The sequence below is a fragment of the Prescottella sp. GW823-FHT02E09 genome, assembly GCF_058797375.1.
Genome location: NZ_JBXAJP010000014.1, coordinates 1 through 48,792, shown reverse-complemented (window position 1 = coordinate 48,792; position 48,792 = coordinate 1). Strand labels below are relative to the sequence as shown.

The following is a 48,792-nucleotide window of genomic DNA, read 5'->3' as shown; positions in this document are numbered from 1 at the left end:
ACAGCGACCAGGCCTACCCGGTCGCTGTCGCGGCGAAGACAAAGGTCGGCATTGACATCTCAGCCAGAATCCGAAGGTCCTCGCCGTCAACGCGATGTCGGCATCGGACGTGATGATCACGATGGGTCGCATTGGAGCCCGCCCGGCCCTCCTGGGCAAGTCTCACCGCGACTGGGAACTCGGCGCCCCGGCTGTGCGGCCCGAGCCGGCGCCAGATTCGCGCCAAACTCGAAGCCCTGATCGCAGAGCTGGGCCCGTTCCCACTCTTGACTACGACTGCGCCTCCCCTTTCGGGCGCCCCACAGTCACCTTCGAGTGTTCAACTGCAGGCTTTCGTCGACTTCGCTTTTCGCCGCCATCGTGATGACGCAGCACACCCACTCTCGGCGCCGGCTGGGCCGTCGAGGTGCTGCGGGCTCGATCCGCAGCGTCTGAGTCGGCGAGGATGGTGCACACCCCTCATTCCTCGCAGGCCGGACAGTCCCCTCACATTGCCCTGAGTGGCCAAGGCCGCACCGGGCTTCCGCGCGTGTCAGCGGACGCCGAACCGTAGGTGGGGATATGTAATCAACTGTCCGGCAATTGAATTACTGAACCGATGAGCAGAGCAACGGGGAATCTGCGCAATGCGACAGCGGACCGCCGAAACAACCCTCCCGGGCGAGATGCTGGCCATCACCTACGGTCCGGCGGCGGTGTGATGTCGCTGGCGCAGCGGAATCCGATGTTCATCGAGAACGAGTCCGGCGTGTTCGACGATCTGGCGGCGACGCGGTATCTGTTGCAATAGGTGTGATGACAGAGAAACGAACCGCCTCGGATGACTCTGGAGCGACCAGTTGAAGGACCTTGTGGATTGTCACGGGGCGACTGCGCATACCAGGTTGGGTCGAACCAGTCACTGCACCATTCCCACACGTTCCCTGCGGTGTTCCATAGGCCGAACTTGTTTGGGCGAAAGGACTTTACGGGTGCGGTGGTGAGGAAACCATCTTCTCCTGTATTGAGGTCAGGGAACCGGCCCTGCCAGATGTTGCACATCCACCGGTCGTCCGGGGTGAGTTGGTTCCCCCAGGCGTAGCGACTGCTCGGGAGTCCTCCGCGTGCTGCGTACTCCCATTCGGCTTCAGTGGGCAGTCGTTTGCCGGCCCACGTGGCGTAAGCCTGTGCGTCATACCAGGACACGTGCACCACTGGATGGTTCTGCAGGTTCGTGATGCTGGAATCACGGCCAGCGGGTTGGCGCCAGTGTGCACCGCGGACCGCTATCCACCACGGGGTTCCGTCTATCCGGTGGAGGATGTCCTTGTGCTCGGCCTGGACTGCGAGGTGGAAGACGGCCGATGCCCCGACCTGTTCTGCTTCGGTGACATATCCCGTTTCTTTGACGAACGTCGCAAACGCGGCGTTGGTTACCGCTGTTGGGTCGATCCGAAAAGAACTCAGTCGAACTCGGTGAACGGGCGTCTCCCCGTCTGCTGGGTACCCTTCATCGAAGGCATCCCCCATGTCAAACTCTGCTGCTGGAAGCACCAGCCCCATTTGACTCTTGCTGGGATGCAAGCGTCGTTGCACGACTGGCGAATGACGCGCTCTCTGGCGCCTGTTGTCGGTCGTCTCGGTTGCAGCGCAGCAGGATAGCGGCTTGCCTGTAGTCATTGTTGCCTCCAAGTCGTGGGGACGGGGATGAGCTGTTGCTAGTGCACAAGCGCAAGTAGGGAACACGTTCCAGCGGCCGCAACGGAGAAGCTCGTTGCGGCGAGGACACGAGCCGATGGAGGTCGAGGGTCCCCCGGATTCAGACGACAGCGATTGCGGCGGTGAGCGAGCCCCGAAGACAAAACACCGACGCAGCCGAACACGAGGACGGCCGAGGTAAACGATAGGATGCCTTTGTCGTGTGACCAGTCCCGTATGTAGATCAGTGTGACGCACACGGCAGTGAGGGTCGTCCGCCGCCATGCCAGGGTAGTTCGCTCGGACTGCAGCCCGGGGTCGCGACCAAGTTTGGTACTCACAGGAGCATGACGACCACGGCGGCAGTGACGGCAAGGACGCACACACCCGTAACAGCGATTCGAACCATGACTGGGCCGGGCAGGGGTTCGTCGCGGCGCATCGCTGCCTGGATCTGACGCCAGCGGCGGAACGCACCGATAGAGGTCGCGACGGCCATGCCGATGCACGCTCCTCCGAGGATCTTATGCGCGGCCGCCCCCGAGTCGAACGTGAGCAGTTGTCCGACAGCGACGCCACCGGCAAGCAGGGCCAGAGCCGTTCGGATCCACGCGAGGAATGTGCGTTCGTTTGCAAGGGTGAAGCGGTAATCCGGTTCCTCGTCGTACACAGCTGGATTTCCGGCGTGGGAGTCGTTCATTGTCGACCGGCCGCCTCGGCGTGGGTCGGCGCGGGGCCCGTCGAGCCGCGTACTACCAGTTGAGCAGGGAGTACGTGCTTCTCGTTGCCGAGGGTTCGAGTGTCGTCGAGGGCGCGCAGGATGTGATTGACGCCGGCCCGCCCGAGCGCTTCCATCGGTCCGACTCGGGCCGTCAGGGCGGGAGTGAAGAACTCGGCTGCGAACACGTCGTCGAGTGCGACCACGCTGACGTCAGTAGGCACCCGGATCCCGCGGTCCGCCAAACGCCGTAGGACACCGATCCCAAGAAGTCCATTGTGCGTGATCGCCGCTGTTGCGTCTCGCTCGAGGAGAGCATCTGCTGCCACGGAGCCGCCGGTCAAGTAGGGCGGAAAGGGACCCAGGCGGCTGATGGCGACGCCGTGATGGCTGGCGGCTGCGACCAACGACTCCCATCGTTTGCTCGCAACCCATGACGTAGGCGGGCCTGCGAGATACGCCATACGACGATGCCCTAGGGACACCAGATGCCTGACGATTTGCCAGACGCTGTCCCTTTGGTCGGCGATTATGCTGGGCAGGCCGTCGACCTCTCGATTGATCAGCGCAACCGGGTGAGTGGCGGCCACAGACCGGAGATCGTCGTCACCAAGTCGGCTCGCGCCGAGGACGATGCCGTCGACGGATCGACCGAGTCGTTCGATGTGCCGCAACTCCGCCTGCGGAGACTCTTCGGTGTCGCCGAGAACGAGTGTGAATCCGGCGGCCGCTGCTTGCCGCTCCGCGCCACGAATGAGTCCGAAGAAGTGTGGGTTGGTGATGTCGGGGACCAGCAGTGCGATGGTCTCGCTTCGCCCTCGCAGGAGTGTTCGAGCCGCGGGATGCCCCCCGTGGTAGCCGAGTTCACGAGCCACAGTGAGCACATGATCGCGGGTTGCCGCGCTCACGCGTTTCGGGTCCGTGAACGCCCGGGAGACCGTTGAGGCAGCGACGCCCGCGGCCCGAGCGACATCGGTCACCGTCGTCGACCGTGGACGGCGACCGCTGTACGCCGTCGCTTGTATGGGAGGACGCGACTCCTCCGGGGTCAGCTCCGTCATGGATGCCTTCCGTCGTTGTGTAACCCGACCTCACGGTAGCGACGATGACAAATTTTGGCAAAGCATTGCCATCAGTAGTTGCCGCTGCCACTCTCAATCAGACAAGTGAGCAGGCTTGCACTACCCACCATCCGCAAGGAGATTGAAAAGATGGCGATATCCCCAGAGGAAACCGTGCCAGCCACGACTTCCCCTGATGAGCCGGAGCGCACGCCTCGGAAGGCGGCGCTCGCGAGCTTCCTAGGAAGCGTTGTCGAGTACTACGACTTCTTCATCTATGGTTCGGCTGCGGCGCTCGTGTTCCCGACCGTGTTCTTTCCAAGCGGAAGCTCGTCCGCAGCAACGCTAGCGTCGCTTGCGACTTTCGGCGTCGGATATGTCGCCCGCCCGGTAGGTGCCGTAGTGCTGGGCCACCTCGGAGACCGGGTCGGTCGCAAGCGGGTACTGGTGCTTACGCTGCTGATGATGGGGATATCTACGATCCTGATCGGCTGTCTGCCGAGCTATGCATCGATCGGCATAGGTGCTCCGATTGCACTGGTGTTGCTTCGCATCGTGCAGGGGTTGTCCGCCTCCGCGGAGCAGAGTGGCGCGAGCTCGATGACGCTTGAGCATTCACCAGAATCTCGTCGCGCGTTCTATACCAGCTTCACCATGAGTGGCACTCAAGCCGGACAACTACTCGCGACCCTGGTGTTCATACCTGTTGCAATGCTTCCCGACGAGCAGCTCCTCTCGTGGGGATGGCGTCTGCCCTTCCTCGCCAGCGGCATCGTTGTCCTTGTTGCCTTCTGGGTTCGCCGCACCCTCGAGGAGACACCAGTATTCGTCGCCGCCGAGGAAGGTCACGAACTGGCCAAGTTCCCGGTAGTCGAGTTGTTTCGCCACTACACCACGGACGTCCTTCGGGTGATCGGGATCTCGCTGTACGCAACGTCCGGCACCATCATGACGGTCTTCGCACTCAACTACGGAACCGACACGGCGGGGGTAGCCAGATCAACACTCCTGTGGGCGGCGGCGATCGCCAACATCTGCCAGGTGATCTCAATCCCGTTCTGGGCGATACTTGGCGACCGCATTGGGCGGCGACCTGTCCTGATCATCGGCCTGGCCGGGGTCGCGGTGTCGTACTTCGCGTACTTCTCCGCCATCGGCACCCAGTCAGTTCTGCTGATCTTCGCGGCATCGCTCTTCTTCGGCGCGGTCGGGTCCGCGAAGAATGCCGTCGTTGCGGCATTCGCCGCCGAAATGTTCGACAGCCGTGTGAGGTACTCCGGCGTCGCGATCTCCAATCAGCTCGGCTATCTGGTCGCCGGCTTCGCTCCAACGATCTGCGTCGCCCTCCTCGGAGATGGCCATTGGGGCTGGATCCCGGTCGCACTGTTCGGAACCGGGTGTATTGCAATCTCCATTCTGTGCACTCTCAGCGGCAAGGAAACCAGCACCGTGCAGATGGACGACCTCGGTCGCAGGCACTAGCTCGTCGTCCGCGACGTCCAACAACCTGAGGAAAGAACCATGTCTCGACCAAACATTCTCGCCATCATCTCGGACGATCAGGGCTACGGAGACCTCTCTTGTATGGGAGCCCCAGACCTGCGTACCCCCCATATCGACGCACTCGCGGACTCCGGCGTGCTCTTCGACAGCTTCTACTCCAATTCCCCGGTTTGTTCCCCTTCCCGGGCGAGCATGCTCACCGGCCGCTATCCCGGCCGCGCCGGGGTGCGATCCATCATCGACGGGCACCGTTGGGCGCCAGGGCTACCTCAAGGAGCCACTACGCTGCCGGCCGTACTGAAAGATGCGGGCTACCGCACCGAGCTCATCGGTAAGTGGCACCTCGGCGTAGCAGACGGATCCCGCCCCACCGATCACGGGTTCGACAGGTTCTACGGGTTCCTCGGCGGCACAGTCGACTACTTCTCGCACATCAATTACGGGATGAACAACCGTACACTCACCGTCGATGGGCAGGACATCATCGGCACACCCGTTCACGACCTCTGGGAGGACGACCACGAAGTCTGGCACGACGGCCGATACATGACCGAAGTGATCGGCGAGAAGGCCTGCGAACAGATCGACGAGTTCGCCGACAGCTCCGACCCCTTCTACCTGCACGTCGCATTCAATGCTCCACACTTCCCGTTGCACGCCCCGAACAAGTACCGCGAACGGTTTGCGCATCTACCGGCGGAGCGAGGGATCATCGCAGCAATGGTCAGCGCACTCGACGACGCGATCGGCTCGATTCTCGAAAAGCTCGACGAACGTGGCCTACGGGAGAACACCATCGTCTTCTTCATGAGCGACAACGGCCCATCGCGCGAGATCAGAAACTGGCTCGACGGAACCCAGAACGCCTTCTACGGAAGCACCGCCGGGCCGTTGAAGGGCCACAAGTTCAGCTTGTTCGAGGGCGGCGTCCGGGTTCCCGGAATCTTCAGCTGGCCCAGCCACATTCCGTCGGGTCAACGAACATCGACACCCATGACCGGTATGGATGTGATGCCGACGATTCTCGAAGCTGTAGGCATCGACCCCGCCGATCACGACCTCGACGGATCGAGTCACCTCGAACTGCTCACGCGAGCCGAATCGGCCGTACCGATCGAGCGTGATCTGTTCTGGGAACAAGGCGATCAGACGTCAGTACGCCGCGGCGACTGGAAGCTCGTCCTGAACGGGCGGTTGGTGGAGGAAGAAGGACCCGTCGACGAGGTGTTCCTCGCAGATCTCAGCACGGACATCGGTGAATCGAAGAACGTCGCCGAGGAGTATCCCGAGCTGACAGAGTCACTGACCGTCGCCGCGCAGCAGTGGCGGAACGAGATCGAACAGTACTGGAACGACAAGTGGGCCCCGAAACTGGTTGGCACCACATCGTTCGCGCGGCCCGCCTTCCATCGGTAGCCAGTCGAACCGCTCTTGACAACAGGTGAGCTAGAGCCACGACAGCCCGCGGCGTCTCGGAACCACATCGTCGAAGACCACGTAATGACGCCGAGACCGGTTCGCCCGAGTTTGAACGCTAGGGTGCACTGTGTAGTGAACTGGTCCCCGATTGTTGGACTTCTGACGTAGGAGCCTAGGCGACGAGGGTCTGAGCCCGGTCTTGCACCGGCCTCAGACCCTCGAGCTTCGTCGAGATGCGATCGGTGTTGCACCAGTGGATGTACTCCTGGAGCGCAGTTGTCAGCGCATCGGCCAGCAACCGCCGCCAGGACCGATGCTGACACTGGAAACCCTGGTCGGAGTGAACCAGTGGACGGTGTCCGTCACCGACCGTCACGCCGGTCGCTGCACGCAGGGAACGGTTGATCAGCTGCAGCTTGGCGTGTTGAAGCTGGACGAATCGCACTGATCTGCCCCGGCGGCGACGCCTTTGACAAGTTTCCACGGTTTCCTCAGTGTGGAGAAGATCCTTGCGGTGCGTTCGTAATACACTGGGCTCTAACGTGATTCTGACACAGGCCCCTCAACGAGCTCGCCCACCAACCGGTTGACCTCTTCGCGGGTGAGATGCGAGCCGACGGCCGCGTACTGCTCGTACTCCTCGTCGTCCAGGGCGTCGTGGACGACGGCGGCCTCGATCGGCCCGTCCACCGCGTCTATCCACGCCGGCAGGAAACCGGCCTGCGCGCCCAACGCATCGACAGCCCCCAACAGCACCGCACCGTCGGTTGGACGCCCCGCCGCAGCCAACACCGCCGCGGTCGAGTGGATCATGACGAGCCACGACGTCACGTCACCCTCCTCCTGGAGGTCGGCCCGCAGCACCCGCATCGTCGCCAACGCACCTTCGACATCGCCGGCGTCCGCGTCCGCCTTCATCAGCGCCCACGTCGACGACGTCACCGCCCACCGGTGACCGCACCGCTCCGCGACACGAATCGCCTCGCGGAGTTCGACCCGAGCCTCCTCGACCTCGCCCACCGAACGCAGCAGCATCCCGAGCACCATCCGGCCTTCGGCCTCGGACCACCCCGCGTCGTGTTCGGCCGCCAACTGCACTGCATGGCGGGCCAACTCGACCGCCACCTCGGGTCGGCCCTGCATCGCCACGAAATGCGCGCGCCAGGCATCGTCACGCGCCACCTCGCCGGTCTCACCGATCGAGGACCACAACTGTGCGCCGCGCCGCACCGCGTCCTCCGCCGTGGGCGCATCGCCCGTCAGGTAGGTGAGCGATGCGAGCCCGTCCAGCGCCCGCGCCATCACGCGCGGCTCCGGTGGACGCCAGTCCCCCGCCACGAGATCCAGTGCGGTGCGGAGGAACTGCAGTCCCTCCCCGATGTTGCCGACGCGATACCAGTACCAGGCGAGACCGCCCGCCAGCTCCAGCGCATAATGCGCGTCGTCCACCGCGAAGGCCGACTGGAGTGCTGCCCGATGCTCCGCCTGGTCCTGCGCGAGCATGCTCATCGCCTGCCCCGCGCGCGCACTGCGCAGCGCACCCGAGACGGACTCGACGCGGGCCAGGACGAAAGCCCGGTGCGCCGCATGGATCGCAATGGACTCCGCATCGTCGGCCTGCTCACGCGCGAAGCGGCGCACCGTCGCGAGCATCCGGTACCGGGTGGGAGAGCTTCCGGGAACCACCCGCACCAACCAGCGTCGAACCAGGGAGGTCAGCACCCCGGACACCTCCGCGGGGCTGCCCAACATGCACATCGCCGTGGCGCCCTCCAGGTCGAACGCCCCGGCGAACACCGCGACCCGCCGCAGCAGGCGAGCCTCCTCGTCCGACATGAGCCGGTTCGCCCAGTCGATCGTGTCCCGCAGTCGACCGCGAGCACCCGAGGTCCCCGTCGAGTCTCCGTGCTGCAGCTCGTAGCGGTCCACGAGCCCCGCCGCAATCTGGTCCTCTCGCATCCAATGCAACTGCGCTGCAGCAAGTTCGATACCCAGAGGCAGCCCGCCGACCGCTCGGCAGATCGTGTGCACGGCCTCCGTGTTCTTCGGATCCAACTCCCAGCCGGCGGTGATGCCGCACGCTCGCTCGGTGAACAGATCGATCGCGACGTCGTCCACCGACAGCGGCTCGACCTCGTATACGGCCTCCCCGGTCACACCGAGTGGTGCTGTGCCCGTGACGATCACGTGGATCTCCGGGCACCTCGCGACGATCGCGCGTGCGACATCGGCTGCGTAGTCGGCGACGTGCTCGCAGTTGTCGAGGACCAGCACGCACGATCGAACCGCCAGTACCTCCGCCAGGTGCGTCGCCGATCCCACCCCCGGCAGCGACAACAGGGTCGCAATCGTCGACGGGATCAGCGCCCCGTCGGTCACCTTCGTCAGATCCACCACCCACGGCCCGTCCGGCTCGTCGCGCCGTCTGCACACCTCGACAGCGAGTCGGGTCTTGCCGACGCCACTGGTTCCGACCAGCGTGACCATCCGCCGCTCTTCGAGCAACTGCACGACAGCCGAGACGTCCCGTTCGCGATCGACCAGACGGGTCCGCGGCCCAACCAGATTCGAGCCCGCCTTCTGCGGCGGTGGCGACACCCGCGCCGACTCCAGGTACACACTGTCGTTCGTCATGATCGCGGCCTCGATGCGTCGCAGACCTGCGCTGATCTCGGTGCCCAGGCGGTCGTCGATGATGGCGCGGCACCGTCGGATCGCCGCGAGCGCGTGGGGCAGCTGACCCGATCGGCACAAGCCCAGAACCAGCAGCTCCCACGCCCGTTCGTCGAGCGGATGATCCGCCACCAGCGCCTCGGCCTCGACCACCGCCGACGCCGGGGCGTCACCCTCGAGCTGAGCCGTCGCCAACGACATCCGTGCGTGGTACCGCAGCGACGTCAGCCGTGCCACCTCGCCCTCGATGAACACGGTCTCGGTGAACGCCGACGACGGAATCCCCGCGTAGGCGATGCCGCGCCACTCACGGAGGCTGTCCCGGTAGGCATCTGCGGCCGTGTCGGGCGAGTGCGACTGCAGCGCGTCGCCCTGGTGGACAAGGTCGACGAATCGTGCCGAATCCACAGCATCACGGTCCACTGCGAGCTGGTACCGGGTGCCTTCGCGCACCAGGACACTGCCGCCGGGCCCCGGGTGGTCGCCGTCGAGTCGACTCCGCAGCCCGTCGAGCGCCTGTTCGAGAGGATCGGTCTCCCCGCCACCAGGCTGCCCGTTCCGTTCGGCCGCCGCGCGCGTGTGCCGCACCTGTGCGCGCAGGCGTTCGATGTCGACGGAATACGGGAAGGCCACCAGTAGCGCTGCGAGCAGTGCGCGCTGCTGCTGATCGAGCGCGACGGGCTTACCCCCGCGCACGGCCGTGACGGGACCCAGGACCGCGAACTCGATTCCGTTCGCCATCGGCCACTCCCTTCACGCGGTCCGGACGGGCCGTCAGCCCGCGACGTCAACCATGTCGTGCCCCGCGACGTCGGCGACGAGGACCCGCAGGTGGTCGTCGGTCGAGCCGAGGGTGTGTTCGATCGCAGTCAGCCTGGACACGTAGTGCCCCACCACGTACTCGGCGGTCATACCGATGCCGCCGTGCATCTGGATCGCCTCCTGCCCGATGTGTCTGGCGGACCGGCCGATCCGCAGCTTCACCCGCGATGCGATGACCGGATCGATCACGCCGTCGGCGAGAGACATCGTCGCGTACAGGCTCATGCTGCGGGCGAGTTCGAGTGAGACGTACATGTCGGCCGCGCGTTGGGTCAGGGTCTGAAAGCTCGCCAGTGGCACACCGAACTGTTTGCGGGTCCGCAGATACTCGGTGGTGAGCCGCAGAGTCTCCTCCATCGCGCCCACCGCCTCGGCACACAACGCGGCCTGCGCGCGGACCTGCGCCGCGCGGATCGCGACGACGGCATCACCGCCGTCACCCAGCTGCTCGGCGGGGGCGTCCCGGAGCTCGATCTGCGCGGCCCGTAACCCGTCATGCGTCGCGTACCGCCGCCGCGCGACACCGGGCGCGTCCGCATCCACCAGGAACAGACCGACACCACCGCCGGGCAGTGCCGCGGACACGACGACGGTGTCGGCACAGTCCCCGTGCGGAACAGGATTCTTGACTCCGGTCAGGGTCCACGAATCTCCCTGCCGCGCAGCGCTGGTTCCCACCTCGACCGACGGCCACCGAGTGCCGGACTCGGTGTGGGCGAACGCGAGCAGCACGGCGCCGCCGAGGACACTCGGCAGAATCTTCCGCCGCTGCTCCTCGGTCCCGACATCGGCGATCAGCGAACCGGGCACGAGAACCGCGTCGAGCAGCGGTTCCGGAGCGAGCCGTCGGCCCAGTTCGGTCATCACCAGTCCGACCTCGACCGGGCCGGCGTCGGCGCCGCCGTCCTCGTCGGCGAACCCGAGCCCGAGCAGCCCGGTCTCGGCGAGCCTGCGCCACACGTCCTCGCTCCAACCGCGCGGCGTCTCCTTGACCGCCGCGAGTGTCTCGGGGTCGTAGCTGCGGCCGAGTAGTTCCCGCGTCGTGTCGCGGAGCAGTTTCTGTTCGTCGTCGAGTTCGAAGTCCATGCCACGCCTCACAATCCGAGGATCGACGACGCGATGATGGTGCGCTGCACCTCGCTCGACCCGCTGTAAATCGACACCTTGCGGTAGTTCAGGTACGCGGGTGCGGCGCGCTGCGCCCACAGCGGACTCTCGATGTCGGCACCGGCGTCGAACGGCAACGAGTCCGGCCCGGCGACGTCGACGAGGAGTTCGGTTGCGGCCTGCTGCAATTCGGAACCCCGCAGCTTCAGCAACGACGATGCCGGGTCCGGCTTGCCGTGCGCCGAACTCGCGACCACTCGCAGCTGCGTGAGTTCGAGCGCGAGCAGTTCGTTCTCGAGTTCCGCGACACGGGCCGCGAACAGCGGGTCGTCGAGGAGCGTGCCCGCGCCGAGCGGAGTGCGCGCTGCATGCTCCTTCGCGCGCGCCAGCTTGATCTTGGTGCGACCGACGCCGGTGACACCGGTGCGCTCGTTGCCGAGCAGGAACTTCGCGTAGCTCCAGCCGGCGTTCTCCTCACCCACCAGGTTCTCGGCCGGCACGCGGACGTCGTCGAAGAACACCTCGTTGACCTCGTAGCTGCCGTCGATGAGGCGGATCGGTCGAACCGTCACGCCCGGGGACGCCAGGTCCACCAGGATGAACGAGATGCCCGCCTGCTTCTTCGGCGCATCCGGGTCGGTGCGCACGAGACAGAAGATCCAGTCGGCGTACTGCGCCAGCGTGGTCCAGGTCTTCTGCCCGTTGACCACGTAACTGTCGCCGTCGCGGACTGCGCGGGTCTGCAACGACGCCAGGTCCGACCCCGAACCCGGCTCCGAGAAGCCCTGGCACCACCAGATGTCGAGGTTGGCGGTGGCCGGCAGGAACCGCGCCTTCTGCTCGTCCGAGCCGAACGCAGCGATCACGGGCCCGACCATGTTGGCGTTGAACGCCAGTGGCTCCGGAACCGCCGCCAACTGCATCTCGTCGAGCCAGATGTGCCGCTGCACCGCACTCCAGTCCCGGCCACCCCACCGGACGGGCCAGTGCGGTACCGCGAGTCCGGCAGCGTTCAGGATGCGTTGCGTCGTGACGACGTCGTCTCGGCCGAGTGTCGCGCCCGACGCCACCCGTTCACGAATACCCGCGGGAACTTCACTCCGGAAGAATGCCCGCATCTCGTCGCGAAACGCGCGCTCTTCCGGGGTCAGCGCCAGATTCATCGATGGTTACCTCCGCACGCACGGATCCGGACCGGTCCTCGTTGCGAACGTTACCCCCCTGGCGTGCGCCGACAGGAGTCTTTGGGGGGCGCGTCGGCCCACCCACCGGGAGCAGGCCCGGTCCCGCGAACCGGGGAGGACAACCCAGATGATCCGGACAGATGGCGTCCGGCGAACTACGCGATCACCGGGGCGGCTCCACCCGTCGGGCTCAGCGGGTCTCGAGGACCAGCAGATACCCTCCGCCGCCGGAGTCGACGCGGGTGGCGAGATCCAGATCGGGCGCGAGCCTCGAGAGTCGATCGACGAGCCATTCACCGGCCGCCCGCGCGTCCGCCTCGCCGGGACACCGCGCCACGGCGACTCGGCCGCCCTTGCGGGTCAACTGCTCGACGACACCGATGATCGGCGCCGGGTCCACCACGAACAGCTCGTCCGGCCACGCGACGACCGGCTTGATCGCGCCCTTCTTCGTGTTGCAAGCGCGGTGCGCCAGGCGCTCCTGGACGGACTTGCCCTTGCTCTTCTTCGCGGTGCTGATGCCGTCGACGCTCGGCCCCCGCGGATCGTTGACCGACATGTCCGGGTCGACCGGCTCGTCGCACAGCCAACAGCGCCAGCCGTCACGATCACCGATGTCCTGCAGGTTGCTCACGCGAAGACGGTACCTTCGCGGCCGCAGCCGGCGAAGGTACCGTCCCTGGTTTCGCCGCGACTACATGTCGGCGATGGCCTCGAGTGGCCTCGTCCGTGCCGCCCGGTTGGCGGGCCACAGTGCCGCCAGGACGCCCACGATCGCGGATCCCAGCAGCATGCCCAGCACCTGTCCCCACGGCACCGAGATCTGTTCCAGACCCTGGTCGGCGAGTGTCCGGACGAAACCCCACCCGAACACGACGCCGAGGATCACGCCCACGAGGGCACCGAACACCGCGATCAGCACCGACTCGAGATAGATGGTGCGGCGGACCTGTGCCCGCTGCATACCGACCGCGCGCAGCATGCCGATCTCACGGCGGCGCTCCACCACCGAGAGCGCAAGGGTGTTCACGATGCCGAGGATCGCGATGACGACCGCGAGCGCGAGCAGGCCGTACAACACGGCGAGCAGCGCATCGATCTGCTGCCCCTGCGTGCCCTTGAACTGCTCGCGGTCCTGCACCTGGACCACGACGAACGGATCGGTCGCGGTGGCGAGATCGGTCGCCATCGTGGTCAGGTCGGCGCCGGGCGCCGCCTTGATCAGTACCGCCCACTCGGTGCGCATGTTCGGCGCCGTCATCTCCTGGTACACCTGGTCCGAGACCAGCCACGGACCCAGCAGCTGGTTGTCCTCGTAGATGCCGGTGACCGTCGTGACGACCTGGTCGCCGTCACGGTCGGTGAGGGGCACCGAGGTGCCCACCGTCCAGCCGCGATCGGACGCCTCGCTCTCGCTGACCAGCATGTCGGTGCCGGACACCGACGAGGCCCCCTCCTTCATGGTGTACGTCAGCACGCCTTCCGGTGACCCGCTCAGCGCGGTGCCGAAGACGTCCTCGTCGTCCAGCTCGGCAGCGACGCCGTGCAGGGAGATCGCGTCGGTGACACCGTCGACCCTTGCTGCGGCGCCGGCGGCACCCGCCGGCACCCCGATCCCCTGCGGGCCGGTGAGCACGAAATCGGCTTCCACCCCCTTGTCGACGAGGGAGTTCACGCTCGCCTTGGCGGACGCACCGAACACGCCGATCACCGACACGAGCATCAATCCGAGGGTCAGTGCGAAGGCCGTCGCCGCGGTGCGGCGCGGATTGCGGACGGCGTTGGTTCGGGCCAGACGCCCGACCGGACCGAACGGCTTGGCGAACACCGCACCGAGCGCACCGACCACCGGACGCGACAGCGCCGGAGCCGCGAGCAGGACCGCGAGCACGAGCGCCAGCGCGCCGAGTCCGACGATCGCCGCAGCGCCTCCGCCGGTGGATTGTGCGCCGACGACCAGGGCGAGTACACCCAGCACAGCCGCGATCGCACCGATCAGCGTGCGCACCCGCAGGGTGTCGCCTGTGGAAGCGAACTCCTCGCGCATCGCCGCCACCGGCGGAACCTTGGCTGCGCGGCGAGCCGGCGCGTACGCGCTGACGACCGTGACGATCACGCCGAGCACCAGCGCCACGATGATCGTGCGCGGCGCCACCTGCAGCGGGCCGTCGGGCAGGCCGAGATCGAACGCGTTGAGCAGGGCCCGCAGACCGTAGGCGAGACCGATGCCGGCGGCGATGCCGAGCGCACTGCCGATCACGCCGACAATGAGTGCCTCGAACACCACGGACCGCCCCACCTGCTTGCGGCTGGCACCGATCGCGCGCAGCAGCGCCAGCTCCCGCAGGCGCTGCGCGACGATCATCGAGAAGGTGTTGTAGATGATGAACGTGCCCACCAGCAGCGCGATCGCACCGAACGCCAGCAGGAAGTAGTTGACGAAGCTCAGCGCCTCACCGATCTCGTCCTTGGTCTCCTGCTTGACCTCGGCCCCGGTCTGGACCTTGGTGTCGGGCAGGGCCGCGGCGATCCGATCCCGCAACTCGTCCTGCGACGCCCCGGTACCGGCGACATCGATGTAGCCGACGTGGCTGCCGTCGGTGAACAGCTCACGGGCCTGCGCGTCCGTGAACAGCGCGCCCACGTACCCGCCGGTGTCGGTCTCGGGGGCGTAGATGCCCGAGACCGTGACGTCGTTCCAGCCGCGCATCGTCAGGACTCGCGTCGGCGAGCCGACGTCCAGCCCGGCGCGGGTCGCGGCGCTCTGGTTGAGCGCGATCTGACCGGACTGCTCCGGCGGCATGCCTGCGACGAACTCCGTCGGCTCACCGAGAGTCTGGTCCGGCGGCAGGTAGGACATGCCCATGCTCGGCGCTCCGCCGTTCTGCATGGGCTTGCCCGCCGAGTTCAGGACCACGATCTGACCGTCCACAGCCGGCGCGACGGTCCGGACGCCGTCGACCGCGCGGATCGTGTCCACGTCGGCGATCGGGACTCCGCTCGACCCGTGCTCCTCGGGGCTGACACGGACGTCGACGCCCTGCGCGGTGTCGTCGAAGATGCTGTCGAACGTCTTCTGCAGGGTGTCGGTGAACACGAACGAACCGGCTACGAACGCCGTCCCGAGCACGACCGACAACACGGTCAGGACGAGCCGCACCTTGTGGGCGGCGAGATTACGCAACGAGACCTTGCGCATCGGCGAATTGGTCACTGCCATGACGTCAGACCGTCTCGAGGTTCTTCATGCGGTCCAGCACCGACTCGGCGGTGGGCTGGCGCAACTCGTCGACGATCCGACCGTCCGCCAGGAAGACGACGCGGTCCGCGAAGCTCGCGGCACGCGGGTCGTGCGTGACGATCACGACGGTCTGACCGAACTCGTCGACCGCGGCCCGCAGGATCGACAGCACCTCGCCCGACGAGCTCGAATCCAGGTTGCCGGTCGGCTCGTCGCCGAAGATGATTTCCGGTTGCCCGGCCAGTGCCCGCGCGCACGCCACTCGCTGCTGCTGGCCACCGGACAGCTCACCGGGCCGGTGGTCGAGCCGGTCCCGCAGCCCGAGCCGATCGATCACGGTGTCGAGCCACTGCTGATCGGCCTTCCGGCCGGCGATGTCGAGCGGCAACGTGATGTTCTCGAGGGCCGTGAGGGTCGGCACCAGGTTGAACGCCTGGAACACGAAGCCGATCCGGTCGCGACGCAGCTGGGTCATCTGCTTGTCGGAGAGGGTGGTCAGATCGGTGGCACCGATCAACACCGAACCCGATGACGCCGCATCGAGGCCGGCCAGGCAGTGCATGAGCGTCGACTTGCCGGAGCCGGACGGCCCCATGATGGCGGTGAACTCCCCCCGCTCGAACTCCGCGGACACGCCCGCAAGCGCGTGGACCTGGGTGTCCCCCGACCCGTAGACCTTCGTCAGGTTCACTGCGCGAGCGGCGACTGTGGTTTCGGTGGGCAACTCGGTTTCGGTTGGCATGCCCACCATCCTCACCTGCGGGCCCGACAGAACACCATCGGGGACATCCCTGATCTTGTACCCCGACCTGCGGATGACCGGTCAGTCGTGGGAGAACGCGCGGGCTATCTCCCGCTCGAGATCGAGATACGGCTCACCGGAGACGTCGGCCACCACCTTGGCGATGGTGCCACCGCGAAACCGGAACGGTGCCGAGTAGAGCACCGAGACGGACTGCCCGGGATCGCGCCCGATGCGAATGCCCTCACCGACCCCGGAGAACATCGCCGGCTGCACCCGCATCGCGGCGAGTGAGCCCACCGCACGATCGTCGATGTACAGCGTCGTGTCCCCGACCGGCGTGAACTGGTCGTCGGCCGTGCCCGTCCGAACGAATCGGACGCCGAGCACGTGGTCGCCGGGTGTCACCGGTTCCGCCGACACCACGACCTGCTCCTCCTCGCCCAGGAAGTTGTAGGCGTACTTCAGGAACCCGTCCTGCACGAACAGAGTGTGGCCGCCGAGGCGGCCGCCGTGCGCGAACAGCACCCCCTCGGCGGTACCGGCGTCGCCGTCCTCGATGCTGACCTCCGCGAGCAGCGAGAACGATCTGCCCCGCATCTCGAGGGCCGCCCCCGGACCCACCTCCGCAGCGTCGGGGTAGTAGACGAACGAATCTCGGGCACCGGTGAGGTACGGCCGGTACCGCAGGAACGCGGACACGATATCGAGGTCGTTGAGCGGCAGACCACCGTACTTCTCCGCCTCCGTGAACCACAGCGCGCGCATCTCGTCGAGTTTGTCCGGCCGCGCGGCGGCGAGGTCGTGGACCTGGCTGCGATCGCGCGCGATGTGGAACAACTCCCACCGGTCGTCGTCGAAATGCGACCAGTTCGACGGTGCCGCGGGATGGACGGTGTTCGCGAACCAGCCGTCGTGCCAGATCCCGCGGGTCCCGAGCATCGAATAGAACTGCGTCAGCTTCCCGGTGGCCGCGTCGGCGTCGGCGAGGATCGGCCGGAAGCTGATCCCCTCCAGTGGCCGCTGCGGAACGCCGCCGACCATGAGCGGCGGATCGATGCCGAGGCACTCGTAGACGGTCGGCGTGACGTCGCAGACGTTGACGTAGTGGTCGCGGATCTCGCCGCGGGCCGTGATGCCGTCCGGCCACGAGATGAGGCACGGGTCCGCGATCCCGCCCTCGTGCGAGGCGTACCGCTTGAACAGCTTGTACGGGGTGTTGAACGCCATCGCCCAGCCGAGGCAGTAGTGGTTGTACGTCTCCGGACTTCCCAGCTGGTCGATCTTCGCCAGTCCGTCCTCGACCCTGTCGATGTACCCGTTGAAGAACTTGTACTCGTTGACCGACCCGTTGGGGCCGCCCTCACCGCTGGCCCCGTTGTCGGACAGTAAGACGATCAGGGTGTTGTCCAGCTGACCCGATTCCTCCAGATAGTCCAGCAGGCGTCCGAGTTGGGCATCGGTGTAGCTCTGGAAGCCGGCGAACACCTCCGCCATCCTGCAGAACAACCGCTTCTCGTCGTCGTCGAGCGAATCCCAGGGGCGCACCGTGTCCTGCTCCGGCCACGGCAAGCCGTCTGCACTGACCTCGCCCGTGTACGGGTTCATCGGCGACAGTTCGGTGTCCGCCGGTACCAGGCCGAGCCGCTTCTGATTCTCGAGCACGACCTCCCGGTACCGCTCGTAGCCCATGTCGAAGCGGCCCCGGTACCGATCCGCCCATTCCTTCGAGACATGATGCGGCGCATGCCCGCAACCTGGACACAGGTACATGAACCACGGCTTGTCGGGGGCGATCACCTCGGAGTCACGGATGAACTCGATCGACTTGTCCGCCAGGTCCTTCGACAGGTGGTACCCGTCCTCGGGCCCGTACGGCGGCTCGACCGGATGATTGTCGTAGACCAGATTCGGGTACCACTGGTCGGCCTCGCCGCCGAGGAACCCGTAGAACCTCTCGAACCCCCGAGCCAGCGGCCAGTTCCGTTTGGTCGCAGCGAGATTCGCCTCCTCGAGTGGCGTCAGGTGCCACTTGCCGACAGCGTAGGTGTTCCAGCCTCGCTCGCTCAGGACCTCCGACAGAAGCGCACAGTCCGCCGGAATGCGGCCGCTCGCATTGGTGAACCCGTCGGTGAACTCCTCGATCGTGGCCATCCCGACCGACGTCGCGTTGCGACCGGTGAGCAGCGACGCCCGGGTCGGCGAACACAGCGCCGTCGTGTGGAACTGACTGAGCAGCAGGCCGCGGTCGGCGATCCGCTTCAGATTGGGCATTTCGACCAGACCGCCGTACATGTCCCACGTACCGATGCCGGTGTCGTCCCACACGACATACAGCACATTCGGTGCCCCTTCGGGAGCACGGGGTTCCGCGAACGGCGCCCAGTCCGGCGTCGAATCCCGGATGTCGACCGATACCTTGCCCGTGAATTCCGCAGCCATAACCGGGTCCTCCCGATGCGGTGAGACTCCCATCATCACACGCACCGGGAGGCCGGTGGGCCGGATCCTCGGACTACGTCCGAGTTGTGCTCACGCCCAGCGGGCCTGGCCGCCGTCGAGCGGAATGGTGGCACCCGTCAGGTACGCCGCATCGGGCCCGACCAGGAACGCGACCGCGTTGCCGATGTCGGTCTCGGCATCACCGATCCGCCGCATCGGAATGCTCGCGACGAACGCGGCAGCCTCCTCTGGCCGCGCATCCGCCCAGCGCTGCAGGCCCGGCGACATCGCGTGTGGTGCAACAGCATTGACGCGAATATTGTCCACGCCCCACTCACAGGCCGCGGCGCGGGTGAGCGACCGGACGGCCTCCTTTACCGACGCGTAGCCGCCGTAGGAGCTCGCATCCCAGCGCACCGCGACCGACGAGACCATGTTGACGATCGCTCCGCCACCTCGTTCCTTCATGTGCGGGTAGCAGGCCTGCATCGTGCGAAGCGCCGCAATCGGACCCGATGTGTACGCGCGCTCGAGGAGGTCGGCCTTGAGATCGTTGATCGGCCCCAGCGGGTTGAGGCTCGCATTGTTGATCAGGATGTCGACGCCGCCGAAGAGCGCGGCGGTGGTGTCCACCGAACGCGTGATGTCCTCGGCGCTCGACACGTCCGCGACGACCGGTTCGGCGATACCGCCGAACGCGGCGATCGCCTCGCACGTCTCGATCAGCTTCGACTCGGTCCGCCCGGACACCGCGATCCGCGCGCCCTCCTTGGCGAGCGCGAATGCAATTCCCTGCCCGACGCCCTGGCCGGCGCCCGTGATGAGCGCGACCTTTCCGTCCAACTTGCCCATGTGGTCTCAATCTCCCGCATCTGTCGGTGTGCTGGCTGCCACGTAACCAGGTGGCGCCCATCGACGCCGGGCGTTTCTCGATGACCGGGACCGAACCGCCGCTACGCTCGACGTCATGCGGATCGGAGCCCATGTCCGGCAGGACGCCGACCCTGTCGGGGCCGGCGAGCGTCTCGGCGCGGACATCGTCCAGTTGTTCCTCACCGACCCCCAGAAATGGGACAAACCCGAACCACACCCACAGACCGAGCAGATCCTCGCCAGTCCGATCGACGTCGTCGTCCATTCGTCGTACGTCATCAACGTCGCGAGCCTCAACAACCGGCTCCGGATGCCGTCCCGCAAGGCCGTCGCCGACCAGGCCGCCGCTGCCGCCGATATCGGGGCTGTCGGACTGGTCGTCCACGGCGGACACGTACGCGACGGCGAGGATCCCGCCGCCGGGGTCGAGAACTGGCGGAAACTGTTCGAACGTCAACAGGACAAGGGCGGCTTCCCGGTCCCGATCCTGATCGAGAACACGGCCGGCGGAGATTTCGCGATGGCCCGGCACCTCGACGCGATCGGACGGCTGTGGGACGCGGTGGGCGAGTTCGGCGCGGGCTTCTGCCTCGACACCTGCCACGCGTGGGCGGGCGGCGAGGAACTGCTCGGCATCGTCGAACGGGTCCGGGCGATCACCGGGCGCATCGACCTGGTCCACCTGAACAACTCGCGCGACGAGTTCGACTCGGCACGAGACCGGCACGCCAACCTCACCACCGGCCTGATCGACCCCGCGATGCTGACCGCCGTCGTGTCCGCGGCAGACGCCCCGGTCATCCTCGAGACGCCGGCCGACGGAATCGCCGACGATCTGGCCTATCTGCGCGACGCCCTCGCGGGAGACTGATCGCGTCCGACGTCACAGATACCGAATCGGACACGACGCCGCGTCGGACCGCGACGACAGAACGTGCCCGCCCTACCATCGCCACTCATGACGTACCTTCGGTCCCGCCGCACGCTCGCCATCTCCTCCGTCGCCGTCGCAGCGCTCGCGCTCGCCGGTTGCTCGAACACCGACACCGAGCAGACCGCGTCGACGACGTCGATCACGACGACGACGTCCCAGGCGACGCCGACCGACATCGCTCCGCTGGCGGCAGCCGACGGCACGATGACCGCGGTGCCGACCGAGGCGGCCCCGCAGACCGGGAAGGCCTCCCCCGACGCCGCGCTGACCATCACCGACATCCGGGTCGGCAAGCACGAGGGCTTCGACCGGGTGGTGTACGAGCTCGGCGGTGTCGGCAGCCCCGGCTGGCAGGCCGAGATCGTGTCCACCGCAAATCAGCAGGGCAGCGGCAAGCCCCTCGCGGTGACGGGCCAGGGCATTCTGCAGGTCCTCATCGAGGGCTCGACCATGGAGCCCCAGTCCGGCGTCGAGCCGTACTCGGGCCCCAATCCGCTCGAGGTCGAGTCCAGTGGTGTCGTGACCGAGGTGCGCGACGCCGGTGTCTACGAGGGGCGCGCACAGACGCTCATCGGGCTGTCCAGTCGGGATGTCGGATACCGCATCTCCACGCTGAGCGATCCCACCCGACTGGTCGTCGACATCGCGAACTGACGCTCACGCATTGACCTCGAGTAATGTTGAGGTCCTACCTTCGGTGTCGGACCCCGGTCGTATCGTGACCGGGCCGACGAGAGGGGCGCACGATGAGCATGGAGGTCACCGCGTGGAACGCGATGTACAACGCGATGCATGCGCAGCAGGACCGTCGCCCCTTCTCGCGCGCCACGCTGCGCCGGGTTGCGGGCTATGCCCGCCCGCACCGTAGCCACATCGCCTGGTACCTGCTGCTCAGCGTCGTCACCGCGGCGCTGGCGGTGGCCACCCCGGTCCTCGCCGGCCGCGTCGTCGACGCGATCGTGGCCGGCGACTCGACCGATGTCGTGGTGCGGCTGGCACTGGTCATCGCCGCGATCGCGCTGCTCGAGGCGGGGCTCGCGATCGTCACCCGCTGGCTGTCCTCGAGCATCGGGGAAGACCTCATCCTCGATCTGCGCCGCGCAGTGTTCGACCACGTGCAACGCATGCCGGTCGCGTTCTTCACCCGCACCCGCACCGGCGCACTGGTCAGCCGGCTCAACAACGACGTGATCGGCGCGCAGCGCGCGTTCAGCGACACCCTGTCCGGTGTCGTCGGAAACCTGGTGACGCTGGTGATCACGCTGATCGTGATGATCGGCATCTCATGGCAGATCACGCTGCTGTCGTTGCTGCTGCTGCCGGTCTTCGTCCTGCCCGCCCGACGGATGGGCGCCCGCCTCGCCCAGCTCAATCGCGAAGCCGCCAACCACAACTCTGTGATGAGCACGCAGATGACCGAACGGTTCTCGGCACCGGGAGCGACGCTGGTGAAGCTGTTCGGCCGACCGTCGCAGGAGTCCGCCGAGTTCGCGGTTCGCGCCCGCCGGGTCCGGGACATCGGCGTCCGCACCGCGATGCTGCAGTCGGTGTTCGTGACCGCCCTGACGCTGGTGTCGGCGCTGGCACTTGCGCTCGTGTACGGGCTGGGTGGCTTCTACGCGTTGCGCGGACAGCTCGAAGCCGGTGCCGTCGTCTCCCTGGCACTCCTGCTCACGCGGCTGTACTCGCCCCTCACGTCATTGGCGAGCGCCCGGGTGGACGTCATGAGCGCGATGGTCAGCTTCGAGCGGGTCTTCGAGATCCTCGACCTGAAACCTCTCATCACGGAGAAGCCGGACGCCGTCGACGTCCCCGCGGGCCCGGCCTCCGTCGAGTTCCGGTCCGTGGACTTCGCATACCCCTCTCCCGACAAGGTGTCGCTCGCATCGCTCGAGGAGGTCGCCGGACTCGACACCCGCGCCGGCGCCGCGGTGCTGCACGACGTCAGCTTCCGGCTGGAACCGGGTCGGATGGTCGCGCTGGTCGGGTCCTCCGGCGCCGGGAAGTCCACCATCGCGCAGCTACTCCCCCGGCTGTACGACGTCGACGCCGGCGCCGTCCTGATCGGCGGCGTCGACGTGAAGGATCTGACCACCGATTCGCTTCGGCGAACCGTCGGAATGGTGACGCAGGACGGGCACCTGTTCCACGAATCCGTGCGGTCCAACCTGCTGCTCGCCCGCCCGGACGCGACCGAGCAGGACCTGTGGGAGGTCCTGCAGCGGGCACGGCTCACCGCCCTGATCGAGTCACTGCCCGATGGCCTCGACACCGTAGTCGGCGAGCGGGGTTACCGGCTGTCCGGCGGCGAACGGCAGCGCCTCACCATCGCCCGCCTGCTCCTCGCGCAGCCGCGTGTCGTGATCCTCGACGAGGCCACCGCCCACCTCGACTCGACCTCCGAAGCCGCCGTCCAGGAGGCCCTGAGCGAGGCGCTCGACGGCCGGACCGCGATAGTGATCGCGCACCGACTGTCCACCATCCGCGCGGCCGACCTGATCCTCGTGATCGAGAACGGTCGAATCGTCGAGCGCGGCAACCACTCCGACCTGCTCGCAGCGGACGGACGCTACGCCGAGCTGCACCGGACCCAGTTCGACACCGGCGCGCCCGCGGCCCCGGTCCTCGCCCAGGCGCTGCACTGACCGCTGCCCAGCGTCACACAGCACAGCGTCAGAAGAAGCGGCGGATGTTGTGGATGTGGAAGTCCGACAGCGGTCGCAGCCCGGTCGGGACACCCGTGCCGTACGCGTTGAAGACCATGCCGTTGCCGGCGTAGATCCCGACGTGCCCGGCGATGTCGTAGGTGTCCATCGTGATGACGTCGCCGGGTTGCAGCACCGACAGAGGAACCAGAATGCCGCCGGTGAAACGCGCCATCTCCTGACTGGTCCGCGGAAGTTCGATCCCGACCGTACGGAACGCCCACTGCACCAGACCCGAGCAGTCCCACGCGTCCGGGCCGTTGCCGCCCCACAGGTAGGGCTTGCCGCTCTGTGTGGTGGCCGCGGCGAGAGCCGCGAGACCGCGCGGGCTGGGGATGGGGAGCGGAATCGCGATGTCGCCGCTACCGGCGAACAGGCTCGCGCTGCCGTTCCCGCCCGAAGACCCGAACAGGGAACCCAGACCCGGGTCGGCCGCCGCGGGTACGGCCAGACCGATTGCACCGCCCGCGATCAGTGCGGCCGCGATGAGACCCCGACGAATCGTGTGGACCACGCTCGTGCCTCCTTGCTGAAGATTGCGCCGATCCCCGACCGCAAACTGTGAGGCACGTTACAGAGCAGGTGTCACTCCCGTCACAGGATCGTTCGCATTCACAGGAAACGGGTGCCGGCGAGTCATCACTCGCCGACACCCGTTTCGAGCGTCGTCACGTCCTGTCGGACAGCTCCGGCGAATCAGTCGCGGGGGCGCCGACCGCCCGACGGCCGGTCTCCCCGACCACGGCCGAACTTGCCACCGGCGCGATCGTCGCGACCGCCCCGCGAGGGGCGTCCCGAGGGCGCACCCTGGTCGAGTTGAAGCTGGATCAGCACACCCGAGATCCGCGTTGCACGCAGCGCCTCGACCGTCTCACTGGCCAGGTCCGCGGGCAGTTCGACCAGGCTGTGGTCGGGGCGGATGCTGATGTGCCCGAAGTCGCTGCGACGCAGGCCGCCCTCGTTGGCGATCGCGCCGACGATCGCACCGGGAACCACCTTGTGCCGCTTGCCGACCGCGATGCGGTAGGTGGCCAACTCCTGGCCGTCGCGGTTCTGACGCGGCGGGCCGTCGTCGAACCGGCGCGCAGGCCGTTCCCGCGGCTCGCGCGGCGCCCGTGGCGGAGCCGGCGGCTCCGGCGACATGAGGAACGACTCGCCGTCCCGGGACTGGACCGCCAGGGCCGCAGCGATGTCGGCGAGCGGAACGTCGTGCTCGCGCTCGTAGTCCTCGATCAGCTTGCGGAAGAGTGCCAGGTTCTCGGAGCTCAGGCTCGCGGTGATGGAGTCACCGAACTTCGCGACACGCTGCGCGTTGACGTCCTCGACGGTGGGCAGTTGGATCTCGGTGAGCGGCTGCCGCGTGGTGCGCTCGATCGACTTGAGCAGGTGCCGCTCGCGCGGGGCCACGAACAGCAGCGCGTCACCGGTGCGTCCGGCGCGACCGGTACGACCGATGCGGTGCACGTACGACTCGGTGTCGTGCGGGATGTCGTAGTTGACGACGTGCGAGATGCGGTCGACGTCGAGGCCACGGGCCGCGACGTCCGTGGCGACCAGGATGTCGAGGGCGCCGGACTTGAGCTGTCCGATGGTGCGCTCACGCTGCGCCTGGACGATGTCGCCGTTGATCGCGGCGGCGGAGAAGCCGCGCGCCCGCAGCCGCTCGGCGAGGTCTTCGGTGGCCTGCTTGGTCCGGACGAAGATGATCATCGCCTCGAAGGTCTCGACCTCGAGGATGCGGGTGAGCGCGTCCAGCTTGCGCTGATGCGCCACCTGCACCCACCGCTGGGTGATGTTCGACGCGGTCGCCGTCTTCGACTTGACGGTGATCTCGACGGGATCGTGCAGGTACTGCTTGGAGATCTTGCGGATCGCGGGCGGCATGGTCGCCGAGAACAGCGCCACCTGCTTGTACTCCGGGGTGTCGGCGAGGATGCGCTCGACGTCGTCCTGGAAGCCCATCTTGAGCATCTCGTCGGCCTCGTCGAGGACGAGGTACTCGAGATTCGACAGGTCGAGTGTGCCCTTCTCCAGGTGGTCGATGACACGACCCGGGGTGCCGACGATGATCTGGGCGCCACGACGCAGGCCCGACAGCTGCACGCCGTACGCCTGACCGCCGTAGATCGGCAGCACGTGCAGACCCGGGATGTGGGCCGAGTACTTGCCGAACGCCTCCGCGACCTGGAGCGCGAGCTCACGGGTGGGGGCCAGGATGAGCGCCTGCGGGACCTTCCGCTCCACGTCCAGGCGAGACAGGATCGGGATCGCGAACGCGGCGGTCTTGCCGGTACCGGTCTGCGCGAGACCCACGACGTCCTTGCCCGCGAGCAGCGGCGGAATGGTCGCGGCCTGGATAGGCGAGGGCGACTCGTATCCGACGTCGGAAAGGGCCTTCAGCACACGTTCGTCGATCTCGAGGTCGGCGAAGGTGATGGGATTGTTGTCGGACTGCGGGTCACGCTCGGTGTCACTCATTTGACCAGTCAGTTTAGTCGATGCGCGGCGCCGCTCGTCTGCGGTGCCTCCCCTCCGCCCTCACCTCGGCCCCCGAACGGGAATTCGGCGACCACTCGCGGGGCCCGGACGTGCCGCGAACTCCCGTTCGGCGCATGGCCACTGAGTTGCGCGACGGTGCGGGCACGGCACCCCGAGTACGGCACGGGAATGACTGACATCACAATGTGGACGACCGCCCGTCACCCCTGGAGAGGAACCAGCAGTGTCCGAGTCGAGTATCCCGACGCCCATCCCCACCCACTGGTACAACATCGTCGCGGACCTGCCCGTCGCCCCGCCGCCCCACCTGCACCCGGGTACCAAGGAGCCGGTGACCCCCGCCGATCTCGCTGCGCTGTTCCCCAGCGCACTGATCGAGCAGGAGGCCACGACCGAGCAGTACATCGAGATCCCCGAACCCATCCGTGAGGCCTACCGCACGTGGCGGCCGGCACCCCTGATCCGTGCCCGCGAGTTCGAGAAGGCGCTGGGGACGCCCGCTCGGATCTACGTCAAGTACGAGGGCGTGAGCCCGGTCGGCAGCCACAAGACCAACACCGCGGTGGCGCAGGCGTATTACAACGCCCAGGACGGTGTCAAGAAGATCACCACCGAGACCGGAGCCGGCCAGTGGGGCAGCGCGTTGTCGTTCGCGTGCGCCAAGTTCGGCATCGAGCTCGAGGTGTGGCAGGTGCGCGCGTCGTACGAGTCCAAGCCGTACCGCCGCCACCTGATGGAGACCTACGGCGGCATCGTGCATCCCAGCCCGTCGGATCTCACCGAGTCGGGCCGCAAGATGCTCGCCGACTTCCCCGACACCCCCGGCTCGCTGGGCATGGCCGTCACCGAGGCCGTCGAGGTGGCCGCGAACGATCCCGACGCGCGCTACGCGCTCGGCAGCGTCCTCAACCACGTGGTGCTGCACCAGACGGTGATCGGCCTCGAGGCGGTGGAGCAGCTGCGCGCCGCCGGTGAGGCGAACGCCGATGTCGTGTTCGGTTGCGCGGGTGGCGGTTCCAACCTCGCCGGCCTGGCGTTCCCGTTCATCCGCGAGGTGCTGCACGGCAAGGCACAGACCCGGATCATCGCGGCCGAGCCGGCCGCGTGCCCGTCGATCACCAAGGGCGAGTACCGCTACGACCACGGCGACGTCGCCGGTCTGACGCCGCTGCTGAAGATGCACACGCTCGGCCAGGACTTCGTGCCGGACCCGATCCACGCCGGCGGACTGCGCTATCACGGCATGGCGCCGCTGCTCAGCCACACCGTCGAACTCGGCTACGTCACCGGCCAGGCCGTCGACCAGACCGACTCGTTCGACGCGGGCGTGCTGTTCGCGCGGACGCAGGGCATCGTTCCCGCCCCCGAGTCGGCGCACGCGATCGCCGCAGCCGCCGAATACGCGCGCGGCCTGACCGAGCCCGAGGTGCTGGTGATCGGCCTGTCCGGCCACGGCATGCTCGACCTGCCCGCCTACCAGTCGCACATCGACGGCAACCTGGTCTCGACGGCGTAGTTCGCACCGCAGGTGCGGCGCCCGGGATCCCTTCCGGGCGCCGCACCCGTGCACCATCCGCGGCGTATCGTCGAAATCGAGAGCGAATCTCTTCGACGGAGCACGTCATGCACTACGCGACGCGCGCCGGAGCCGGACGGGCGCTGGCCAAGTCGCTGAACCATCTCCGCGGGACCGACCCTGTGATACTCGGACTCCCCCGCGGCGGGGTACCGGTGGCATACGAGGTCGCCCAGGCCCTGCGCGCCCCACTCGACGTCATCCTGGTCCGCAAGCTCGGCGTGCCGTGGCAGCCGGAACTCGCGATGGGGGCGATCGGCGAGGGCGACGCGGAGGTCCTCAACGACGACGTGATCCATCGAGGCGGCGTGACGCGCCAGGCCCTCGAGTCCGTCCGCGCCAAGGAGCGGCAGGAGCTGGCGCGACGCGCCGACGCCCTGCGCGGCGGTCGTCCACGGACACCGCTCACCGGACGGACCGTGGTACTCGTCGACGACGGCATGGCGACGGGCGCCACCGCGGCGGTTGCCTGCCAGGTCGCCCGCGCCGCGGGGGCGGCCAGGATCGTCATCGCGATACCGGTGGCATCGCCGGAGGCCGTCGCACGGCTGCGCGTCACCGCCGACGAGGTGGTGTGCCCGTTCACGCCCGTCAATCTCGGAGGTGTCGGCGGCGCGTACGTCGACTTCCACCAGCTGGACGACCAGGAGGTCACCGATCTGCTCGCCCGGACCGGCGAATCCGCGACGTGACCGGCGCAACATTCGACGCTCCGACGCCGATACACGTTTCGGAGGACCCGCGTAGCGAGGGAGGATTCGTGAGCGTCTCGGAACAGCAAGTGCAGACGGTGGCCCAGTCCTGCCGCGACCGGCTCGGCGACCCGGCAGGCTGGGTACCCCCGGACGAGTATCGGGACAGCCTCGCGCTCTGCATCATCGAGTCGGTCCAGGCGGCCGGTGATCGGTACGCCGATGCCGGCACGGTGGTCGACCGCTACCGCGCGTACCGGAGGGCCCACGCCCCGGGCCGGATCACCGACGGCGCTCGCGAGCTGCTGCGCACGTTCGAGGAGGTGGGCAGTTCGGATCAGTGGGCCGGGAAGATCGGCAATTACAAGCGCCGCTACTCCGAGAACGCCGCGCCGCTGCGTGCCGCCGAGATCCAGCGCACCGCCGAACGCCTGCACGCCCTGCACATCGACTCGGTCGGCGACCTGGTGGGCGCAACCCGCGACGACCGCCGGCGCAGCGACCTGCGTGCGGCGTGGGACGAGTGCTGCGGCGGACCCGACGACGCGATGTGGCAGCACCTGATGACCCTGGCGGGCGCACCCGGTTCCACCGGCGCCTCCACGGCCACCGACGAGTTCGTCCGGTCGGCCCTCGCGTCCGCCCCGGACGACTCCGCGCCGTCGGCGCCGCCGACCGAGATCCTCGCCGCGGCCGCAGACCGTCTCGGTATCTCGGCGGCAGCGCTCGAGCACGCCGTCCGCCGGTGGCGATGCACCCGCGAGGACCATTTCCGTCCCGTTGCGTGACGCGCACCCACCCCCACCAGGAAAAAGTTAGCATTACGTACGGTTACATCTATTTCCGCAGGTCGGCGGAGGAAATGTACAAACCGGACGCGAGACTTAGTGCGAAGACACCCCGAATGTGATGCAATGCACATCCATCATGTCATTTCCTTGGAGGGGTCACAGTGCGTGAGTATTCGGTTCCACAGTCGTTCACCATTCCGGAAGACGCGTCCATGGCCGACACTGTGTTCCGGTACGAAGCGGAGTGTCCGAACCTCGTGCCCTTCAAGAAGCCGGGCAACGGTGGATGGGTCGACGTCACCGCGGCCGAGTTCGCCAAGCAGGTCAGAGCCGTCGCGAAGGGCCTGATGGCCTCGGGCATCGAACTCGGCGACCGCGTCGCGATTCTCTCGTCGACCCGCTTCGAGTGGGTCGTCCTGGACTACGCGATCTGGACCGCCGGCGGATGCACCGTCGCGATCTACGACACCTCGTCTGCTGATCAGGCCCAATGGATCCTCGAGGACTCCGCCACGTCCTTACTCGTGGTGGAGACGTCAAGCCACGCGGAAACCGTCAAGGACGTCGCCGAGGCCGCCCCCGCGCTGCGCGAGGTGCTGCAGATCGAGGCCGGCGCCCTCGACGAACTGATCACCCGCGGCGCCGGCATCAGCGACGACGAACTGGACGAGCGCCGACACCAGGTGCGCGCGTCATCGCCCGCGACCCTCATCTACACCTCCGGCACCACCGGACGCCCCAAGGGCGTCCAGCTCACCCACTCGAATTTCTACGCCGAGTCGGCGGCGGTGCAGATCGCGCTCGGGGACGCGATGCAGGAGGGCAAGCGCACCCTGATGTTCCTGCCGCTGGCGCACGTTTTCGCGCGCGCGATCTCGTTCGGTGCGTTCGACGCCAAGGTCACCGTCGCGCACACCTCCGACCTGACGACGCTGCTCGATCAGTTCGCGATCTTCAAGCCGAACTTCATCCTCTCGGTCCCGCGCGTGTTCGAGAAGGTCTACAACTCGGCCAAGCAGAAGGCCGAGGACGGCGGCAAGGGCAAGATCTTCACCAAGGCCGCCGAGACCGCCATCGCGTGGAGCGAGGCCCAGGATCAGGGCGGCGCGGGGCTGGGTCTGCGCCTGCGGCACGCCCTGTTCGACAAGCTCGTCTACTCGAAGCTGCGGGTCGCGCTCGGAGGCGAGTGCGACCGCGCCGTCTCCGGCGGTGCCGCACTCGGCGCCCGCCTGGGTCACTTCTTCCGCGGCGTCGGTATCCCGGTGTACGAAGGCTACGGTCTCACCGAGACCAGCGCGGCGATCACGGTCAACACCACGCGTGACCAGAAGGTCGGCACTGTCGGCAAGCCGATCAACGGCCACGCCGCGAAGATCGCCGAGGACGGCGAACTTCTGGTCCGCGGCCCGGTCGTGTTCGACGGCTACTGGCACAACGACCAGGCCACCGCCGACTCCATCCGCGACGGCTGGTTCCACACCGGCGACCTCGGGTCCATCGACACCGAGGGGTACGTGTCGATCACCGGCCGCAAGAAGGAGATCATCGTGACCGCCGGCGGCAAGAACGTCGCCCCGGCCGTACTCGAGGACGCCCTCCGCGCCCACGCGCTCATCAGCCAGTGCCTCGTCGTCGGCGATGCGAAGCCCTTCATCGGCGCCCTCATCACGCTCGATCCGGAGGCGCTGCCCGGCTGGAAGGAGCGCAACGGCCTGCCCGCCGACACCCCGATCTCGGAACTCGTCAAGCATGCCGACCTCGTCGCCGAGATCGACGCCGCGGTCTCCGAGGGCAACAAGAAGGTGTCCAACCCGGAGCAGATCAAGAAGTACCGCATCCTCGAGGTCGACTTCACCGTCGATTCGGGCGAGCTGACCCCGACCCTGAAGCTCAAGCGCAACATCATCCACCAGGAGCACGCGGTCGCGATCGAGGCGATCTACTCCTAGTCGTTCGACGTTCACGTCCGGGCCCGGGTGCGACACCGCACCCGGGCCCGGCTCGTCGTGAGCGACGCGGTTACAGGGCGACCGATCCCAGCAGCGCCCGCGCGAGGACGGCGTCGCCGACCACGTCGAGACGCGCCAGTGGGCGTCGGCGCCACAGCGTGAGCAACAGATCCTGAGCCGGACCCCGCAGCGCCACATCCGCTTTGCGGTGCTCGCGCGTGACCTCCACCGACCCCGGCGCGAACGCCAGGTGCCACTCCGCGGCATCGGTGTCGATGCCGTGGAGGTGGACGGTGCGCCCGTCCAGCGAGTCCGGCAGCCGTCCGCCGTCCGCGAGACGGCGCAGGAACACGTCCGTCCATTCGTCGATGCCGTCGGCCGCAATCTCCGGATCCATCTCGGCCGCCTTGGGACCCCCGGCCGCCTGCAGCGTGTCCGACACGTCCATCCGGTGAACGGCGACCTCGTGCGTCTGCCGCCGCAGCCACCACGCCACGGGGCCGGAGCCGATCATCGTCGGAACCCGCGTCTCGGGGTCCCGTCGGGAGAACTCGGCGAGAAGCGCGTCGAGCGCGACCCGATAGGCGGCAACACATTCCGGACCTCGAGGCATCTCCCCCGAGCGACGGATCTCCGCCAGCGGCGTCTCCGGCGGGGCCTGCAATGCGGCGACCACCCACTGGTGCACCTTGCCGGTGTGCCGCACGACATTCTCCACTGTCCAGTCCGGCACTGTGGGAACAGGTTCGGACAGCGCGACGACCGGCGTCGCAGCCAGCGTCTCACCCTCGTCGCGCAGAGCGGACAGCAGTCGCGTGTAATCCATCAGCCCACCGTAGCGTCGAGCACGAAATCGGCGACGTCGTTCGTGACCGCCCGATGGATCTTCTCGTGCAGCAGGTCGTGGCCGGTGTCCGGGTATTCCCGCACGGTCACTCCCGGCAGGCCCGACGTCCACGCACGCATCCCGTCGACCGGCGCCAACCGATCGTCGACCCCGTGGATCGTGAGCACCGGAAATCCCGGTCGCGCGAAGTCCGCCGTCTCAGCTTGCTGCACAACGGATCTGGGAATCCCGCAGAGGACGGCCGCCGCGAAACGTTCCGGTCCGCGCCGCAGCAGCGTGATCGACACGGCCGCACCCAGCGAGTGACCCATCAGTACCTGCGGTACCCCGGGGCACGCTCGCGCGGCCGTCGTCGCGAGCAGCGCCGCATCGTCCGCGAGATCCTCCAACACGCCGGGCGCACCGGGAGTGCCCTCCGACAGCCCGTGGCCGGCCTGGTCGATCCCCCACATCTCGATGCCGTGGCCGGCAAGTCCGGCGGCGAAGCGGTGATAGTGGCCGGTGTGCTGTCCCATCCCGTGCAGGAACACCACGACGGCGCGCGGCTGATCGACGGGCCAGCGACGGTAGTGGATCTGTCCGGTCGCCCCGGTGAAGAACGGCATGCGTCCATTGTGGTGGGGCCCTGCAGTGCCCGTGCGCCCTCCCCCGAGTTGTCACCACCCGATGGCACAATCGGCCCGAACCCGACCGGGAAAGGGGCGCGATGTTCCTCCTCGACGATGTGGTCGTCTACAGCACCGGCGATCTGGCACTAGCGGCGACGTGCGAGTTCGCACTCGTCCGACGCCTCGACGGGCTCCTCGGACATGCCCCGGCCGCGGCAGGTTCGGCGGCCGACCCGATGCTGCAGCGGACGTCCCGGCTCGGCGCGGCCCACGAACGTCGGGTGCGTGACGACTTCGAGCGCCGCCTCGGGCGGATCGAGACCATCGCACGACCCGAGTACACGACGGTCGGGCTGTACGACGCCCACCGGGCGACCGTCGCCGCCGCCCGTTCCGGCGCGCCGGTGATCTACCAGGGCACGTTCTTCGACGGCCGGTTCCTCGGCTTCAGCGACTTCCTCGTCCGAGAGGTCGGCCCGGACGGCGACGCGTACGCCGTGTACGACACCAAACTGGCCCGCCACGTCGAGGTTCCCGCGCTGCTGCAGTTGGCCGCGTACGCCCACGCCCTCGAGGCCGGCGGCGTGCGCGCTGCTCCGCGAGCCCACCTGCTGCTCGGCGACGGCACCGATTCGGTGCACGTGCTCGCCGACCTCGTCCCGGTGTACATCGCGCGCCGCACACAGCTCGAGCACACCCTCGACGAACACCGGTCCGGGGGCGTACCGGTCGAATGGGGCGCCCGGAACTACCTGGCGTGCGGGCGTTGCGAGACGTGCGCGGCCGAGGTCGAGGCGCATCGAGATCTGCTGCTGGTCGCGGGGATTCGCACGAGCACCCGCGAGAAGCTGGTGTCCGCGGGCGTGTCGACCATCGACGCGCTCGCCACGCGCGTCGATCCGGTCCCGGACCTGCCGTCGCGGACACTCACCACGCTCCGGTCGCAGGCCGCACTCCAGCTTCGCGGGGAGACACAGGGCGGCCATCCCTTCGAGGTCTTCGACCCGACCGTCCTGGCGGGTCTGCCCCACCCCGATGCCGGCGACATCTTCTTCGACTTCGAGGGCGACCCGCTGTGGGCCGAGCCGGGATCGCCGCCGTGGGGACTCGAGTACCTGTTCGGTGTGCTCGAAGAACCGCCCACCGCGGCCGAGGAACCGGTGTTCCGGCCGTTCTGGGCACACGATCGGGAGCAGGAGCGTCGGGCGCTGATCGATTTCCTCGACTACGTCGCCACACGACGCGCCGCGCATCCGGGCATGCACATCTATCATTATGCGGCGTACGAGAAGTCCGCGCTGCTGCGGCTGAGCGGCCGGCACGGCGTCGGCGAGGAGGTCGTCGATCAGCTCCTGAGGGACGGGGTGCTCGTGGACCTCTACCCGATCGTCCGGGCGTCGGTGCGGGTCGGCGCGCAGTCGTACAGCATCAAGAAGCTCGAACCGCTCTACATGGGCACTCGCCTGCGCGACGGTGACGTCACCGATGCCGCCGGTTCCGTCGTGGCATATGCCGACTACTGCGACCTGCGCGACCGGGGACGCTCCGTGGAAGCCGCCGAGTCGCTGCGGGACATCGGTGGCTACAACGAGTACGACTGCATCTCGACGCGCGGGCTGCGCAACTGGTTGCTCACGCTCGCCGCCGAGCACGGTGTGCCGCCGCGTCGTCGCGCGGACCCGATGCCCGTGGGGGACGAGAGCGAGGACGAAGGCGATCCGGCCGAACGCGCGCTGCGACGGTTCGCGGGCGACGGACCACGCGGGTCGCGCAGCGCCGACCAGCAGGCGGCGGCGCTGATGGCCGCGGCGGTCGGGTATCACCGGCGGGAACGTAAACCGTTCTGGTGGGCGCATTTCGACCGGCTGACCCAGGTGGCCGACGAGTGGGCCGACACCCGTGACGTGCTGCAGGTGCACCGCGCCGTGGTGGTGCAGGACTGGCATCGCAGCACCCCGCGCCAGCGGAAGCTACGCCGCCACCTCCGGCTGACGGGCCGGTACGGGACCGGCAGCACCGTCGTCCCCGGTGCGGAGGTGTTCACGCTGTACGACCCGCCGTTGCCGGTGGACGCGATGATCGGCACGGGCCCCACCCGGCGCGGGACGTCGACGGCGGTCGTGCTGTCGGTCGGCACCGACGAGAACTTCGACGACGTCGTCGTCGTGGAGGAATTGCTCACCGGCCCCGACGAATACACGGCACTGCCGATGGCTGTGGCACCCGGCCACCCGGTCGCCACGGTACGGATGGAGAAGTCGATCTCGGCCGCGGCCGAGAACATGGCGGTGATGCTGCCGGCGATGCCGTCCGACGCGGCAGTCGACATCCTGCGCCGGATCCCTCCCCGCACCCGGGTTGGTGCGGGGCTGCCGTCGGCCGGCGGCACCGGTGGCCCCGCCGCGGCGATCGCGGCGGCACTGCTGGACCTCGACCACTCGTACCTCGCGGTGCAGGGCCCGCCGGGCACCGGCAAGACCCACACCGGCGCCCGCGTGATCGCCCACCTCGTGACGCACCACCGCTGGCGGATCGGTGTGGTGGCACAGTCTCATTCGGTCGTGGAGAACATGCTCGACGCGGTGGTCGCCGCAGGACTCGCCGGCCGACTGGTCGCGAAGAAGGACGGACGAGCGGAGAACCGCGCGTGGACGGGAATCACCGCGACCGCCTACCCGCAGTTCCTGTCCGACGCGGCGACGACCGGGTGTGTCGTCGGCGGGACGGCCTGGGATTTCGCGCACGCCGAGCGCATCCCGCCCGGCAGCCTCGACCTGCTGGTGATCGACGAGGCCGGACAGTTCGCGCTCGCGAACACCGTGGCGGTGGGGGCGTCGGCCCGCAATCTGCTGCTCCTCGGCGACCCGCAGCAACTCCCGCAGGTCAGTCAGGGCACCCACCCTGAACCGGTCGACGACTCGGCGCTGGGCTGGCTCGCGGCAGGTCACGAGGCGCTGCCACCCGAACACGGCTACTTCCTGGAGCGCACCTGGCGCATGCACCCGGCACTGTGTGCCCGGGTGTCGGCGCTGTCCTACGACGGGCGATTGCAGTCCGAGGAGCCGGTCACGACCGCCCGCCACCTCGCCGGCGTCGAACCCGGCGTGCACAGCACGGTCCTCGACCACAGCGGGAACGCAACGGAATCCGCCGAGGAGGCACGCGAGGTGGTCCGACGGATCCAGGCGCTGCTGGGCCGGGCGTGGACGGATCCGACCGCGTTCGACGGGACCCGTCCGCTCGGACAGTCCGACGTCCTCGTCGTGGCCCCGTACAACGCGCAGGTGACCCTGATCCGACGGCACCTGGCCGCCGCGGGACTGGCCGACGTGCACGTCGGGACGGTCGACAGGTTCCAGGGCCGGCAGGCCGCCGTGGTGTTCGTGTCGATGACGGCATCGACGGCCGAGGACGTGCCGCGCGGGATGTCGTTCCTGCTGTCCCGCAACCGGTTGAATGTCGCGGTCTCCCGCGGCAAGTGGTGTGCCGTGATCGTCCGGTCACGACTGCTCACGCACTACCTTCCGACGACCCCTGCCGGGCTGACCGAACTGGGTGCGTTCACGCGACTGTCCGAGTGACCCGCGGTCACCCGAAGCACTTGCCCTCACCGCGATAGGTAGGCGTGGACGTCGCGGAGCCGTCGGCGTCGACGAGGTGCACCTCGGTGAACCGCTCGCACAGCTCACCGGCCTTCGCGTGGCGGAACCAGACCCGGTCGCCCACAGCCAGTTCGGCGGCGGCAGCGCCGGTCACGGGCGTCTGGACCTCGCCGGCGCCCTCGTTGCGGAGCAGCTTCAACCCGCGGGGCCACACCGGGGCGGGCACCCGCGTGTTCCCGGCGGGACCGGACGCGATGTACCCGCCGCCGAACAACGTCGTGATCCTCGGCGTCGGCTTACGGACCGCCGGCAGCGCGAAGAACAGCGCCGGACGCGGCGTGAACGAGTGGTACCGGTCGAACAGCGTCGGCACGTACAGACCGGAGCCGGCGGTGACCTCGGTGACCACGGCGTCGGCCGAACTGACCTCGAGCGAGCCGGTGCCGCCGCTGTTGACGATCTCGAGCTTCCCGACCTCAGCGGTGACCGCGTCCACCACCGCGGTTCTGCGCGTGGCGAGTTCGGACGCCGACGCCTTCTTCACCATGCGGACGGCGAAACTGCTGTCGGGCAGTCCCGCGATCTGAGCCTCGTAGAACATCACCCCGACGACGGCGAAGCCCCGGTCGGAGGCCAGCCGTGCCAGCCGCGCCACCTGGTCCGGTTCCCGCAGCGGCGAGCGACGCACCCCGAGATGGGCCGGGCCGAGCCGCAACGATGCGTCGACGTCGAGACACACTCGCGGACGGACGTTCCCGGATCCGACCGCCGACCGGACGAGGTCGAGTTGTGCGACGTCGTCGACCATCAGGGTGATGCGATCCAGGAGGGTGCTGTCGGCGCCGAGTTCGGCCAGGGCCACGCGATCGACGGTGGGGTAACCCATCAGCACGTCCTCGGCGCCCTGCCGTGCGAGCCACATCGCCTCGCGCAGCGAGTAGGACATGATGCCGCGGAACCCTCCGGACGAGGTGAGCCCGGACCCGAGCGCCACCTCGAGCACCGCACGGCACCGCACCGACTTGCTGGCCACCCGCACCGGGGTGCCGGCGGCGCGCCGCACGAGATCGGCGGCGTTGACCTGCAGGGTGGCGAGGTCCAGAGCCGCCAGCGGCGGATCGAGATGAGCCGTGGCAGCGGTGAGTCGGTCGATCGCAGCAGTCACATCAGTCCGTTCGTCGAAGGCGTCCGGACCAGTCGATCACTCTGTTGAACGATTGTCCAGATCCGAGTTTCCCTCGACCGCCTTGCTCGCGACGATGCGCACCAGGTCGTCGAGTTCGGTGATGATGGCGTTGCTGTCGCGGTCGACGAGCCAGCGCAGGACGATTCCGTCGATGACGGCGAGGGCGAACCGCGCGATCGCCTCGACCGGCTCGGTCCACGTGGTCCCGGTCCTGCGGGCGCTCTCCTGGAGGAACACCGTGGCCTCGACGTCCATGGTTCGGTACTGCTCGTCCGCGACACTCCCGGCGAGCGGCGCACCCGCCGCGCGGTGGCGCAGCGCGTACGCGGTGATCTCGTAGGTGAGCAACTGGCGATCCGCGGTGGCTTCGACCAGCGGCCACATCCCGGTCAGCCCGGTGTGCAGCACCTCGCGCAGATCCCGCAGACCGCTCAGCTCCTGCGAGTCCCAGACCGACGCGAAAGACTCGCGCATCCCCGCGCTGAGCTGCAGCACCAGACTCTCGGCCATGGCCGCGACCAGGGCTTCCTTGCTCTCGAAGCAGTAGTGCACAACGCCGAGCGAGACGCCCGCTTCCTCCGCGACAGCACGGATCGTCACCGCTGCGATCCCGCCGCGTTCGGCGATGGACAGCGCCGCTTCGACGAGTTGGGCGCGGCGTTCTTCCGCTGGAAGCCGATTCAACATCCCCCGATCGTAAAACCAGAACCGGAAAAAACGTGTCTCATTTGCCTGGACGCTCGTCCAGGTGAATAGTGACGGGAATGGCACAGGACACGTGGCGCAACTGGGCGGGGACCCACTCGTCGACACCTCACCGATTCGAGACACCTCGATCGGTAGCCGAGCTGAGCGCGCTGGTCGCCGATGCGACCGAGCGGGGATTACGCGTAAAAGCCGTGGGGGCGGGCCATTCGTTCACCGGAGTCGCCGTCACCGACGGCATCCTGGTGAGTCTCGACAACCTCGCGGGCATCGAATCCGTCCGCACGACGCCGGACGGTCCGATCGCGACGGTGATGGCCGGGACCCGACTGCGCAGCCTCAACGAACAGCTGTGGGGGCGCGGGCTGGCGATGATCAACCTCGGTGACATCGACGTCCAGTCGATCGCCGGCGCGCTCTCGACCGGCACGCACGGAACGGGGGCGCGATTCGGCGGCCTCGCGACGCTGATCCGCGGCCTGCAGATCGTGCTCGCGGACGGCTCGGTCGTGGATTGCTCCGAGACCGAGAACCCCGAGCTCTACCAGGCGGCCCGGATCGGGCTCGGCGCGTTCGGCATCATCACCAAACTCGACCTCGCGGTCACGCAGGCGTACGCGTTGCGTGCCGTCGAGGGACCGGCACGACTCGACGAGACGCTCGACGGGCTCGCACACGATCTCGCGGCCGTCGACCACTTCGAGTTCTACTGGTTCCCGCACACCAATCGCGTGCTGACGAAAAGGAACACGCGGCTGCCGGGTGACACGCCACTCGAGCCCGTGGGACGCGTGCGCGGCCTCATCGACGACGAACTGATGTCGAACACCCTCTTCGAGGGCATCAACCGACTGACGGCGGCGTTCCCGGCGATGATTCCACGGGTCAACCAGATCAGCTCGCGGGCACTGTCGGCCCGCGAGTTCACCGACCGCAGCTACCGCGTGTTCGCGTCGCCGCGCCGTGTGCGGTTCCGCGAGATGGAGTACGCGGTGCCGCAGGAGGCCGTCGAGGACACGCTCCGGGAGATCGCGAACTGGCTCGGCCGGTCCGACTGCCGGATCGCGTTCCCCGTCGAGGTCCGCTTCGCGCCCGGCGACGACGTGTGGATGTCCACCGCGAACGGCCGCGACAGCGCATACATCGCCGTGCACCAGTACCATCGTCGCGATCACCGCGAGTACTTCGACGCGGTGGAGGCGATCGCCCGTTCGGTCGACGGCCGTCCGCACTGGGGCAAGATGCACGCCCGCACCGCGGACGACCTGCGCCCCACCTACGCCCGGTTCGACGACTTCTGCACGGTCCGCGACAAGCACGACCCTTCGCGCACGTTCGACAACGAGTACCTCCGCCAGGTTCTGGCCTGACACGAGGCTCGAAACGTCCGGATCCGGTCGGCCCGTCGCTACTGTGAGCGGCGTGCCGACCGGACCGAATTCTCCTCGACTCGACCGTCGCTCACTGCTGCGGGCCGGCACGCTCGGCGCGGCGCTGGGCAGCGCGGCACTGCTCGCGGGATGCGGCGACGACCTCCGCGACCCGGGTGTGCCGCCGCTGCCCGGCGGGGACACCACTCCCGCCGACAGGACGACGTGGCGAATCCAGGGTGATCCGCTGATCGCGGGCACCGGTTCGGGGCCACTCGCGGGTCGTACGGTCGCCGTGACCGACCTGTTCGCCGTCGAGGGCCAGCGTGTCGGCGCGGGGAATCCGCGCTGGCTGGGACAGGCGCCCATCGAGGCGACCACCGCCGACAGCGTCTCCCGGCTCCTGCGGCAGGGCGCGGCGGTGGCCGGAATCGCTCAGACCGTCGACTTCGGCTTCGGCCACTCCGGAGTGAACGCGTCCTACGGGACGCCGGTCAATCCGGCCGCGTCCGGCCGTATTCCGGGCGGCGCGACATCGGGGGCGGCCACCGCCGTCGCGCTCGGCACGGCGTCCGTCGGACTGGGTCCCGACACCACCGGATCGGTCCTGATCCCGGCGTCCTACCAGGGCCTGTGGGGTTTCGGCCCGACGCACGACGCCGTCTCCACCCGCGGCATGATGCCGCTCTCGCGGACCCTCGACCGGGTGGGTTGGGTGTGCGCCGACCCGGTGACCCTGATCGCCGTCGGCGACGTGCTGCTGCCACCGGCGGCGGAGATCCCCTTCGGTGCGGCGGTGACGGCGCCCGGCATGACGGCCGTCGCGGACGAGCACGTTCAACCCGCGGTCAGGAAGGCCCTCGCGTCGTGGACGCGGTCGGCACTGCCGCCGTTGTCGACGGAGGAACTCGACATCGCGGAACTACCCGACTGGTACGACGCGGTGACCACCGTGCAGGGCTACGAGGCGTGGCAACAGCACGGGGCGTGGGTGTCGACGGCCACCGGGTCGATCGGAGACGAGGCCCGCGCCCACTTTCTCGCCGCGTCGAGGATCTCCGAATCCACGTACCGACGCAGTCTCGACGAACTCGACGCCGCCGGCCGATCCGTCCGCGACTACCTGGGTTCACGTGTCCTCGTCATGCCGACGTCGGCGTCCCCGGCGCCGTCGACGGCCGACGATCCCGGCAATGTCCGTGTCGCGGAGAAGCTTCGGACCACCGGAATGCTCGTCGCGGTCGCGGCCGTCGCGGGACTGCCCACGGTGACCGTGCCCGTGACATCCCCGGGTGGTCTGCCGGTGGGCCTGTCCCTGGTGGGTCCGTCCGGCCGGGACCGGGACGTGCTCGCACTGGCGGGCCGGATGACCGGCGCCGGAATCGTCGCCCGCTCCTGAGCCCCCTCGGCCAATGAAGTACATTTGTTTAACTCTTTAGATCCGACCGACTTCATCGAGAGTGAGGCGCCATGCGTGACGCAGTGATCGTCGAGGCAGTTCGTACCCCCATCGGCAAGCGCAAGGGCTCGCTCGCGGACGTGCACGCGGTGGAGCTGTCCGCCCACGTCCTGCGCGCCATCGCCCAGCGCACCGGCATCGACCCGGCAATCGTCGACGACGTCTACTGGGGCAACGTCAACAGCGTCGGCATGCAGACCGGCAACATCGGCCGGATGGCCGTACTCGGCGCCGGCTGGCCCGAGTCGGTTCCGGGGTTGACCGTCGACCGCCAGTGCGGTTCGTCGCAGCAGACCATCTCGATGGCCGCCGCGTCGGTCGTCTCGGGCCAGGCCGACGTCATCGTCGCCGGTGGCGTCGAGATGATGACCGCGGTTCCGCTCGGTTCCTCGAACGTCCCGGGTACCGGCGATTCCGCCGGACCCGCCCGTGAGCGGTACGCCACGCAGCTCGAGGCGCCCGGCTTCAACGGCCGCTTCAACCAGGGCGTCGGCGCCGAGCTGATCGCCCAGCAGTGGAACATCTCCCGCGCGCAGCTCGACGAGTACTCTGTCGCCTCGCACGAGCGCGCTGCCGCGGCCCAGGACGCGGGCGCCTTCGACGCCGAGATCGCGCCCTTCACGCTCGCCGACGGCACCGTGTTCTCCGCCGACGAGGGAATCCGCCGCGGCTCCACCACCGAGAAGCTCGGCCAGCTGAAGTCGCCGTTCCTCGAGGGCGGTGTCATCACCGCGGGCAGTGCGTCGCAGATCTCCGACGGCGCGGCCGCCGTGCTCGTCATGACGTCCGAGAAGGCGAAGGCCCTGGGCCTGACCCCGCTCGCGCGGATCCACACTGCCGTCGTCGCCGGCGACGACCCGGTCAAGATGCTCACCGGCCCCATCCCCGCCACCGCGCTCGCACTGAAGAAGGCCGGCCTGTCGATCGGCGACATCGACGCGTTCGAGGTGAACGAGGCGTTCGGTTCGGTGCCGCTGGCATGGCAGCTCGAGACCGGCGCATCGTCGGAGAAGATGAACCCGCTCGGCGGCGCGATCGCACTCGGCCATCCGCTCGGCGGCTCCGGCGCACGCCTGGCCGCAACGCTCGTCCATCATTTGCAGCGCACCGGCGGCCGCTTCGGCCTGCAGACGATGTGCGAGGGCGGCGGCACCGCCAACGCCACCATCTACGAGCGCATCTAGCACCTTCCGCACCGTAGGAGGGCGGCCGGTTCCGCACAGGACCCGGCCGCCCTCACCGTTTCGTCAGACCCGGCGGGCGTGCAGGGCGAGCGCGGGGACGATGAGCAACGAGATCGCGGCCCCGAGCAGTGCCAGCCAGCCGTAGCTGGTGGCCGCGACCATGATGCCGGACGACAGTCCGCCGCCCGCGCCGGCGATCGCGATCGCCAGATCGACGGTGCCCTGCGTGCGGGCACGTGTCGCCAACGGAACGGCATCGGTGATGATCGCCGTGCCACTGATGAGCCCGAAATTCCAGCCCAGCCCGAGCAGCGCCAGCGCGACCGCGAGTGCCGGCACCGAATGCGCCGGAGCGGCGGCGGCCGTGACACCCGCGGCCAGCATCGTCACCGCCGCCGCGGCAGCCACGACCCGCGGGCCGAACCGGTCCGCGAGCCTGCCCGACAGCGGCGAGGGTAGGTACATCGCGGCGACATGGATCGCGATGACCAGACCCGCGGCCCCGGTTGTGTGCCCGTGATGCTGCATGTGGATCGGGGTCATCGTCATGACGGCGACCATGACCAACTGAGTGACGACCATGACGGTCGTGCCCAGCACGACCGACGGGTTCCACGTGCGCGCGGCAGACGGTTCGACGTCGGGGCCGGCCGCGAGGTCCGCCGCCTCGGCCTCGATCTCGCGCGCCAGCAGCAGCGGATCCGGGCGCAGCATCACCCACAGCACCGTGCCAGCGGCGGCGTACGCGATTGCGGCCAGGATGAACGGCCCTGCGAGCGCCGGGATTCCGAGCCCCTCGGCGACATCACCCATGACCGTCACGAGGTTGGGTCCGACGACCGCACCGACGGTTGTCGCCACGAGCACCGTGCTCACCGCGCGGCCGCGGTGGGCCGGAGCGGCCAGATCGGCACCGGCGTAGCGCGCCTGCAGGTTGGTCGCCGTTCCGGCGCCGTAGACGAACAGCGAGATCAGCAGCAGCGCGACGTTGTCCGCGACCGCCGCCGCGATCACTCCCACACTGCCGAGCGCGCCGACACCGTAGCCGAGTGCGAGACCTGGTCGACGGCCGAAGCGCTGCGAGATCCGGCCGACGGAGACCGCGGCGGCCGCGGACCCGATCGTGAACAGGGCACTCGGGACCCCGGCAAGCCCGGTGCCGCCCAACATGTCCTGGGCCAGCAGCGCGCCGACAGTGATCCCGGCGGCGAGGCCGGCGCCGCTGAGAATCTGCGCCGCGACCAGGACCGCGAGGATCCGGCGCTGACTGGTGCCGAGGTCCGGCGCCGCGAGCGTCCGTTCGGCCGTCACGCGGCTTCTCCGCCGGTCCCGGCGAGTTCGATTCCCGACGCACGCCACTCGAGGATCCCCTCGTCCATCGCGGCCGCGCTCAGCCCCCGCCGCCGGAGGAGTTCGGCGGCGTCGCGTGCCATTCCGCACAGTTCGCCGCGGCAGTACACGACGACGTGCGTCCCGACCTGAAGTTCGTCTGCTCGGACGCCGAGCTCGTCGAGCGGGATGGATACCGCGCCGGGCAGGTGCCCCGCGGCGAACTCCGTGCGCGGCCGGACGTCGAGCACGACGACGGAACCGGAACTCATATGTGCGGCAAGCTCGTCGGAGAATTCGGTACCGTCACCGTGAGCGAGTCCGGGCAGGTGCGCCGCACCGACGTCCTTCATCGACACGTACAACCGCGCGACGTCGAGCCCGGCGAGGCGGTAGAAGATCGTGGTGCCGTCGCGCCGTGTACGCACCAGACCGGAACTCTTGAGGATCTGCAAGTGCGAGGACGCACTCGTCACCTTGAGCGCCGCCGCCCGAGCGAGGGTCTCGACCGACTGCTCACCCTGCGCGAGCAGTTCCAACAATGCCAGCCTCTTGCCGTTCGCCATCGCCTTCGCGATGCGTGCGAGCTGGTCGTACATGTCCGCATCGAACCCGGAAACACTCATATTCCATCACTCCTTGGAATAAGAGAATACGTAACTCAGTCTCGACCCTCGACGGCCGCCTCCGCCGCAGCGACCCGGCGGTGGGCACGCTCGAGTTCGCCCCGCGCCGACCGCGCCGCCTCGGTCGCCGCACGAGTCGACTCCCGGACGAACACGTCCCGCTGCTCCAGATGCTCGAGGTCTTGCCGCAGCGCCTTCATCCGGTCCACGATCTCCACCGTTTCCGCGGCGAGCCGGGAGAGCTCGCGCTCGGCGACGTCCGCCGCCTCCCGCGCCTCCGCAGCCGCGCCCCGAGCCGCGACCAGTTCGGCCTGCGCCCCCTCCCACGCATCCTCACCGGAACCCGCAGAACCGGACCGTTTCCGAGGACTCGACCCGCCCGCCGACGACCGCGCCGGACCGACCGACGCCAGCGCGGCCGGCCCGAACCCGCTGTAGTTCGCGGCGCCGAGCACCCGCCCCCGCCTCACGGTCCGCGCCAGGTCGGGATCCGCCATTGCGGCGTGCAACGTCTGCGCGACCTCCCGCAGCGCCGACTCCCCCACCGTCCTGCCACGCTCCGCGGACAACCGTCCCGCGCGCTCCGCGAGCGCCCGCACCACCCGCTGCCGCTGATCGGTGAGCTCACGGAGCGCCGCGGGGTCGAGGCGGCGCTGGGCCTGCCGCAGCGCATCGCCGAGCGCCAGGACCGCGGAGACGTCGTCGGGCGAGTCGCGGGCCAGCAGATTCACGAGCCAACCGACGGTCGTCGGCTTCTTCAATGCCGCCAACGCCCTCGCCGCATCACGATCCTTCGCCGCCCGCGCCTGCTCGACACGGCCGGTGCGGGCCGCGACGAACTCGGACGGGTCCAGCCCGTACAGCTCGTCGGCCACTTCCTCGACGTCCACCCCTCGATCCTGACACCGCTCCCGGCCTCCGATCGGGGTTCCGAAGCATCGCGCTCACCTGCCGCAACTTATCTGTCGTGCAGAACATAGATTTTGTAGTAGCGTCGAACAGGACAACATCCTGCAGGTGACAAAGAACTCGACACGGTCGCAGGTATGGACACGAGGATCGAAAGGACAGACGATGCCGAACTTCACCGTTCCCGGACTGACCGAAGACCAGGGTGCCAAGGTCGCGAACACCCTCCAGAATCGACTCAGCGCCTACAACGACCTCCACCTGACGCTCAAGCACGTCCACTGGAACGTCGTGGGCCCCAACTTCATCGGCGTCCACGAGATGATCGACCCACAGGTGGACCTGGTCCGAGGCTTCGCGGACACGGTCGCGGAACGGATCGCCGCCTTGGGTGCGTCCCCCCAGGGCACGCCCGGCGCGATCGAGAAGGACCGGTCGTGGGACGACTACTCCGTAGGACGCGACAGCGCGCAGGCCCACCTCGCTGCGCTCGATCTCGTGTACACGGGTCTGATCGAGGGCAACCGGAAGGCGATAACGATGGTCGGCGAGATCGACCCGATCACCGAGGACCTCCTGATCGGCCAGACGGCGGAGCTGGAGAAGTTCCAGTGGTTCGTCCGTGCCCACCTCGAGAACTCCGGGGGCCGCCTCGCCAACGAGGGCGAGCCCACCGAGAAGAAGGCCGCGGCCGCCGTGCGCTGACCGCGACACCGAGCGCCGCAGCCACCCGATCCCGGTCCGGGCGCCCGTCGGGGGCCCCCGGACCGGCCCTTCCCTCAATCCCACGCCTCAGGCCCCTCACTCAGTCCGCTGAAAGGACCGCCATGCTCTCCCTCCCCATCATCGGCTGGATCATCATCGGCGGCCTCGCCGGCTGGATCGGCAGCAAGCTCATGAAGACCGATGAACAGATGGGCATTCTGCTCAACATCGTCGTCGGTATCGTCGGCGGCCTCATCGGCGGCTTCATCCTCGGCGCTTTCCTCGACGTCGAAGGAGGCGGCCTGTGGTTCAGCTTTTTCACGTGTCTGTTCGGCTCGATCGTCCTCCTTTTCCTGGTGAAGCTCGTGACCGGTCGCCGCTGACGACCCGGAACACAAACGAGGCGGGCCCGTTCGGTGAACGGGCCCGCCTCCGGTAGCCACGCAGGGTGTCAGCGGCCGGCCGTGTGGGACTCGCCGCGACAGCGCGCTCGACAGCGACACCGGTCTCGGTGACGATCACCGAACCAACCGGTGACCGATCGGGTCGACACCGCAGGACGTGCGCCGACCCGAAAGGCGGTGCGTGCAGTCTCGTGCGTGGGCGACTGCAGGGCTGCGGCCAGGAAAAGTCCCACGGTCAGGATTACGGATCCGGTCAAGGCGAGTCGCATGGCGGTCAGCCGGAATTCGGAGCGTATCCCGCGTTGCGGAAGAAGTGGGCGCGCCTTGTACGCGGTGTCGGAGGGAGGTGTTGCCCCGTGGCTCACGACCTTGGACAGCTGACCGCGGCGGTGATCGATCCGGTCAAATTCTGACGCCGTGCGGTGACACTACATTTTGCGGAAACCGAGAGGGGCCAAGCCCTCCTCGATCCCTTCCACAAGCCCGGTTCGGGCCCGGCAGCAGATCCGATAACTCACGGAGTACCGGAATCGACCTCACTCACGCATGATCATCAGGGCGGCCTCCCGCTCGAGATCAAGGTACGGCTCGCCGCTGACGTCGACCGCGACCCGATTGATCGTGCCGCCGGTGAAGCGGTGAGGTGCTTCGCCTGGGTAGTCCTCGGTTATCGCTTCGCCCGGGTGCCGGCCGACGTACAGCCCAGCACCGGCGACCGCGAATGCCCCCATCTGAGTCTTGATTCGGCCCTCGCCGACCTTTCTGTCGGCGTGATAGAGGGACAGTACTCCCGTGGCGAATGTGGGCTCTTGTCCGTCCTTTTCGAACGAGGCGGACAGAATCAGGTCCGTGCCGGTCGGGATGTCCTCGGAACCGACGATCATCTGTTCTTCGCTGCCCACGAAGTTGTTGACGTAGTGGAGCCGATTGTCCTTCACGTACAGCGCGTGGCCCCCGAACCGGGAGCCGATCGCGAAGAGCACGCCCTCGGCTCCCGGTGTCGGGATGTCGACGAGCGCCCCGATCACGAAGGACCGGCCGCGAGTGTTGACCGCTTGCCATTCGGAAACTGCGGCGACGTCCGGGTAGTACACGTATCGGTTGCGCAGTTCGGACAGTTGGGGTCGGGCCGTGCCCATGATCTCGACAGGTGATCGATCGTCCAGTGGAAATGCCCCGTTCGCCCCGGCCTCCGCGAACCAGATGTTCACCAGCTCACGAACCTTCTCGGGGTGCTCCGCTGCCAGGTTGTTCACCTCGGCACGATCGACGTCCGTGTGGTAAAGCTCCCATTCATCGTCGCTGAAGTGCCCCCAGCCGGCGAGCGTCGGATGTGTCGTGACGGCCTTCCACCCCTCGTGCCAGATCGACCGCGAGCCGAGCATCGCGTAGAACTGAGTCTTCCGCTGCGACGGCGCGGATCCGTCGTCGATGCTGCTCCGCATACTGACACCGTCGAATTTGCTTTGGACGTGGCCCTTGATCGTCTCGGGGGCGTCGACTCCGAGAACGTCCAGGATCGTCGGCACCAGGTCGACTGCGTGATGGTACTGATCACGGATCTCGCCCCGTGCCGCGGTTCCCGCCGGCCACGAGATGATGCAGGGGTCGGCGGTTCCGCCGTTGAACTCGTAGCGCTTCCACATCTTGAACGGCGTGTTGAATGCCATCGCCCAACCGTTGGCGTAGTGGTTGTACGTCTTGGTACTCCCGAGATCGTCGAGCTTCGCAAGGTTCTCGGCGAGATCGTCGGGTACGGCGTTGGCGAACTTCATCTCGTTCACCGACCCGTTCGGGCCACCCTCACCGCTGGCCCCGTTGTCGGAGACGACCACGACCACGGTGTTCTCCAGCTGATCGTTCTGCTCCAGATAGTCGAGCAAGCGTCCGATGTGGTGATCGGCATGGGCGAGGAATCCGGCGTAGACCTCGGCCATGCGCGCAAAGAGGCGCTTCTCGTCGTCGTTGAGCGAGTTCCACGGGCGGGTGTAGTCGAGCTCCGGGAACGGTTCGCCCTCGGGGCCCGACCGGGTATCGGGGGTGCCGATCGGGTTGATCGGCGGAAGCTCGGTGTCCGCCGAGACGATGCCGAGCTCCTTCTGCCGGGCGAGGGTCTGTTCGCGAAGCGCGTCGTATCCCATGTCGAACTTGCCCGCGAACTTCTCGATCCAATCCCGCGGGGCATGATGCGGGGCGTGACACGCGCCAGGCGCGTAGTAGAGGAAGAACGGCTTGTCCGGCGCGATCGTCTTGGCGTCTTTGATGAACTCCAACGCCTTGTCCGTGATGTCCTCGGTGAGGTGGTAGCCGTCCTCCGGCGAACGCGGCTGGTCGACCGGGTGGTTGTCGTAGACCAGATCGGGATACCACTGGTTGGTTTCCGCACCGAGGAAGCCGTACCAGCGTTCGAAGCCTCGTCCGGTAGGCCAGTTTCGACGCGTGGCCGCGAGGTTCATCTCGTCGGTCGGGCACAGGTGCCATTTGCCCACCATGTAGGTGTTCCAGCCCTGCTCTCCCAGGATCTCCGAGAGCATTCCGTTCTCCGGCGGTATGGTGCCGGATGCGTTGGGGAATCCGATCGCCGCCTCGGTGATGCACGCCATGCTGTTGCGCGTGTGGTTACGCCCGGTCAAGAGACAGGACCGTGTGGGCGAGCACAGCGCCGTGGTGTGCCACTGGGTGTACCTGACCCCCTTGGCGGCGATGCGATCGATGTTCGGCGTTTCGATCGGTCCGCCGTAACAGCCCATCGCGGAGAACCCGACGTCATCGAGCACGATGTAGACGACGTTGGGTGCTCCGTCCGGGGCCTTGGGCGGCTCGAATGGAGACCAATCGGGGACCGAGTCGCGGATATCGACGTTGACGACACCCCGAAATGGCTTGGCCATGATGCGCCTCCTGCGTTCCTGGTACCGACGTCGGCAGCCGCGCGACCGGGCACCTCACCTGCTTGCGGGTGAACGAAGTGGCGAGTCCGGCGACGCCCCTTCTTCGACTATCGAACCACCGATGGGTTCAACGGCATCCACGAAAGCCGGAATCGTTTGGAACACAATTCCACACGACGATTCGGAGAATTCGGCGGCCAGTTACGAATACGTGAAGAGTCCGGTTCAGGCCGGCGCTTTCGATCCACTCGCACACTCTCTCGCATTCCGACCGTCTGACATAGGGCGGATTCAACCGGTCGTCGCAACACCTCGATCACGGAGGTGTGCAATGGGACGTGGTGGGAAGCAGATGCCGG

General features: G+C 67.9%; 39 protein-coding genes. 16 read left to right on the top strand and 23 right to left on the bottom strand.

Annotated features, from left to right (window positions below; translation table 11 throughout):
- Nucleotides 1-675: 675 nt before the first annotated feature.
- From AC1RIF_RS25650 to AC1RIF_RS25635, 4 genes are all read right to left on the bottom strand, one after another.
- Nucleotides 676-1,542: a formylglycine-generating enzyme family protein gene (locus AC1RIF_RS25650; protein WP_492604200.1), complete on the bottom strand. Its 867-nt coding sequence runs from the start codon at nt 1,540-1,542 to the stop codon at nt 676-678.
- 155 nt (nt 1,543-1,697) lie between these two features.
- Nucleotides 1,698-2,018 (bottom strand): DUF202 domain-containing protein, encoded by a 321-nt coding sequence (locus AC1RIF_RS25645; protein ID WP_492604199.1) that lies wholly within the window; start codon nt 2,016-2,018, stop codon nt 1,698-1,700.
- Nucleotides 2,015-2,377 carry a YidH family protein gene (locus tag AC1RIF_RS25640; protein ID WP_492604198.1) on the bottom strand — a complete coding sequence of 121 codons (363 nt, stop codon included), beginning with the start codon at nt 2,375-2,377 and terminating at the stop codon, nt 2,015-2,017. The genes AC1RIF_RS25645 and AC1RIF_RS25640 overlap by 4 nt, the downstream gene beginning before the upstream one ends.
- A complete protein-coding gene (locus AC1RIF_RS25635) occupies nt 2,374-3,456 on the bottom strand; it encodes a LacI family DNA-binding transcriptional regulator (RefSeq protein WP_492604197.1) in 1,083 nt (360 codons plus the stop codon). Before AC1RIF_RS25635 ends, AC1RIF_RS25640 begins: the two co-directional genes overlap by 4 nt.
- A gap of 150 nt (nt 3,457-3,606) precedes the next feature.
- On the opposite strand from AC1RIF_RS25635, the gene AC1RIF_RS25630 reads away from it, so the two are divergent.
- Both AC1RIF_RS25630 and AC1RIF_RS25625 read left to right on the top strand, forming a co-directional pair.
- A complete protein-coding gene (locus AC1RIF_RS25630) occupies nt 3,607-4,938 on the top strand; it encodes an MFS transporter (protein WP_492604276.1) in 1,332 nt (443 codons plus the stop codon).
- A gap of 39 nt (nt 4,939-4,977) precedes the next feature.
- A complete protein-coding gene (locus AC1RIF_RS25625) occupies nt 4,978-6,375 on the top strand; it encodes a sulfatase-like hydrolase/transferase (RefSeq protein WP_492604196.1) in 1,398 nt (465 codons plus the stop codon).
- A 175-nt stretch (nt 6,376-6,550) separates the two neighbouring features.
- Here the strand turns inward: AC1RIF_RS25625 and AC1RIF_RS25620 are convergent, their stop codons facing one another.
- The gene (locus AC1RIF_RS25620) at nt 6,551-6,676 is read right to left on the bottom strand and encodes an IS3 family transposase (RefSeq protein ID WP_492604275.1); all 126 of its coding nucleotides are present in this window, start codon (nt 6,674-6,676) and stop codon (nt 6,551-6,553) included.
- Between AC1RIF_RS25620 and AC1RIF_RS25615 the strand changes: the two genes are divergently transcribed.
- Nucleotides 6,632-6,826 (top strand): hypothetical protein, encoded by a 195-nt coding sequence (locus AC1RIF_RS25615; RefSeq protein WP_492604281.1) that lies wholly within the window; start codon nt 6,632-6,634, stop codon nt 6,824-6,826. The two genes, AC1RIF_RS25620 and AC1RIF_RS25615, sit on opposite strands and share 45 nt — an antisense overlap.
- An 89-nt stretch (nt 6,827-6,915) precedes the next feature.
- Here the strand turns inward: AC1RIF_RS25615 and AC1RIF_RS25610 are convergent, their stop codons facing one another.
- From AC1RIF_RS25610 to AC1RIF_RS25575, 8 genes are all read right to left on the bottom strand, one after another.
- Entirely contained in the window at nt 6,916-9,792 is a 2,877-nt protein-coding gene (locus tag AC1RIF_RS25610) for an ATP-binding protein (protein ID WP_492604195.1), read from the bottom strand.
- Between the two features lie 33 nt (nt 9,793-9,825).
- Nucleotides 9,826-10,959 carry an acyl-CoA dehydrogenase family protein gene (locus AC1RIF_RS25605; RefSeq protein WP_492604194.1) on the bottom strand — a complete coding sequence of 378 codons (1,134 nt, stop codon included), beginning with the start codon at nt 10,957-10,959 and terminating at the stop codon, nt 9,826-9,828.
- A gap of 8 nt (nt 10,960-10,967) precedes the next feature.
- Entirely contained in the window at nt 10,968-12,143 is a 1,176-nt protein-coding gene (locus AC1RIF_RS25600) for an acyl-CoA dehydrogenase family protein (RefSeq protein WP_492604193.1), read from the bottom strand.
- 211 nt (nt 12,144-12,354) lie between these two features.
- Nucleotides 12,355-12,798 carry a hypothetical protein gene (locus AC1RIF_RS25595; protein ID WP_492604192.1) on the bottom strand — a complete coding sequence of 148 codons (444 nt, stop codon included), beginning with the start codon at nt 12,796-12,798 and terminating at the stop codon, nt 12,355-12,357.
- Between the two features lie 60 nt (nt 12,799-12,858).
- The gene (locus AC1RIF_RS25590) at nt 12,859-15,384 is read right to left on the bottom strand and encodes an ABC transporter permease (protein ID WP_492604191.1); all 2,526 of its coding nucleotides are present in this window, start codon (nt 15,382-15,384) and stop codon (nt 12,859-12,861) included.
- A 4-nt stretch (nt 15,385-15,388) separates the two neighbouring features.
- Nucleotides 15,389-16,156 carry an ABC transporter ATP-binding protein gene (locus AC1RIF_RS25585; RefSeq protein ID WP_492604190.1) on the bottom strand — a complete coding sequence of 256 codons (768 nt, stop codon included), beginning with the start codon at nt 16,154-16,156 and terminating at the stop codon, nt 15,389-15,391.
- A 72-nt stretch (nt 16,157-16,228) separates the two neighbouring features.
- Nucleotides 16,229-18,589 (bottom strand): arylsulfatase, encoded by a 2,361-nt coding sequence (locus AC1RIF_RS25580; protein WP_492604189.1) that lies wholly within the window; start codon nt 18,587-18,589, stop codon nt 16,229-16,231.
- A 90-nt stretch (nt 18,590-18,679) separates the two neighbouring features.
- Nucleotides 18,680-19,441 carry an SDR family NAD(P)-dependent oxidoreductase gene (locus AC1RIF_RS25575; RefSeq protein WP_492604188.1) on the bottom strand — a complete coding sequence of 254 codons (762 nt, stop codon included), beginning with the start codon at nt 19,439-19,441 and terminating at the stop codon, nt 18,680-18,682.
- A 115-nt stretch (nt 19,442-19,556) separates the two neighbouring features.
- Between AC1RIF_RS25575 and AC1RIF_RS25570 the strand changes: the two genes are divergently transcribed.
- The 3 genes from AC1RIF_RS25570 to AC1RIF_RS25560 all read left to right on the top strand — a co-directional run bounded on the left by AC1RIF_RS25570 (nt 19,557) and on the right by AC1RIF_RS25560 (nt 23,041).
- Nucleotides 19,557-20,333 (top strand): deoxyribonuclease IV, encoded by a 777-nt coding sequence (locus AC1RIF_RS25570; RefSeq protein WP_492604187.1) that lies wholly within the window; start codon nt 19,557-19,559, stop codon nt 20,331-20,333.
- Between the two features lie 87 nt (nt 20,334-20,420).
- Nucleotides 20,421-21,050, top strand: coding sequence for an AMIN-like domain-containing (lipo)protein (locus tag AC1RIF_RS25565; RefSeq protein ID WP_492604186.1), 630 nt, complete (start codon nt 20,421-20,423; stop codon nt 21,048-21,050).
- Between the two features lie 92 nt (nt 21,051-21,142).
- On the top strand, nt 21,143-23,041 hold the full coding sequence (locus tag AC1RIF_RS25560; RefSeq protein WP_492604185.1) for an ABC transporter ATP-binding protein: 1,899 nt from the start codon (nt 21,143-21,145) through the stop codon (nt 23,039-23,041).
- A 28-nt stretch (nt 23,042-23,069) separates the two neighbouring features.
- On the opposite strand, the gene AC1RIF_RS25555 is transcribed toward AC1RIF_RS25560, so the two are convergent.
- Complete coding sequence (locus tag AC1RIF_RS25555) at nt 23,070-23,615, bottom strand: NlpC/P60 family protein (RefSeq protein WP_492604184.1); 546 nt, start codon at nt 23,613-23,615, stop codon at nt 23,070-23,072.
- A 182-nt stretch (nt 23,616-23,797) separates the two neighbouring features.
- Complete coding sequence (locus AC1RIF_RS25550; protein WP_492604183.1) at nt 23,798-25,579, bottom strand: DEAD/DEAH box helicase; 1,782 nt, start codon at nt 25,577-25,579, stop codon at nt 23,798-23,800.
- Nucleotides 25,580-25,823: 244 nt separating this feature from the next.
- On the opposite strand from AC1RIF_RS25550, the gene AC1RIF_RS25545 reads away from it, so the two are divergent.
- The 4 genes from AC1RIF_RS25545 (at nt 25,824) to AC1RIF_RS25530 (ending at nt 30,608) form a co-directional block, all read left to right on the top strand.
- Nucleotides 25,824-27,116: a TrpB-like pyridoxal phosphate-dependent enzyme gene (locus tag AC1RIF_RS25545; protein ID WP_492604182.1), complete on the top strand. Its 1,293-nt coding sequence runs from the start codon at nt 25,824-25,826 to the stop codon at nt 27,114-27,116.
- A gap of 107 nt (nt 27,117-27,223) precedes the next feature.
- Nucleotides 27,224-27,868: a phosphoribosyltransferase gene (locus AC1RIF_RS25540; RefSeq protein WP_492604181.1), complete on the top strand. Its 645-nt coding sequence runs from the start codon at nt 27,224-27,226 to the stop codon at nt 27,866-27,868.
- Between the two features lie 68 nt (nt 27,869-27,936).
- Nucleotides 27,937-28,656 (top strand): DUF8548 family protein, encoded by a 720-nt coding sequence (locus AC1RIF_RS25535; protein WP_492604180.1) that lies wholly within the window; start codon nt 27,937-27,939, stop codon nt 28,654-28,656.
- A 164-nt stretch (nt 28,657-28,820) separates the two neighbouring features.
- Nucleotides 28,821-30,608 carry an AMP-dependent synthetase/ligase gene (locus AC1RIF_RS25530; protein ID WP_492604179.1) on the top strand — a complete coding sequence of 596 codons (1,788 nt, stop codon included), beginning with the start codon at nt 28,821-28,823 and terminating at the stop codon, nt 30,606-30,608.
- 70 nt (nt 30,609-30,678) lie between these two features.
- Here AC1RIF_RS25530 and AC1RIF_RS25525 read toward each other — a convergent pair whose 3' ends face one another.
- Both AC1RIF_RS25525 and AC1RIF_RS25520 read right to left on the bottom strand, forming a co-directional pair.
- Nucleotides 30,679-31,434 (bottom strand): maleylpyruvate isomerase N-terminal domain-containing protein, encoded by a 756-nt coding sequence (locus AC1RIF_RS25525; protein ID WP_492604178.1) that lies wholly within the window; start codon nt 31,432-31,434, stop codon nt 30,679-30,681.
- Nucleotides 31,434-32,060, bottom strand: coding sequence for an alpha/beta hydrolase (locus AC1RIF_RS25520; RefSeq protein ID WP_492604177.1), 627 nt, complete (start codon nt 32,058-32,060; stop codon nt 31,434-31,436). Before AC1RIF_RS25520 ends, AC1RIF_RS25525 begins: the two co-directional genes overlap by 1 nt.
- A gap of 101 nt (nt 32,061-32,161) precedes the next feature.
- On the opposite strand from AC1RIF_RS25520, the gene AC1RIF_RS25515 reads away from it, so the two are divergent.
- Entirely contained in the window at nt 32,162-35,644 is a 3,483-nt protein-coding gene (locus tag AC1RIF_RS25515; protein WP_492604176.1) for a TM0106 family RecB-like putative nuclease, read from the top strand.
- Between the two features lie 7 nt (nt 35,645-35,651).
- Here AC1RIF_RS25515 and AC1RIF_RS25510 read toward each other — a convergent pair whose 3' ends face one another.
- Nucleotides 35,652-36,830 (bottom strand): amino acid deaminase/aldolase, encoded by a 1,179-nt coding sequence (locus tag AC1RIF_RS25510; protein WP_492604175.1) that lies wholly within the window; start codon nt 36,828-36,830, stop codon nt 35,652-35,654.
- Between the two features lie 36 nt (nt 36,831-36,866).
- Nucleotides 36,867-37,538, bottom strand: a complete 672-nt coding sequence (locus AC1RIF_RS25505) for a TetR/AcrR family transcriptional regulator (protein ID WP_492604174.1) — start codon at nt 37,536-37,538, stop codon at nt 36,867-36,869.
- A 77-nt stretch (nt 37,539-37,615) separates the two neighbouring features.
- Between AC1RIF_RS25505 and AC1RIF_RS25500 the strand changes: the two genes are divergently transcribed.
- From AC1RIF_RS25500 to AC1RIF_RS25490, 3 genes are all read left to right on the top strand, one after another.
- On the top strand, nt 37,616-38,926 hold the full coding sequence (locus tag AC1RIF_RS25500; RefSeq protein WP_492604173.1) for a D-arabinono-1,4-lactone oxidase: 1,311 nt from the start codon (nt 37,616-37,618) through the stop codon (nt 38,924-38,926).
- A 52-nt stretch (nt 38,927-38,978) separates the two neighbouring features.
- Entirely contained in the window at nt 38,979-40,325 is a 1,347-nt protein-coding gene (locus AC1RIF_RS25495; protein WP_492604172.1) for an amidase family protein, read from the top strand.
- Between the two features lie 71 nt (nt 40,326-40,396).
- Nucleotides 40,397-41,569 carry a thiolase family protein gene (locus tag AC1RIF_RS25490; protein WP_492604171.1) on the top strand — a complete coding sequence of 391 codons (1,173 nt, stop codon included), beginning with the start codon at nt 40,397-40,399 and terminating at the stop codon, nt 41,567-41,569.
- A gap of 63 nt (nt 41,570-41,632) precedes the next feature.
- Here AC1RIF_RS25490 and AC1RIF_RS25485 read toward each other — a convergent pair whose 3' ends face one another.
- From AC1RIF_RS25485 to AC1RIF_RS25475, 3 genes are read right to left on the bottom strand one after another with little or no spacing between them, the layout of a single operon-like run.
- Nucleotides 41,633-42,880 (bottom strand): MFS transporter, encoded by a 1,248-nt coding sequence (locus AC1RIF_RS25485; RefSeq protein WP_492604170.1) that lies wholly within the window; start codon nt 42,878-42,880, stop codon nt 41,633-41,635.
- A complete protein-coding gene (locus AC1RIF_RS25480) occupies nt 42,877-43,524 on the bottom strand; it encodes an ArsR/SmtB family transcription factor (RefSeq protein WP_492604169.1) in 648 nt (215 codons plus the stop codon). Before AC1RIF_RS25480 ends, AC1RIF_RS25485 begins: the two co-directional genes overlap by 4 nt.
- A gap of 35 nt (nt 43,525-43,559) precedes the next feature.
- The gene (locus tag AC1RIF_RS25475) at nt 43,560-44,414 is read right to left on the bottom strand and encodes a hypothetical protein (protein WP_492604168.1); all 855 of its coding nucleotides are present in this window, start codon (nt 44,412-44,414) and stop codon (nt 43,560-43,562) included.
- Between the two features lie 184 nt (nt 44,415-44,598).
- Here AC1RIF_RS25475 and AC1RIF_RS25470 point away from each other — a divergent pair, with 184 nt between their 5' ends.
- The gene (locus AC1RIF_RS25470; RefSeq protein ID WP_492604167.1) at nt 44,599-45,138 is read left to right on the top strand and encodes a Dps family protein; all 540 of its coding nucleotides are present in this window, start codon (nt 44,599-44,601) and stop codon (nt 45,136-45,138) included.
- Nucleotides 45,139-45,260: 122 nt separating this feature from the next.
- Nucleotides 45,261-45,521, top strand: a complete 261-nt coding sequence (locus tag AC1RIF_RS25465; RefSeq protein ID WP_492604166.1) for a GlsB/YeaQ/YmgE family stress response membrane protein — start codon at nt 45,261-45,263, stop codon at nt 45,519-45,521.
- A gap of 557 nt (nt 45,522-46,078) precedes the next feature.
- On the opposite strand, the gene AC1RIF_RS25460 is transcribed toward AC1RIF_RS25465, so the two are convergent.
- A complete protein-coding gene (locus tag AC1RIF_RS25460) occupies nt 46,079-48,433 on the bottom strand; it encodes an arylsulfatase (RefSeq protein ID WP_492604165.1) in 2,355 nt (784 codons plus the stop codon).
- Between the last annotated feature and the right edge of the window lie 359 nt (nt 48,434-48,792).

Coding starts and splice junctions, on each gene's coding strand:
- AC1RIF_RS25650 (WP_492604200.1), bottom strand. CDS start 1,542: ATGGGGCTGGTGCTTCCAGCAGCAGAGTTTGACATGGGGGATGCCTTC.
- AC1RIF_RS25640 (WP_492604198.1), bottom strand. CDS start 2,377: ATGAACGACTCCCACGCCGGAAATCCAGCTGTGTACGACGAGGAACCG.
- AC1RIF_RS25635 (WP_492604197.1), bottom strand. CDS start 3,456: ATGACGGAGCTGACCCCGGAGGAGTCGCGTCCTCCCATACAAGCGACG.
- AC1RIF_RS25630 (WP_492604276.1), top strand. CDS start 3,607: ATGGCGATATCCCCAGAGGAAACCGTGCCAGCCACGACTTCCCCTGAT.
- AC1RIF_RS25625 (WP_492604196.1), top strand. CDS start 4,978: ATGTCTCGACCAAACATTCTCGCCATCATCTCGGACGATCAGGGCTAC.
- AC1RIF_RS25610 (WP_492604195.1), bottom strand. CDS start 9,792: ATGGCGAACGGAATCGAGTTCGCGGTCCTGGGTCCCGTCACGGCCGTG.
- AC1RIF_RS25605 (WP_492604194.1), bottom strand. CDS start 10,959: ATGGACTTCGAACTCGACGACGAACAGAAACTGCTCCGCGACACGACG.
- AC1RIF_RS25600 (WP_492604193.1), bottom strand. CDS start 12,143: ATGAATCTGGCGCTGACCCCGGAAGAGCGCGCGTTTCGCGACGAGATG.
- AC1RIF_RS25590 (WP_492604191.1), bottom strand. CDS start 15,384: ATGGCAGTGACCAATTCGCCGATGCGCAAGGTCTCGTTGCGTAATCTC.
- AC1RIF_RS25585 (WP_492604190.1), bottom strand. CDS start 16,156: ATGGTGGGCATGCCAACCGAAACCGAGTTGCCCACCGAAACCACAGTC.
- AC1RIF_RS25580 (WP_492604189.1), bottom strand. CDS start 18,589: ATGGCTGCGGAATTCACGGGCAAGGTATCGGTCGACATCCGGGATTCG.
- AC1RIF_RS25575 (WP_492604188.1), bottom strand. CDS start 19,441: ATGGGCAAGTTGGACGGAAAGGTCGCGCTCATCACGGGCGCCGGCCAG.
- AC1RIF_RS25570 (WP_492604187.1), top strand. CDS start 19,557: ATGCGGATCGGAGCCCATGTCCGGCAGGACGCCGACCCTGTCGGGGCC.
- AC1RIF_RS25565 (WP_492604186.1), top strand. CDS start 20,421: ATGACGTACCTTCGGTCCCGCCGCACGCTCGCCATCTCCTCCGTCGCC.
- AC1RIF_RS25560 (WP_492604185.1), top strand. CDS start 21,143: ATGAGCATGGAGGTCACCGCGTGGAACGCGATGTACAACGCGATGCAT.
- AC1RIF_RS25550 (WP_492604183.1), bottom strand. CDS start 25,579: ATGAGTGACACCGAGCGTGACCCGCAGTCCGACAACAATCCCATCACC.
- AC1RIF_RS25540 (WP_492604181.1), top strand. CDS start 27,224: ATGCACTACGCGACGCGCGCCGGAGCCGGACGGGCGCTGGCCAAGTCG.
- AC1RIF_RS25525 (WP_492604178.1), bottom strand. CDS start 31,434: ATGGATTACACGCGACTGCTGTCCGCTCTGCGCGACGAGGGTGAGACG.
- AC1RIF_RS25520 (WP_492604177.1), bottom strand. CDS start 32,060: ATGCCGTTCTTCACCGGGGCGACCGGACAGATCCACTACCGTCGCTGG.
- AC1RIF_RS25515 (WP_492604176.1), top strand. CDS start 32,162: ATGTTCCTCCTCGACGATGTGGTCGTCTACAGCACCGGCGATCTGGCA.
- AC1RIF_RS25505 (WP_492604174.1), bottom strand. CDS start 37,538: ATGTTGAATCGGCTTCCAGCGGAAGAACGCCGCGCCCAACTCGTCGAA.
- AC1RIF_RS25500 (WP_492604173.1), top strand. CDS start 37,616: ATGGCACAGGACACGTGGCGCAACTGGGCGGGGACCCACTCGTCGACA.
- AC1RIF_RS25490 (WP_492604171.1), top strand. CDS start 40,397: ATGCGTGACGCAGTGATCGTCGAGGCAGTTCGTACCCCCATCGGCAAG.
- AC1RIF_RS25480 (WP_492604169.1), bottom strand. CDS start 43,524: ATGAGTGTTTCCGGGTTCGATGCGGACATGTACGACCAGCTCGCACGC.
- AC1RIF_RS25470 (WP_492604167.1), top strand. CDS start 44,599: ATGCCGAACTTCACCGTTCCCGGACTGACCGAAGACCAGGGTGCCAAG.
- AC1RIF_RS25465 (WP_492604166.1), top strand. CDS start 45,261: ATGCTCTCCCTCCCCATCATCGGCTGGATCATCATCGGCGGCCTCGCC.
- AC1RIF_RS25460 (WP_492604165.1), bottom strand. CDS start 48,433: ATGGCCAAGCCATTTCGGGGTGTCGTCAACGTCGATATCCGCGACTCG.